Source organism: Pandoraea sp. NPDC087047 (assembly GCF_044745225.1).
Classification (GTDB): Bacteria; Pseudomonadota; Gammaproteobacteria; order Burkholderiales; family Burkholderiaceae; genus Pandoraea.
On sequence record NZ_JBIUZU010000004.1, the window covers coordinates 454718 to 511887 of the forward strand.

The 57170-nt window shown below is 63.7% G+C and carries 49 protein-coding genes (2 of these 49 running past the window's edge); 32 read left to right on the plus strand and 17 right to left on the minus strand.

Features of this window, described 5'->3' with window-relative positions:
* The 6 genes from ACIPHM_RS10005 to ACIPHM_RS10030 all read left to right on the plus strand — a co-directional run.
* Window positions 1-73, plus strand: the 3' portion of a protein-coding gene (locus ACIPHM_RS10005) for an FAD-binding oxidoreductase (RefSeq protein ID WP_400327384.1). It extends 1340 nt beyond the left edge of the window; the window shows 73 of its 1413 coding nt (coding positions 1341-1413); its start codon lies off the left edge, out of view; its stop codon occupies window positions 71-73.
* A gap of 121 nt (window positions 74-194) precedes the next feature.
* A complete protein-coding gene (locus ACIPHM_RS10010) occupies window positions 195-1085 on the plus strand; it encodes an amidohydrolase family protein (protein WP_400327386.1) in 891 nt (296 codons plus the stop codon).
* 127 nt (window positions 1086-1212) lie between these two features.
* On the plus strand, window positions 1213-2442 hold the full coding sequence (locus ACIPHM_RS10015) for an MFS transporter (protein WP_400327388.1): 1230 nt from the start codon (window positions 1213-1215) through the stop codon (window positions 2440-2442).
* 75 nt (window positions 2443-2517) lie between these two features.
* Entirely contained in the window at window positions 2518-3267 is a 750-nt protein-coding gene (locus tag ACIPHM_RS10020; protein WP_400327054.1) for an electron transfer flavoprotein subunit beta/FixA family protein, read from the plus strand.
* A gap of 12 nt (window positions 3268-3279) precedes the next feature.
* Window positions 3280-4212, plus strand: coding sequence for an electron transfer flavoprotein subunit alpha/FixB family protein (locus ACIPHM_RS10025; protein ID WP_400327056.1), 933 nt, complete (start codon window positions 3280-3282; stop codon window positions 4210-4212).
* A gap of 143 nt (window positions 4213-4355) precedes the next feature.
* A complete protein-coding gene (locus ACIPHM_RS10030) occupies window positions 4356-5462 on the plus strand; it encodes an NAD(P)/FAD-dependent oxidoreductase (protein WP_400327389.1) in 1107 nt (368 codons plus the stop codon).
* 209 nt (window positions 5463-5671) lie between these two features.
* On the opposite strand, the gene ACIPHM_RS10035 is transcribed toward ACIPHM_RS10030, so the two are convergent.
* The 4 genes from ACIPHM_RS10035 to ACIPHM_RS10050 form a co-directional block, all read right to left on the minus strand.
* Window positions 5672-6067, minus strand: coding sequence for a transposase (locus tag ACIPHM_RS10035; RefSeq protein ID WP_039399697.1), 396 nt, complete (start codon window positions 6065-6067; stop codon window positions 5672-5674).
* A gap of 917 nt (window positions 6068-6984) precedes the next feature.
* Window positions 6985-7995 (minus strand): AraC family transcriptional regulator, encoded by a 1011-nt coding sequence (locus tag ACIPHM_RS10040; protein WP_400327391.1) that lies wholly within the window; start codon window positions 7993-7995, stop codon window positions 6985-6987.
* A 152-nt stretch (window positions 7996-8147) separates the two neighbouring features.
* Entirely contained in the window at window positions 8148-8915 is a 768-nt protein-coding gene (locus ACIPHM_RS10045) for an SDR family NAD(P)-dependent oxidoreductase (protein WP_400327392.1), read from the minus strand.
* A 42-nt stretch (window positions 8916-8957) separates the two neighbouring features.
* Window positions 8958-10619 carry an acyl-CoA synthetase gene (locus tag ACIPHM_RS10050; RefSeq protein WP_400327394.1) on the minus strand — a complete coding sequence of 554 codons (1662 nt, stop codon included), beginning with the start codon at window positions 10617-10619 and terminating at the stop codon, window positions 8958-8960.
* 448 nt (window positions 10620-11067) lie between these two features.
* On the opposite strand from ACIPHM_RS10050, the gene ACIPHM_RS10055 reads away from it, so the two are divergent.
* The 3 genes from ACIPHM_RS10055 to ACIPHM_RS10065 all read left to right on the plus strand — a co-directional run bounded on the left by ACIPHM_RS10055 (window position 11068) and on the right by ACIPHM_RS10065 (window position 14112).
* Window positions 11068-12201 (plus strand): acyl-CoA dehydrogenase, encoded by a 1134-nt coding sequence (locus ACIPHM_RS10055; RefSeq protein ID WP_400327396.1) that lies wholly within the window; start codon window positions 11068-11070, stop codon window positions 12199-12201.
* 122 nt (window positions 12202-12323) lie between these two features.
* Window positions 12324-13490: an enoyl-CoA hydratase/isomerase family protein gene (locus tag ACIPHM_RS10060; protein WP_400327398.1), complete on the plus strand. Its 1167-nt coding sequence runs from the start codon at window positions 12324-12326 to the stop codon at window positions 13488-13490.
* A gap of 64 nt (window positions 13491-13554) precedes the next feature.
* Complete coding sequence (locus ACIPHM_RS10065) at window positions 13555-14112, plus strand: YggT family protein (protein ID WP_400327399.1); 558 nt, start codon at window positions 13555-13557, stop codon at window positions 14110-14112.
* A 193-nt stretch (window positions 14113-14305) separates the two neighbouring features.
* Here the strand turns inward: ACIPHM_RS10065 and ACIPHM_RS10070 are convergent, their stop codons facing one another.
* Complete coding sequence (locus tag ACIPHM_RS10070) at window positions 14306-14602, minus strand: hypothetical protein (RefSeq protein WP_400327401.1); 297 nt, start codon at window positions 14600-14602, stop codon at window positions 14306-14308.
* Between the two features lie 427 nt (window positions 14603-15029).
* Here ACIPHM_RS10070 and ACIPHM_RS10075 point away from each other — a divergent pair, with 427 nt between their 5' ends.
* From ACIPHM_RS10075 to ACIPHM_RS10140, 14 genes are all read left to right on the plus strand, one after another.
* Window positions 15030-16157, plus strand: coding sequence for a MurR/RpiR family transcriptional regulator (locus ACIPHM_RS10075; protein ID WP_400327402.1), 1128 nt, complete (start codon window positions 15030-15032; stop codon window positions 16155-16157).
* The gene (locus ACIPHM_RS10080; RefSeq protein WP_400327404.1) at window positions 16154-17146 is read left to right on the plus strand and encodes an isoaspartyl peptidase/L-asparaginase family protein; all 993 of its coding nucleotides are present in this window, start codon (window positions 16154-16156) and stop codon (window positions 17144-17146) included. The genes ACIPHM_RS10075 and ACIPHM_RS10080 overlap by 4 nt, the downstream gene beginning before the upstream one ends.
* A 105-nt stretch (window positions 17147-17251) precedes the next feature.
* Window positions 17252-19114, plus strand: coding sequence for a dipeptide ABC transporter ATP-binding protein (locus tag ACIPHM_RS10085; RefSeq protein ID WP_400327406.1), 1863 nt, complete (start codon window positions 17252-17254; stop codon window positions 19112-19114).
* A 190-nt stretch (window positions 19115-19304) separates the two neighbouring features.
* Window positions 19305-20864, plus strand: coding sequence for a glutathione ABC transporter substrate-binding protein GsiB (gene gsiB / locus ACIPHM_RS10090; protein WP_400327408.1), 1560 nt, complete (start codon window positions 19305-19307; stop codon window positions 20862-20864).
* A gap of 109 nt (window positions 20865-20973) precedes the next feature.
* Window positions 20974-21894: a glutathione ABC transporter permease GsiC gene (gene gsiC, locus ACIPHM_RS10095; protein WP_400327505.1), complete on the plus strand. Its 921-nt coding sequence runs from the start codon at window positions 20974-20976 to the stop codon at window positions 21892-21894.
* A 10-nt stretch (window positions 21895-21904) separates the two neighbouring features.
* Window positions 21905-22813: a glutathione ABC transporter permease GsiD gene (gene gsiD, locus ACIPHM_RS10100; RefSeq protein WP_400327409.1), complete on the plus strand. Its 909-nt coding sequence runs from the start codon at window positions 21905-21907 to the stop codon at window positions 22811-22813.
* Window positions 22814-22844: 31 nt separating this feature from the next.
* The gene (locus tag ACIPHM_RS10105) at window positions 22845-23981 is read left to right on the plus strand and encodes a P1 family peptidase (RefSeq protein ID WP_400327411.1); all 1137 of its coding nucleotides are present in this window, start codon (window positions 22845-22847) and stop codon (window positions 23979-23981) included.
* Window positions 23982-24017: 36 nt separating this feature from the next.
* The gene (locus tag ACIPHM_RS10110) at window positions 24018-24836 is read left to right on the plus strand and encodes a M55 family metallopeptidase (RefSeq protein ID WP_400327412.1); all 819 of its coding nucleotides are present in this window, start codon (window positions 24018-24020) and stop codon (window positions 24834-24836) included.
* A 329-nt stretch (window positions 24837-25165) separates the two neighbouring features.
* Window positions 25166-26056, plus strand: a complete 891-nt coding sequence (locus ACIPHM_RS10115; protein WP_400327414.1) for a DUF4118 domain-containing protein — start codon at window positions 25166-25168, stop codon at window positions 26054-26056.
* A gap of 2 nt (window positions 26057-26058) precedes the next feature.
* On the plus strand, window positions 26059-26928 hold the full coding sequence (locus ACIPHM_RS10120) for an alpha/beta hydrolase (protein ID WP_400327415.1): 870 nt from the start codon (window positions 26059-26061) through the stop codon (window positions 26926-26928).
* A 280-nt stretch (window positions 26929-27208) separates the two neighbouring features.
* Window positions 27209-28438, plus strand: coding sequence for an ABC transporter ATP-binding protein (locus ACIPHM_RS10125; protein WP_400327417.1), 1230 nt, complete (start codon window positions 27209-27211; stop codon window positions 28436-28438).
* A 112-nt stretch (window positions 28439-28550) separates the two neighbouring features.
* On the plus strand, window positions 28551-29864 hold the full coding sequence (locus ACIPHM_RS10130) for an ABC transporter substrate-binding protein (RefSeq protein WP_400327419.1): 1314 nt from the start codon (window positions 28551-28553) through the stop codon (window positions 29862-29864).
* Between the two features lie 88 nt (window positions 29865-29952).
* A complete protein-coding gene (locus tag ACIPHM_RS10135) occupies window positions 29953-30828 on the plus strand; it encodes a carbohydrate ABC transporter permease (protein WP_400327420.1) in 876 nt (291 codons plus the stop codon).
* The gene (locus ACIPHM_RS10140) at window positions 30825-31763 is read left to right on the plus strand and encodes a carbohydrate ABC transporter permease (RefSeq protein ID WP_400327422.1); all 939 of its coding nucleotides are present in this window, start codon (window positions 30825-30827) and stop codon (window positions 31761-31763) included. Before ACIPHM_RS10135 ends, ACIPHM_RS10140 begins: the two co-directional genes overlap by 4 nt.
* Before the next feature lie 155 nt (window positions 31764-31918).
* Here ACIPHM_RS10140 and ACIPHM_RS10145 read toward each other — a convergent pair whose 3' ends face one another.
* From ACIPHM_RS10145 to rarD, 3 genes are all read right to left on the minus strand, one after another.
* Entirely contained in the window at window positions 31919-32380 is a 462-nt protein-coding gene (locus tag ACIPHM_RS10145; RefSeq protein ID WP_400327423.1) for a universal stress protein, read from the minus strand.
* Between the two features lie 179 nt (window positions 32381-32559).
* The gene (locus tag ACIPHM_RS10150; RefSeq protein ID WP_400327425.1) at window positions 32560-32814 is read right to left on the minus strand and encodes a hypothetical protein; all 255 of its coding nucleotides are present in this window, start codon (window positions 32812-32814) and stop codon (window positions 32560-32562) included.
* Between the two features lie 115 nt (window positions 32815-32929).
* Complete coding sequence (rarD, locus tag ACIPHM_RS10155; RefSeq protein ID WP_400327426.1) at window positions 32930-33859, minus strand: EamA family transporter RarD; 930 nt, start codon at window positions 33857-33859, stop codon at window positions 32930-32932.
* A gap of 216 nt (window positions 33860-34075) precedes the next feature.
* Between rarD and hisN the strand changes: the two genes are divergently transcribed.
* The gene (gene hisN / locus ACIPHM_RS10160) at window positions 34076-34885 is read left to right on the plus strand and encodes a histidinol-phosphatase (RefSeq protein ID WP_400327427.1); all 810 of its coding nucleotides are present in this window, start codon (window positions 34076-34078) and stop codon (window positions 34883-34885) included.
* A 12-nt stretch (window positions 34886-34897) separates the two neighbouring features.
* Here hisN and ACIPHM_RS10165 read toward each other — a convergent pair whose 3' ends face one another.
* Window positions 34898-36229 carry an MATE family efflux transporter gene (locus ACIPHM_RS10165; RefSeq protein ID WP_400327428.1) on the minus strand — a complete coding sequence of 444 codons (1332 nt, stop codon included), beginning with the start codon at window positions 36227-36229 and terminating at the stop codon, window positions 34898-34900.
* Window positions 36230-36430: 201 nt separating this feature from the next.
* On the opposite strand from ACIPHM_RS10165, the gene ACIPHM_RS10170 reads away from it, so the two are divergent.
* The 5 genes from ACIPHM_RS10170 (at window position 36431) to ACIPHM_RS10190 (ending at window position 44328) form a co-directional block, all read left to right on the plus strand.
* On the plus strand, window positions 36431-36814 hold the full coding sequence (locus ACIPHM_RS10170; RefSeq protein WP_400327430.1) for a hypothetical protein: 384 nt from the start codon (window positions 36431-36433) through the stop codon (window positions 36812-36814).
* 584 nt (window positions 36815-37398) lie between these two features.
* Window positions 37399-39087: an aspartate-alanine antiporter gene (gene aspT, locus ACIPHM_RS10175; RefSeq protein WP_400327431.1), complete on the plus strand. Its 1689-nt coding sequence runs from the start codon at window positions 37399-37401 to the stop codon at window positions 39085-39087.
* Between the two features lie 62 nt (window positions 39088-39149).
* A complete protein-coding gene (aspT, locus tag ACIPHM_RS10180) occupies window positions 39150-40835 on the plus strand; it encodes an aspartate-alanine antiporter (protein ID WP_400327433.1) in 1686 nt (561 codons plus the stop codon).
* A 108-nt stretch (window positions 40836-40943) separates the two neighbouring features.
* On the plus strand, window positions 40944-42557 hold the full coding sequence (locus tag ACIPHM_RS10185; protein WP_400327435.1) for a bifunctional aspartate transaminase/aspartate 4-decarboxylase: 1614 nt from the start codon (window positions 40944-40946) through the stop codon (window positions 42555-42557).
* Between the two features lie 499 nt (window positions 42558-43056).
* Complete coding sequence (locus ACIPHM_RS10190; RefSeq protein ID WP_400327436.1) at window positions 43057-44328, plus strand: ShlB/FhaC/HecB family hemolysin secretion/activation protein; 1272 nt, start codon at window positions 43057-43059, stop codon at window positions 44326-44328.
* Here the strand turns inward: ACIPHM_RS10190 and ACIPHM_RS10195 are convergent.
* Window positions 44312-44869: a DNA-binding protein gene (locus tag ACIPHM_RS10195; RefSeq protein ID WP_400327438.1), complete on the minus strand. Its 558-nt coding sequence runs from the start codon at window positions 44867-44869 to the stop codon at window positions 44312-44314. The two genes, ACIPHM_RS10190 and ACIPHM_RS10195, sit on opposite strands and share 17 nt — an antisense overlap.
* A gap of 273 nt (window positions 44870-45142) precedes the next feature.
* Here ACIPHM_RS10195 and ACIPHM_RS10200 point away from each other — a divergent pair, with 273 nt between their 5' ends.
* Both ACIPHM_RS10200 and ACIPHM_RS10205 read left to right on the plus strand, forming a co-directional pair.
* Window positions 45143-45574 (plus strand): hypothetical protein, encoded by a 432-nt coding sequence (locus ACIPHM_RS10200; protein WP_400327440.1) that lies wholly within the window; start codon window positions 45143-45145, stop codon window positions 45572-45574.
* A 432-nt stretch (window positions 45575-46006) separates the two neighbouring features.
* Window positions 46007-46855, plus strand: coding sequence for an EamA family transporter (locus ACIPHM_RS10205; RefSeq protein ID WP_400327442.1), 849 nt, complete (start codon window positions 46007-46009; stop codon window positions 46853-46855).
* An 8-nt stretch (window positions 46856-46863) separates the two neighbouring features.
* Here the strand turns inward: ACIPHM_RS10205 and ACIPHM_RS10210 are convergent, their stop codons facing one another.
* The 7 genes from ACIPHM_RS10210 to ACIPHM_RS10240 all read right to left on the minus strand — a co-directional run bounded on the left by ACIPHM_RS10210 (window position 46864) and on the right by ACIPHM_RS10240 (window position 55326).
* Window positions 46864-47097: a formate dehydrogenase subunit delta gene (locus ACIPHM_RS10210; protein WP_400327443.1), complete on the minus strand. Its 234-nt coding sequence runs from the start codon at window positions 47095-47097 to the stop codon at window positions 46864-46866.
* Between the two features lie 231 nt (window positions 47098-47328).
* Window positions 47329-50193 carry a formate dehydrogenase subunit alpha gene (gene fdhF / locus ACIPHM_RS10215; RefSeq protein WP_400327444.1) on the minus strand — a complete coding sequence of 955 codons (2865 nt, stop codon included), beginning with the start codon at window positions 50191-50193 and terminating at the stop codon, window positions 47329-47331.
* Between the two features lie 13 nt (window positions 50194-50206).
* The gene (locus tag ACIPHM_RS10220) at window positions 50207-51814 is read right to left on the minus strand and encodes a formate dehydrogenase beta subunit (protein ID WP_400327446.1); all 1608 of its coding nucleotides are present in this window, start codon (window positions 51812-51814) and stop codon (window positions 50207-50209) included.
* Entirely contained in the window at window positions 51811-52278 is a 468-nt protein-coding gene (locus tag ACIPHM_RS10225) for a formate dehydrogenase subunit gamma (protein ID WP_400327447.1), read from the minus strand. The genes ACIPHM_RS10220 and ACIPHM_RS10225 overlap by 4 nt, the downstream gene beginning before the upstream one ends.
* A 488-nt stretch (window positions 52279-52766) precedes the next feature.
* Window positions 52767-53480: a GntR family transcriptional regulator gene (locus tag ACIPHM_RS10230; RefSeq protein WP_400327449.1), complete on the minus strand. Its 714-nt coding sequence runs from the start codon at window positions 53478-53480 to the stop codon at window positions 52767-52769.
* Between the two features lie 29 nt (window positions 53481-53509).
* Window positions 53510-53728 carry a hypothetical protein gene (locus tag ACIPHM_RS10235; protein ID WP_069343425.1) on the minus strand — a complete coding sequence of 73 codons (219 nt, stop codon included), beginning with the start codon at window positions 53726-53728 and terminating at the stop codon, window positions 53510-53512.
* Between the two features lie 584 nt (window positions 53729-54312).
* Window positions 54313-55326 (minus strand): 2-dehydropantoate 2-reductase, encoded by a 1014-nt coding sequence (locus ACIPHM_RS10240; protein WP_400327451.1) that lies wholly within the window; start codon window positions 55324-55326, stop codon window positions 54313-54315.
* Between the two features lie 741 nt (window positions 55327-56067).
* On the opposite strand from ACIPHM_RS10240, the gene oxlT reads away from it, so the two are divergent.
* Window positions 56068-57170, plus strand: partial view of an oxalate/formate MFS antiporter gene (gene oxlT / locus ACIPHM_RS10245; protein WP_400327452.1) — the 5' portion only. It continues 244 nt past the right edge of the window; 1103 of the gene's 1347 nt are visible here — the first part of the coding sequence; its start codon is at window positions 56068-56070; the stop codon falls past the right edge of the window.

The window sequence follows — 57170 nt, forward strand, 5'->3', positions numbered from 1 at the left end:
ACTGCGTCTGATGCGCGACATCAAGGCCGTGTTCGATCCGGCCGGCATCATGAATCCGGGCAAGCTGCTGTAACGGTTTGCCGCACGCGGGGCGCCGGACGTTCCGGTGCCTCAAGTTTTAGTCGCCGAACGTTTTTACCCCGGCGTGGGCCCGACGTTGTCACTGTCGCCCTCGCACCTTTCGAGGAGTCGACATGACCGCAACTTCCGCCCCCGGCGCGCCGCTGTGTCTTGGCCCGCTGCCGGAGATCGATCCGCCCACGTTCGAGGTGCCGTTCGGTGCTGTCGATACCCATGCGCACGTGGTCGCTGCCAGCGACGCGTACCCGATGGTGCCCGAGCGCAGCTACACGCCACCGCCCGCGCCCGAGGACAAATACCTCGCGATGCTCGACGCCACGGGCATGACGTATGGCGTGCTGGTGCAGATCAGCGTCTACGGCACCGATAACCGGTACATGCTCGAGACGCTGCGACGTCACCCGGATCGTCTTCGTGGCATCGCCGTGGTGACGCCGGAGGTGACCGATGCCGAACTCGAAGCGATGCATGCGGCGGGCGTTCGCGGGTTGCGCATCAATGTGCTGTTCGGTGGCGGCATCGGTTTTACGGCGATGGAGACGCTCGCGCATCGCATCAAGGATTTGGGCTGGCACATGCAATTCCTGATGGATGTGAGCGCGTTGCCGGAACTTATGTCACGCATGACGACGCTGCCGGTGCCGGGCATCGTCGATCACATGGGGCACACCCCCGTGGCGCAGGGGCTCGATGCGCCGGGCTTTTCCGCGCTGCGCTCGCTCGTGCGCGATCACGGTTACTGGGTCAAGCTCTCAGGGGCGTATCGCATCAGCGAGCGGTTTCCGGCGTTCGACGACGTCACCCCGTTCGCGCAGGCGCTGATCGAAGACGCGCCCGATCGCATGGTCTGGGGCAGCGACTGGCCGCACGTGTCGCTCACGCGCATGCCGAACACGGGCGCGTTGCGCAATCTGCTGCCGCAATGGGCGCCCGACGCCGAGACGCGTCGCCGCATTCTCGTGGACAATCCGGCGCGTCTGTACGGTTTCCCGGCAACGGTCTGATTCGTGTTCTGACGTCGGCATCACGGTCGGGCGCACGTCGCGCTCTTGCCATTCAGCGGGTTCTCAGAAAAATTCCGAGGAATTCCCGGGAATTTCAAGGAATTTCAAGGATTAAGGAGGAGACAAGATGGATTGGTATCGCCAGATGAACAAGACCGAGCGGCACACGTTCGTTGCCGCGTTCGGTGGGTGGGCGCTCGATGCGCTCGACTTCATGGTGTTCACTTTCGTGATCTCGACACTGATCACCGTGTTCGGCATCGACAAGGGACAGGCCGGCATGCTGGCGACGGTGACGCTGCTGTTCTCAGCCGTCGGTGGCTGGCTTGCCGGCGTGCTTGCCGACCGTTATGGGCGCGTGCGCATCCTGCAGGTGACGATCCTGTGGTTCTCCGTCTGCACGGTGCTGATCGGCTTCGCGCAGAACTTCGAGCAGATCTTCGTGCTGCGCGCCTTGCAGGGACTGGGCTTCGGCGGCGAGTGGGCGGTGGGTTCGGTGCTCATGGGCGAAATCGTTCGCACCGAGTATCGCGGACGTGCCGTGGGCACTGTGCAAAGCGGCTGGGCCATCGGCTGGGCGGTGGCGGCGCTGTGCTATACGGCGTCGTTCTCGCTGCTGCCGGAGGAATATGCGTGGCGCGCGCTGTTCTGGATTGGCGTGATTCCGGCGCTGTTCGTGCTTTTCATCCGCAAGAACGTGCCCGAGCCCGAGCTGTTCGAGCGCACACGCAAACGCGAGGCGGCGGCGGCCCAGCGCACCTCGGCATGGGCGATTTTCTCGCCGGCGCTGATCAAGACGACGGCGCTCTCGGCCCTGCTGTGCACGGGCGTGCAGGGCGGGTACTATGCCGTGACGACGTGGTTGCCCACGTTCCTGAAGACGGAGCGTCATCTGTCGGTGATCGGCACGGGCGGCTATCTGCTCGTGATCATTCTCGGTTCGTTCATCGGCTATCTGACGGGGGCGTATCTGACCGACCGCCTGGGGCGTCGCGCGAACCTGCTGATCTTCGCTGTGCTCTCGGGCGTGAGCATCTACGCATACACCCAGTTCCAGTTGAGCAATGACCAGATGCTGATCCTCGGCTTCCCGCTGGGTTTCGCGGCGTCGGGCATTTTCAGCGGCATGGGTGCGTATCTGACGGAGCTGTTCCCGTCGGCCGTGCGTGCCAACGCGCAGGGCTTCGCGTATAACTTCGGGCGCGGCTTTGGCGCGCTGTTCCCGAGTCTGGTCGGCTATCTGGCCAAGACCAGCGGCCTGGGCACGGCCATCGGCATGTTTGCCGGCGGCGCCTACTTTGTCGTATTGATTACCGCTTTTATGTTGCCCGAGACGAAAGGGCGAGAAATCGAGTAAGTTCGTGTGTTCTCGGGCGGCGGGTGCCGTGATGACGGCAGGCCGCCCGGTTTTTCTGATTCAAGGGAGTTCCGCATGAAGATCCTGGTACCGGTCAAACGGGTAGTGGATTACAACGTAAAGGTTCGCGTGAAGAGCGACGGGAGTGGCGTCGACATAGCGAATGTGAAGATGTCGATGAATCCGTTCGACGAAATCGCGGTGGAAGAGGCGGTGCGCCTGAAAGAAGCGGGCGTGGCGACGGAAGTGATCGCGGTGTCGGCGGGGGTTGCGCAGTCGCAGGAGACGCTGCGCACGGCGCTGGCGATCGGTGCGGATCGCGCGATCCTGATCGAGTCGGACGAAGCGCTGCAGCCGCTGGCGGTGGCCAAGCTGCTCAAGGCGATCGTCGACAAGGAGCAGCCGCAACTGGTGATCCTGGGCAAGCAGGCGATCGACGACGATTCCAATCAAACTGGTCAGATGCTCGCGGCGCTGGCGAAGCTGCCGCAGGCAACGTTTGCCTCGAAGGTGACGGTGGCGGACAACCGCGCGCAGGTCACGCGCGAAGTTGACGGCGGTCTGGAGACCGTGTCGCTGTCGCTGCCGGCGGTGATCACGACGGACTTGCGCCTGAACGAGCCGCGTTACGTGACGCTGCCCAACATTATGAAGGCGAAGAAGAAGCCGCTGGAGAGCGTCAAGCCGGCGGATCTGGGCGTGGACGTGAGCCCGCGCCTGAAGACGCTGAAGGTGGCCGAGCCGCCCAAGCGCAGCGCGGGGGTGAAGGTGGCGGACGTGGCAACGCTCGTCGAGAAGCTGAAGACCGAAGCCAAGGTCATTTAAGGAGACGACGAGATGAGCATTCTGGTCATTGCAGAACATGACAACCAATCGATCAAGGCGGCTACGCTCAACACGGTGACGGCAGGGCTGCAATGCGGCGACGACGTGCACGTGCTGGTTGCGGGCAGCAACGCTCGCGCGGCCGCCGACGCTGCCGCGCAAATTGCCGGCGTGAAGAAGGTGCTGCTGGCGGATGCGCCGTACTTTGGCGACGGGCTGGCGGAGAACATCGCCGACGAGGTGGTGTCGATCGCGGGCAACTATTCGCACATCCTGGCCACGGCCACGGCGTACGGCAAGAACATCGCGCCGCGCGTGGCCGCGCTGCTCGATGTCGCGCAGATTTCGGATATCACGAAGGTCGACAGCGCCGATACGTTCGAGCGCCCGATCTACGCGGGTAACGCGATTGCGACGGTGCAAAGCGCAGACAAGGTGAAGGTCATTACGGTGCGCTCGACGGGCTTCGACCCGGCGGCGGCCACCGGTGGCAGTGCGGCGGTGGAAACCGTAGCTGCGACGCCGGACGCGGGTGTGTCGAAGTTCGTGGGCCGCGAGGTGACGAAGCTGGACCGTCCGGAGCTCACGAGCGCGAAGATCATTGTCTCGGGCGGCCGGGGTCTGGGCAGCGGCGAGAACTACACGAAGGTGTTGGAGCCGTTGGCGGACAAGCTGGGTGCGGCGCTGGGCGCCTCGCGCGCGGCGGTCGATGCCGGTTATGTGCCGAACGACTATCAGGTCGGCCAGACGGGCAAGATCGTGGCACCGCAGTTGTACGTGGCGGTGGGCATCTCGGGGGCGATTCAGCACCTGGCGGGGATGAAGGATTCGAAGGTGATCGTGGCGATCAACAAGGATCCGGAAGCACCGATCTTCTCGGTGGCGGATTACGGTCTGGTGGGCGATCTGTTCACGGTGGTGCCGGAGCTGACGGCTGCGCTGTAAGCGGCTGAGCTTGCCAGGCACGTAAGAGACGTGAGGCTGCGGGCGCCGATCCCGCAGCCGATTCGCATGAGGAGGCGAAGCCAGCCATGGCGGGGCGTCTTCATGCGAATCGGGGATCCTCGAACGGCAAACAGGGAACAGCGATGGACAAAGTCGATTGCGTCGTGATTGGGGCGGGCGTGGTGGGATTGGCCGTCGCGCGCACGATGGCCCTGGCCGGGCGCGAAGTGGTCGTCCTCGAATCCGAACGTGCCATCGGCACCGGCACGAGTTCGCGCAATAGCGAAGTCATCCACGGTGGCATCTACTATCCGCCCGGCTCGCTCAAGGCGAAACTGTGCGTCGAGGGCAAGCATCGGCTGTACGAGTTCTGCGCGTCGCACGGCGTGGAACATCGCCGCTGCGGCAAGCTGATCGTCGCGACGACCGATCATCAGGTGGGCGAACTCGAAGCCATCGCCGCCAATGCGCGTGCCAGCGGTGTCGACGATCTCCAATGGCTCACCGCCGCTGAAGTCGCACAGCGCGAACCCGATTTGCACACTTTTGGTGCGTTACTCTCACCGTCAACGGGCATCGTGGATAGTCACGGCTTCATGCTCGCCTTGCAGGGGGATGCCGAGAACGCCGGCGCGATGCTCGCCTTCGATGCGCGTGTCGTGGGCGCGCGCGTAGGCGGTGGCGACGGCATCGAGCTGGACGTCGAGACCGGCGGGGAAACGTCGACGTTGCTCGCCAACACCGTGATCATCAGCGCTGGGCTTTACGCGGTGGACATCGCCCGCAAGTTTGCGGGGCTGGCTCCCGAGCACATTCCGCAGCGTTATTACGCCAAGGGAAGTTACTTCACTTGTGCCCAGCGCGCGCCGTTTACTCACCTGATCTATCCCGTGCCGGAGCCCGGCGGGCTAGGCGTTCACCTGACGCTGGATCTCGGCGGACAGGCGCGCTTCGGCCCGAATGTGGAATGGGTCGAGGAGATCGATTACACGGTGAATCCGTCGGATGGCGACGGCTTTTACGCAGCGGTGCGACGGTATTGGCCGACGTTGGCGGACGGCGCGTTGCAACCGGGCTATGCGGGCATTCGACCGAAGATCGGCGGGCCGGGTGAGCCGGCGGCGGACTTCCGTATCGACGGACCGCAGGCGCACGGTGTCGCAGGGCTCGTCAACCTGTTCGGCATCGAGTCGCCGGGCCTGACGGCGTCACTAGCCATTGCCGAAGCGGTGCGGGCAGCGCTTTCCTGAGAGGGGCGGCCGAGGAGCGCGGTACAAGGTGCGAGACGGACCGCCCGGTCACATCTCGCATTTGGCTGCTTTCTGGCTAACCCCGTAATTCCTGCCTGACGGTGCTGCGAGCGTTGCGCGGCATTCCTGTCGAGGGGGAATCGTTGCGTCGGGGTACGTGGTAAGTGCACGGGTCAGTGCACTCACGTACTCGCGCGCATTAACAAGCATTAACGCACGGCAACCGGCGGCTTCCACGAAGCCGGGTTCGTCCAGAACACGCCACGCAGGCGATCGGTGTCGCCGCACGGCGTACTGCGAGCCGGCTTGCTGATCTGACCTGCACAGGCGCTGATATCGCGGCCCGATTGTTGCAGGCGTTTCAGGATCGTATCGAGCATGCCCGATTCGCGCCACTCGTTGAGTTTGCGGCGGCAAGTCGGCACGGAGGGATACTGCATGGGAAGTTTGGACCAGCTCTCACCGGTGAACAGCACCCACAAGACAGCATTGGTCAGCGTGCGCTGCTCGACTTGAGGGCGTCCGCGTCGTTCCGTACGGACCGGTCGGTCGCAAATCAGATCACGCAGGGCGTGCCATTCAACGTCGCTCAGTTCATTAAACATAACACCTCGACCCAAAACAAACGGAGGCGCCGCAGGGGGCGAGTCCGGGTTTCGCGATGGGGACTCACCGATGCAATCTGGTGCGTACTTATCGTCAAAACTCGGCCAAGGCGGCGTCGATCCCCGATGCTGGAAATACAAGCAACAAGCATGCCAGGACATCGGGTTCTCTCGTGAAGAACACCGCGGGCGGGTCGAACCACACTGCGAAGGGAGCGTTTAACCAGCAAAAAAACGCCCACTTGGCAGGTGGGCGCAGCTCCTGAGTGGCTATTGGGATAGGCAATCGCAAAAGCGTCAGGAGAAAAGGAATACGTGCCTTTTGGCCAGTCCGGATGGTTTGTTTTTCTCGGTTCCGGCCAGGGTGTCTCGCTCCACATGCGCCAGCTTGTCAAGCTTGCAGGCGCAATGATGACAAAAAGCGGGAGTCGACGCGCTTCGGAATTACCCCCATTGCGGTGCATGGCCGCTGTCGCAGGAATGAGTCCCGAAATCCGCTGGAATATCAGGCGTCCTGCCCTGGTTGAGTGCTGGCGTGCGCCCGGATAGGGCATGGTGTCGCGAGAATGGGCGCAACCTGGCCTGTCGATCGGCGCAACCGGGTCTCGTGGCGTGGGAATTTTTTTGAGGGGGCTTGGTGGTCTGGTTGTGTTTTTTGGGGGGCGTTGCTGGGGTTTTTTAGGGTCTCTGTTTTAGGCCGTCTGTCTTTGGGCCGTTTTATCGGTTGTATTACCGTCGGCTGCATTGCCCCGTCCGTATTTCCCCCGTCTGTCCTAACCCCTCGTCGCCCTCTTTCCCCTCCGGGCAGCAGCAATACCCGATCCCCTGACTCCGCTCCAATGCCGGTTAAGTCGCTACGTCAGGGGACCGGGTATTGCCGCCACTCATATGCCCATTCCTATGCCAATCTCCGCACGTCAGGCCTCTACCGCCTGACGCCGATAATCGCCGGGGCGTGCTCCTGTCCACTTCCGGAACGCTCGGAAGAATGCGCTCGAATCGGAGAAGCCCAACGACAAGGCGATCTCCATCATCGGCTTGGACGTGTGGCACAAGGCATGAATCGCAAGATCACGCCGCAACTGGTCCTTGATCGACTGATACGACTGCCCTTCGTCTTCGAGCCGGCGACGCAAGGTGGACGGCGTGGTGTGGAACTCGCACGCCAAGGCCTCGAACGCCGGCCAGCTATCGGTCGACATGGTTTTCAGACGCCGCCGTACCCGAGCCACCATCCCCTTGGTGTTCTTGTATTTGAGGATGATGTTGCCCGGCGCGGCTCGCAGGAAGTCTTTCACACTCACTTCGTTCTGCACGACAGGCAGGTCCAGACACGCCGCGTCGAATTCGATGGCCGTGTGGGGCGCATTGAAGACCAGACGCGCCGAATACATGGTCCGGTACTCGTCGCTATAAACCGGCTCGTCAAACGCGAAGTACGCGGTGCTTAACGAGACGCGTCGCGCGATCAACCAGCAGGTGAGCGCATAGAAGAGGATCAGCAGTGTCTCGTGCCCGAAGACGCGCGGCGCCTGGGCGTCTGCGCGCTCATGGACTTCCAGCCGGGCAAGCGCACCATCGCGCACCAAATGCATTTCCAGATCGTCGAGCAGCAGCCCCATGAAACGCGAGGCCCGCTGCAACGCCTGCTCCAGCGTACGGCAGGTAATGACGCTGTGACACAGCATCGCGAAGCTGCCGACTTTCATGCGCCGGGAATCCTGGCCGAAGAATTCGTCGTCGAGCGCAAAGCTGATCAACCGCCAAAGGTGTGCATAGCGATCCGCGGAAACGCGGCCCTGGGGATGCGCAAGCAACGATGGCGCGATATCGGCGGCGCGAAGCAATGCGCACGGATCGCCGCCGAGTCGTTCGACGTGCGCCAATGCGTTGATAACGAAATGTATCGAGATGCTGCCTTTTTCCATGCGTCGCGAATCGGAACCGACGGAGTGCCGTAGCTGGGGGACGCAGGAATTCTAGCAGTGCGGCCCCTGTCGGCGCTTCCGGTGCCGTCCGAAAAACGGATCGGCGCATTCCGAATTCGCATGTGACGCAGGAGATCGATGTGTGCGGCGGCTTACTTCGGCGCCATGCGCAAGGCGCCGTCAAGACGAATGACTTCGCCGTTGATCATGGTGTTCTCGACGACATGGCGCACCAGTGCGGCATATTCCGAGGGGCGTCCGAGGCGCGGCGGGAAGGGCACGGATGCACCGAGCGCGGCCTGCACTTCGGGCGTCATGCCGGCCATCATGGGCGTCTCGAAGATGCCCGGCGCAATCGTCACGACCCGCACGCCAACGCGTGCCAGTTCGCGCGCGGCCGGTAGGGTAAGCGCCGCGACGCCCCCTTTCGATGCGGCATACGCCGCCTGACCGATCTGTCCGTCGAATGCCGCAATGGATGCGGTGTTGACGACTACGCCGCGCTCGCCTTCGTTGTCGGCCACACTATCTGCCATCGCCGCTGCCGCAATGCGCAGCACGTTGAACGTGCCGATCAGGTTCACATTGATGATGCGGGCGAAGCTGTCGAGCCGATGCGGGCCGTGTTTGCCGAGAATACGCTCGCCGATGACGAGCCCCGCGCAATTGACCACGCCATTGAGGCCGCCGAACGCGCTTCTGGCGGTATCGACCAGTCGCTGAACGTCGTCTTCGCGCGTGATGTCGGTTGCGACGAAGCGGGCGGCATCACCCAGCGCATCCGCTTGTCTGGCCCCCGCTTCGGCGTTGATGTCGCCGAGCACCACGTTGGCACCGGCGTCGATGAACATGCGTGCGGTCGCGGCCCCGAGGCCGGACGACGCGCCCGTGATGAGAAAGACACGATCCTTGATTTGCATGGACTGCGATTCCTATAAAAAGACCAGAGAGGGCGGCGATGCTCAGCCCGCATTGGCCGACGCTTGCGCGGCCTTGGCAATTTCCTGATTGCGCAGAATGAAGCGTTGGAGCTTTCCGCTTGGTGTCTTGGGCAACTCGGCCACGAATTCGACTTCCCGCGGATAGGCATGCGTGGACAGGCGGCGGCGCACGTGCTCCTGCAATTCGCACGCGAGCGCCTCGGACGGTGCGAACTGCGGATGCAATACGACGAACGCCTTGACCAGTTCGGTGCGCTCCGGATCGGGCTTGCCGATCACGGCGGTCTCGACCACGGCGGGATGTTCGATCAGCGCACTCTCGACATCGAACGGCCCGATGCGGTAGCCCGCCGACGTAATCACGTCGTCGTTGCGTCCGACAAAGCTGATGCTGCCATCGGCATTTCGCTCGACGGTGTCGCCAGACAGGTAGTAGTCACCCACGAACGCAGGCGTCTCTCGCTCCCAGTATCCGCCGAACCACATCAACGGCGATTGCGTGCGATCGAGTGCCAGCCCCCCCGGTTGGCCGACGGGACACTCATGACCGTCCTCATCGAGTACGACCACCCGATGTCCGGGCGACGCGAAACCCGCTGCCCCGACTTGCACGGGATGCGCGAGCGCATGGTGGTTGCACACGACCATGCCGAGCTCGGTCTGCCCGTAATGGTCATGGATGGTCACGCCGAGGTGCTGCGCGAACCAGCGGATGACTTCCGGATTGAGCGGCTCACCAGCACTCGACACGGCGCGCAATCGCCCCTTGAGGGGGGCGGCCGCTTTGTCGCCGCCCGCGATCAGCAGACGGAATGCGGTCGGTGAGCCCGCCAGATTCGTAATGCCCAGCTTGTTGATGATCCGGTAGGTGCTTTCGACGTTGAATGGCCCGTCGTAGAACGTTGTCGGAATACCCATCGCGAGCGGCCCCGTCACCGCGTAGTAGAGGCCGTAGGCCCAGCCCGGATCGGCAATGTTCCAGAACGTGTCGGTCGGACGCAGATCGACGGCGTCGCGCATGTAGCCGACGAACGCCATGACGGCGCGCAGAGGCACCATGACCGGCTTGGCCGCACCGGTCGTGCCCGAGGTGAACATCATCATGAAGGGATCGTCGCCGCGCCGCATCACGGGGTCGAACTCGGGCGCATGTTGCTCGACTTCATGCCAGAAGCTGAAGTCGGCGCGACGCACGCCCAGACCGCGCGGCCCGCTGACGGTCGCCACGGGCGGGCAGTTCGCCACCTCGTCGAGCTTGGCGCGGTTGGCCGCATCTGTCACCACCAGCTTGCTTTGTGCGCTTTGTAGACGGTACTCGATGGCTTTCGGCCCGAAGGCGGTGAAGAGCGGTTGATAGACCGCGCCCGCACGCCAGGTGCCCAGAATCGTCACCAGCAATTCGGGTGTGCGCGACAGCAGGCCGCTGACGCGGTCGCCCGGCTGCACGCCTTGTTCGCGCAGGAAGTTGGCAAAGCGCGCCGAGAGCGTTTGCAATTGCCGGAACGTCCACGTCTGGCTCGTGCCGTCTTTTCCCTCCCAGAAAAGGGCGATGCGTCCGGGAAGTGCATGGCGGTCGCAGCACTCGATGCATGCGTTCATCGCGTCGAGATTGCCGTCCAGTGTGGCGCGCACAGTGGCGTCGAGGTCGAACGCCTCGTACGCTCGGGCGTAATCCGCAGTCATGGGTTGTCTCCTGTAGTCGGGTGCCGGCCAGCAAGCGCGCCTATGATGAAAACGACCTGGCGCACATGGCTGAGTGCCCCTGGCGCCGTCTTCGATCAGGGCGCAGCGCTTAGGGGCCGTGATGAAATTCATCCTAATGCGTGGCGTCGGCGACAAGCAATGTCCAAACGGGTCAGAGTTGGTGAGGGATTTATCCACTCCGCAGATAGGGGAATGCGCCGGGTATCTAAGGGATTCGCGGCACTCTCGGACGAGGCCAATCGGGATGGCGGACTGCAGCAAGGGTTTGTCCTGATCGGGATACAGACGATTCCGATGGCAATTCCGCTCATCCAATTTGCCGTTTTTGGCTATGGTGCCAACGCGGCGCGATCCCTACACTGGACCCATCGACAGGCACAGACGTCGACGATTCGTTCCGATTACGTCACGGCGCAGGAGACAGAGCATGGATTTCTATACCGAAGACCAACGCATGATTCGCGATATGGCACGCGCATTTTCCAGTGAGCAACTGGCACCGAATGCCGCGCAATGGGACCGCGAGTGCGCACTGCCCGACGCGATGGTCGCGCAAATGGGCGAACTGGGCCTGCTCGGCATGATGGTGCCGGAAGAGTACGGCGGCTCGTACACGGATTACACGGCCTATGCGCTGGCGATGGAAGAGATTGCGGCCGGATGTGCCTCGACGGCCACGATGATGTCCGTTCACAATTCGGTCGGTTGTGCGCCGGTCCTGAAGTTCGGCACGGATGTTCAGCGCCGACGCTGGCTACCCGATCTGGCCGCCGGCCGGAAAATCGGTGCTTTCTGTCTGACCGAACCGCAGGCCGGGTCGGAGGCCAGCAATTTGCGAACGCGCGCTGAGCGTCGCGGCGACAAATGGGTGCTCAACGGCAGCAAGCAGTTCGTGACCAACGGCAAGCGTGCGGCCATGGCCATCGTGTTTGCGGTGACGGATCCCGCCGCCGGCAAACGTGGCATCTCGGCGTTCATCGTGCCGACCGACACGCCGGGATTCGAAGTCGGGCACCCGGAACATAAACTTGGCATTCGGGCGTCGGATACCTGTCCGATCACGCTCGTTGATTGTGAGGTCGACGACGACGCCTTGCTTGGCGAACCGGGGCAGGGGCTCAAGATTGCGTTGTCCAATCTCGAAGGCGGCCGCATTGGCATTGCCGCGCTGGCGCTTGGTGTTGCGCGTGCGGCATTTGAAGCGGCGCTGAAATATTCGAACGAGCGTCAGCAGTTCGGCAAACCGATTCGCGAGCATCAGAGCATTGCGAACATGCTTGCCGACATGACGACCCGCATCAACGCGGCGAGATTCCTGATTCTCCACGCGGCGGCGCTCCGCACACAGGGGTTGCCGTGCCTGTCCGAGGCCTCGCAGGCGAAGCTCTTCGCGTCTGAATTGGCGGAGTGGGTATGCACCCATGCCATCCAGATTCACGGTGGCTATGGCTACCTGGAAGACTATCCGGTGGAGCGCCACTACCGCGATGCCCGCATCACGCAAATCTACGAAGGCACCAGCGAGATTCAGCGACAAGTCATCGCACGTGCGCTGGACTGATCGCAAACCAGTCGAAGTGACTCGATCAAAACGACCGTGCGTCTGAGGAGGCGCAATGTTGTGGGGTTGTCGATGCAGCAGGGACGTTGACGTTCGGCAGCGAACGGCCGGGAGGAGGGCGAGTGAATTTGCACGATGGCGCCATCGAGGCGCAAGACGAAGTGTTGTTCGATGTGATCAACGGATTCGGCGTGATTACGCTGAACCGGCCAAAGGCGCTGAACGCGATCACGCACCGCATGGTGCGCGCCATGTGGCGACAACTCAAGGCGTGGGTCGACGACCCGGCGGTGCGGGCTGTCTGGATCGAAGGCGCTGGCGAGAAGGCGTTCTGCGCGGGTGGCGATGTTCGCGCGCTATATGAAAGCCGGCTGAACAACCTCGACGAACATCAGGCGTTTTTCGTTGACGAGTACCGGCTCGACTATCTGATTCACCGATATCCGAAGCCATATATCGCGTTGCTCGACGGCATTGTGATGGGGGGCGGTATGGGCGTCGCGCAGGGGGCGGCGCTGCGCATCGTGACCGACCGGACACGACTGGCGATGCCTGAGACGGGCATCGGGCTGTTCCCGGACGTCGGCGCCAGTTGGTTCCTCGGTCATCTCGCACCGACGCTCGCGCGCTACCTGGGCCTGTCCGGTGCGACTGTGACGGCGGCTGATGCGCTGTATTGCGGACTCGCCGACGTCTGGCTCGAAGGCGATGCGCCCGCGCGACTGCGCGAGATGCTGAGTCAGTTCGACTGGAATGGGAACAACACGACGAACAGCACCGAGACGCGCTCGGCAGGTCATCACTTGGCCGGGGCTGCCGACGTGTTGGCATCGCTTCGCGCCGCGATCCTGCCGATGGGACGCACGTGGGCGGATGCCGCGCCGCTCGCCGGCGTCAGGGCAACACTCGACAGACATTTCAGCGCCATCGACGTGCCCGGCGTCGTGGCATCGCTCGAGGCCGATGCGCAGACACCCTGGGCCGCGGAGACCCTCGGGTTGCTCGCGCAGCGCTCACCGCTGAGCCTGTGCGTGACGGACCGGCAATTGCAGAGGGGGCGTCGCCTGGATCTGGCGGACGCCTTCCGGATGGAATTGGTGTTGGGGTATCACGCATTCGCGACGGGAGATTTCGTCGAAGGGGTTCGAGCGTTGCTGATCGACAAGGACAAGCAGCCGCGCTGGCGCTTCGCCACGCTGGCCGATGTGCCGGTGGCGCAGGTCGAAGCGTTCTTCCTCAGCCCATGGGCGCAAGGGGAGCATCCACTGAATGCGTTAGGGGGTGATTGAACTCGGGCAAACGCGTGCGACAATGCCGGTTTTGCGGGGGACCGCACAATCCGTTGGAGTCCAGATGCTCGTCGAAATCGCCCGTCTGTTGCTAGACCTTGTTTTCTCGCTATTCGGCGCCTTGTTGCTATTGCGTGTGTGGATGCAGGCGACACGCCTGCCCCCGGGTAATCCGCTCTCGCAAGGGGTGTTCCAGTTCACGAACTGGATTGTGTTGCCGCTGCGGCGCGTTGTGCCGGGCGTGGGCGGCATCGACTGGGCGTGCGTGATCGGCGCATGGCTGGCGGCCATCCTCTATCTGGTGCTGATCACTGCCGTCGTGGGGGTGTCGCCGGTCACGGTGTTCCCGCGTGGCTTGCTGGTGGCGCTGGTGTTGGTGGCCAAGTGGGGCGCCAATCTGGTGATGTGGCTCACGTTGCTGATGGCCGTGCTGTCGTGGGTGAATCCGCGCGCTGCCGCCATGCCGATTCTCCAGCACTTGCTCGATCCGTTGCTGCGCCCCATTCGTCGCATCATCCCGATGGTCGGCGGTTTCGATCTTTCGCCGCTGGGGCTGTTCCTGCTGATGCAGATTCTGCTGATCGTACTCGCGCGTCTAAGCCTGTTCTTCGCGATGCTCTGATGAGTCCGCAGGCAGCGACGCTGCCTGCTACAACCTGCGCATTCGCTCAACTCACAATTCGCGCGATTTGCTCAACGTGCCGAACGCACTCGATGCGCTCGATGCGGACAACGCATACAACTCGCGCAACTCACTCACTTCATCCCTCTCACGGGCGGTTTGGTTGACGTGGCAAGCAGGCGGGCCTCCGACGTCACAAACTGTCCGCCGCCACACTTCCCGTCTCAGTCCCTGCGCGTCGCGCGTTCGCTACCGTCAGATTCGGCGCTTCCACGCGCTCGCCGCCCGAACGTTCCAGTCCGAGACGACGTAATACCCGGCGACCATCCTCGGTCACCATCACTTTGGTTTGTCCCTCGTTGACCGCCACATGCACCAGGCGCGCTTGCTCCAGCGCAGCGAGATCGGGCGCTTCAAGCGCGTCGGCATCGATCGGGCCAAGGGAGGCGGCCGCCAGCAACAGCGTGGCGATTTCATGCGGGCTCAGCATGGTCATGCTCCTTGAGGCGAATTCTTCACGTTAGCGTAAGGGGCAGATGTAAGCCCACGACTACGCCATGTTTACTGCACGTTACGACTCGCCTCCGGCCTAGCCTCCCCAGGCGGTCCTTCGACTGTCCTGTGAATCTGCTGCCTGATACTGCGCACCGGTCGAAAATCGCCGGGCGATGAAACCGTACTTCAGCGTCGGATCGCAAAGCCTCCGGCAAGTTCGTGCATTCGGGTTTCCCCTAGTATGCCCGCTTTTTGCGTGAGACGGTGGCGCGTCCCCCTTGTTTTGACAGGGTTTGCGGGGTGTGTGAGCGAAATGTAAGGACCGGCGCATATCGTCCGGTAGCTTTTGAACTATTTTTTTTCTTTTGACGGGGTGTTGATGAAAATATACTTTCCTTCACTCCAAAGGATGACTGCTATCGATGATTGACGCCGACTCGTTGCCCGCTGATTTACCGCTCACTGAGCGGATCGTGCGCGCCATGCCCGAACTGACGCCTGCGCAGCAGCGTATGGCGGCGTTCGTGCTCGACAACACGTTTCGCGCCGCCACCATGCGTATCGATGAGTTTGCCGATGCCGTTGGCGTGTCGCTCGCGACCGTCAATCGTTTTGCCCGTGCCCTCGGTTTCGACGGCTATCCGCAGTGCCGGGCGGCCATGGTGCGAGGTTACGAGGCGACGCTCGCGCCCATCGAAAGTCTGCGCACGAGCAAGGCGCAGGCGAGCGCGAGTCCCGATGTGATGGCCGCGTCGTTGGCGCAGGCCATCGAGAATCTGGACTGGACACGTCGCGCGCTCGACGCCGGCACCTGCGAGCGCGCCATCGAATCGATCTTGCAGGCGCATCGTATCTACGTGCTCGGGCTGGGCGCCAGCGGCTACCTCGCGGGGCTGCTGCACCACGGTCTCGATCCGTACTGCGAAAACGTGCAGTCGGTGGTCGGGGCAGGGGGCTCGACGCATGCGGCCCGTCAGCTTTTCAAGTTACGCGAAGGCGACCTGGTGATCGCACTCGGTTTTCCGCGATACGTATCGGACACTGTCACGCTGTGCCGTCGCCTGCGCGGACGCGGCGTGTCCGTGATGGTGATCACCGACAGCCCGACGTCGCCGTTGGCCCCGCTGGGCGACATTGTGATCTTCGTGCGCAGCAAGCCGCGTCTGTCGAGCAACTCCGAAGCGAGCGTGCTGGCGATGATCGACGCCATTTGCGACGCCGTCGCGCAACGCGCCAAACACGCCGTGGATCGCGCGACCGAACTGACCGATTTCCTGCTGCCATGGCTCGACTCGGCGTCGTTGGCGACGACGAACGCGCCTGCCAATGCCCCCGCGTCACCGGTCATGGGCCGTATTGTCACGCCGCAACGCGTCGCCCATGCCGCCAGCGCCACCGCCGCGAACGTCACGGCGACCTCGCTGGCGAACGCCACCACTGCGGCGACCGCCAGCACGCAGGGCGCCTCCACCCTCCGTAATTCCGGCAATTCCGGCAATGTGTCCGGCCCGTTGCCGGGCATTCAGGACAGAAAGGACAGCGCATCATGAGTCACGCCCAACGTGCGGTCATCGCCATTCACGGCGGCGCGGGTACGATCAGCCGCGACACGTCGCCGGAAGAACTGAAGGCCTATCACGAGGCGTTGGCCGATGTGTTGCGCGCCGGGCAGGCCGTGCTCGCCGCGGGTGGTTCGGCACTCGACGCCGTAACCGAAGCCGTGCGTCATCTCGAAGACTGTCCGCGCTTCAACGCGGGACGCGGCGCCGTGTTTACCCACGAAGGCACGCACGAACTCGACGCCGCGATCATGGACGGCACCACGCTCGACGCCGGCGCGATCGCCTGCGTCCATCGCGTGCGCAACCCGATCCTCGCCGCGCGCTCGGTGCTAGAACACAGCCCGCATGTGCTGCTCGTGGGCGACGGCGCCGAAGCGTTCGCCGCCGCACACGGGGCGGAACTGGTCGAGCCGGACTACTTTTTCACCGAAGCGCGCTACGCCCAGTTGCAACGGGCGCTGGCCAACGCCGCCGTGTCGCTCGATCACGATATGCCGCTCAAGGCGACTGAGACCTCCCGTCCGTCCAATACGTCAAATAAGGAGCCCATCGATCCGGACACCAAGTTCGGTACGGTCGGCGCAGTCGCCTGCGACATCCATGGCCACGTGGCAGCGGCCACGTCCACGGGCGGCATGACGAACAAGGCCATCGGCCGGGTGGGCGATTCGCCCCTCATTGGCGCGGGTTGTTACGCGAACGATGCGACGGCCGCTGTCTCGGCGACCGGCACCGGTGAAGCGTTCATTCGCACCGTAGCGTGCTACGAAGTGGGGGCGTTGATGGCCTACGCGGGCCTGTCGCTCGCCGACGCCGCCGAGCGCGTGATTCACGAGCGTCTGCCGCGTGTGCAGGGACGCGGCGGTCTGATCGCCGTGGACGCACAGGGCAATGTGGCGTTGCCGTTCAACACCGAAGGCATGTATCGCGGCGTGGCGCGTGTGGGTGAAACGCCGGTGACGGCGATTCACGAGTAACGTCCGGAAAAAACGGGCAGCGCCGATGACGGCCACGCCCGCAGCACCAGATTCAGCAAGCGAAGATTAGCGAGGACAGGCGTGGCAGAGCGTAAGACAACCCCGATGATTTCGTTGCCCGACGAGCGCGTGCTCGACGTGAGCGGCATTACCGTGCAGTTCGCGACGTCCGAGCGCCTGGTCACGGCCGTGCGCGACCTTTCCTTCCATGTCGACCGTGGCGAGACGCTCGCCATCGTGGGCGAATCAGGCTCCGGCAAATCGGTCACGTCGCTGGCCGCCATGCGTCTGGTCGAGAACGGCGGCGGACGCATCACCCAGGGCTCGATGATCATGCGCCGCCGCAACGGCAAGCTCGTCGACCTGACACGCGCGAGCGGCCACACCATGCGCACTATTCGCGGTGCGGACATGGCGATGATCTTTCAGGAGCCGATGACCTCGCTGAACCCGGTCTTCCCGGTGGGCGAGCAAATCGCGGAATCCATTCGTCTGCACCAGGGCAAGCACGCCGCCGCTGCGCGTGCCGAAGCGCTGCGTATGCTCGAACTCGTTCGCATTCCCGAGGCACGCCGCGTGCTCGACCGCTTCCCGCATCAGCTCTCGGGCGGGATGCGTCAGCGCGTGATGATCGCGATGGCGCTCTCGTGCAAACCGGGTTTGCTGATTGCGGACGAACCGACGACCGCACTCGATGTGACGATTCAGGCGCAGATCCTGCAACTGATTCGCGCATTGCAGGAAGAAATGCACATGGGCGTGGTGTTCATCACGCACGACATGGGCGTGGTGGCCGAAGTGGCCGATCGTGTGCTGGTCATGCATCGCGGCGACAAGGTGGAAGAAGGCAAGTCGGCGGAAATCTTCGCCGCCCCGCGCGAGCGCTACACGCAGGCGTTGCTCTCGGCGGTGCCGCGCCTGGGCTCGATGCACGGCACCGATCTGCCGGCGCGTTTCCCGCTGCTGCGCTACGACGCCCCGGCCGACGCCAAACCCGTTGCCGAAACGCCGCAGCCACCCGTCAAGACGGACGCCGGTCCGATCCTGCGCGTCAAGGATCTCGTGGCTCGCTTCGACGTGCCGTCCGGCTTCTTCGGTCGCGTCAAGCAACGCGTGCACGCCGTCGAACGGGTGAGTTTCGATCTGTATCCGGGCGAGACACTGGGCCTCGTGGGCGAGTCCGGTTGCGGCAAGTCGACGACCGGCCGCGCGTTGCTGCGTCTGGTCGCGAGCCAGGGCGGTTCCATCGAATTCGGCGGCCAGCCGATCCAGGATCTCGCCGGACGCGCCTTGCAAACATTGCGCCGCGACATCCAGTTCATCTTCCAGGACCCGTTTGCCTCGCTCGATCCGCGTCTGACGGTGGGCTTCTCGATCATGGAGCCGCTGCTGGTGCACGGCGTGGCCAAGGGCGCCGAAGCCGAGAGGCGGGTGGCCGAGTTGCTGGAGCGCGTTGGACTTCCGGCCGACTACGCGCAGCGCTATCCGCACGAGTTCTCGGGCGGTCAGCGTCAGCGTATCGCCATTGCCCGCGCGCTGGCGCTTAAGCCCAAGGTCGTGATCGCCGACGAATCCGTCTCGGCGCTCGACGTCTCCGTGCAGGCCCAGATCATCAACCTGATGCTCGATCTGCAGAAGGAGTTCGGCATCGCGTTCCTGTTCATTTCGCACGACATGGCGGTCGTGGAGCGCATCAGCCACCGGGTGGCGGTGATGTTCCTCGGGCAGATCGTCGAGATTGGCCCGCGTCGCGCCATTTTCGAAAACCCGCAACACCCGTACACGAGGAAGCTGATGTCGGCCGTACCGATTGCCGATCCGGCGCGTCGTCACGCCAGGCGGGAATTGTTGACGGAAGAGATTCCGAGCCCGATCCGCGCGCTCGGCGACGACCCGCAGGTGCAGCCACTGGTGGAGGTTGGCGCGGGGCACTTCGTGGCGCGTCATCGCGTGGCAGGCGCTTATTGATCGCTTATTGATCGTTTATCGATCCGGCAATGAGCGGCATTCGATCCGGTTTCCCCTGGAAGGGCCAACCTTCCGGGCAGTTTCAGGCAGCACCCCGTTGCACTTCTCGTTGTAGCCATAACGCCCGCCAAGGGACGCAGTCCAGCGACTCGCCCGCGGCCACCTCGTCAGACCAGAAGGAGAAAGACAGATGTCGAAAAACGCTTTGTTGGGCACTCGGTGGAAAACCGCGCTCGCGTCCGTCGCCGTGGCGTCGGCCATGCTTGGGGCAGCGCCGGCGTTCGCCGCCAAGGATGTCGTGATGGCCGTGCAGTCGACGTTTACGACGATGGATCCGTACGACGCGAACGATACGCTGTCGCAAGCCGTTGCCAAGTCGTTCTACGAAGGCATGTTCGGTTTCGACAAGGACATGAAGCTCGTGAACGTGCTGGCCGATAGCTACACGGTCTCGCCGGACGGCCTCGTCTACACGATCAAGCTCAAGTCGGGCGTGAAGTTCCAGGACGGCACGAACTTCGACGCCGCCGCCGTGAAGGCGAACTTCGACCGCGTGACGAACCCGGAGAACAAGCTCAAGCGCTACAACCTGTACAAGGAAATCGGCAAGACGGAAGTGGTGGATCCGCACACGGTGAAGTTCACGCTCAAAGAGCCGTTCTCGCCGTTCATCAACACGCTGGCACACCCCTCGGCCGTGATCATCTCGCCCGAAGCGCTCAAGAAGTACGGCAAGGACATCGCCTCGCACCCGGTCGGCACCGGTCCGTTCGAGTTCGTCGAATGGAACCGCACCGATTACGTGAAGGTGAAGAAGTTCGACGGCTACTGGAAGAAGGGCTATCCGAAGGTCGACACGATCACCTTCAAGCCGGTGGTCGACAACAACACGCGTGCCGCCGTCATGCAGACGGGTGAAGCGGGCTTCGCTTTCCCGGTGCCGTATGAACAGGCCGACAGCCTGAAGACCAGCGGCAAGGTGGATGTGATCGCCGGTCCGTCGATCATCCAGCGCTATATCAGCCTCAACACGAAGCAGAAGCCGTTCGACGACGTGCGTGTGCGTCAGGCCATCAACTACGCCATCAACAAGGACGCCCTGGTGAAGGTGGCCTTCGCAGGCTACGCCACCCCGGCCGACGGTGTGGTGCCGCATGGTGTGGACTACGCCGTCAAAACCGGCCCGTGGCCTTACAACCCGGCCAAGGCGAAGGAACTGCTCAAGGAAGCCGGTTACCCGAATGGTTTCGAGACCACGCTGTGGTCGGCCTACACGTTCACGACGGCACAGAAGGTGATCCAGTTCGTGCAGCAGCAACTGGCGCAGGTCGGCATCAAGGCGCAGGTGCGCGCGCTCGAAGCCGGTCAGCGTGTCGAGCTGGTTGAGTCGGCACCGGACCCCGATAAGGCGCCGGTGCGCATGTACTACGTGGGCTGGTCGTCGTCGACGGGAGAAGCCGACTGGGCGCTGCGTCCGCTGCTCGCGTCGGAATCGTTCCCGCCCAAGCTGTTCAACACGGCGTACTACAAGAACGACGCGGTCGACGCCGACTTCAACAAGGCGCTGCAAACGACCGACCGTGCCGAGAAGACCAGGCTGTACACGGACGCCCAGCAGAAGATCTGGAACGACGCCCCGTGGGCGTTCCTCGTGACGGAAAAGCTGCTGTATGCGCGCAACAAGAACCTGTCGGGCGTGTACACCATGCCTGACGGCTCGTTCAACTTCACCGATATCTCGATGAAGTAAGCGCGACGCTCACGTGTGAGCGAGTGTGATGTTCCCCGCGCCGCCGGCATCGGCTGGTGGCGCGGTCTACCGCAAGACATGGTTTGGCAAGACGTTCGGCAAGACTGCGATGCTCAATTACTTTCTCAAACGCCTGCTCGGCCTGATCCCCACGCTGCTCATCGTGGCAGTGCTGGTGTTCGGCTTCGTGCACATGTTGCCGGGCGATCCGGCGCGTCTGGCTGCCGGTCCGCAGGCGGACGAGGCGACCGTGACGCTGGTGCGTCAGGATCTCGGTCTCGACAAGCCGCTGCTCACCCAGTTCACGCATTTCATCACGCACGCGGTGCGTGGCGATTTCGGTCTGTCGATGCGCAGCAAGCAACCGGTGTCGGAAGAGATCTCCAGCCGCTTCATGCCGACGTTGTGGCTCACGCTGGTGAGCATGATCTGGTCGGTGATGATCGGCATGGGGCTGGGCGTGGCGTCGGCCGTGTGGCGCAATCGCTGGCCCGACCGGCTGGGCATGACGTTCGCCGTCTCGGGCATTTCGTTCCCGGCGTTCGCGCTCGGCATGTTGCTGATGCAGATTTTTTCGGTGCAGCTCGGCTGGCTGCCGACCATCGGCGCCGATTCGTGGAAGAGCTACATCCTGCCCTCGATCACGCTGGGCGCGGCGGTGGCTGCCGTGATGGCGCGCTTTACCCGTTCGGCGTTCGTCGACGTGCTGCACGAGGATTTCGTGCGCACCGCACGTGCGAAGGGGCTCAACGAAATGCGCGTGGTGTTCAAGCACGCGCTGCGCAACGCCATGATCCCCGTCGTCACGATGATGGGGTTGCAATTCGGTTTCCTGCTCGGCGGCTCGATTGTCGTCGAGGTGGTGTTCAACTGGCCTGGCCTCGGACGTCTGTTGATCGACTCGGTCGAGATGCGCGACTATCCGGTGATTCAGGCGCTGGTGCTGCTGTTCTCGCTCGAGTTCATTCTGATCAACCTCGTGGTCGACGTGCTGTACGCCGTCATCAACCCGACCATTCGTTATAAGTGAGGCACGCACAATGAACGCGGGTCAATCCACTACTGCCGCCAATCCTGCCGCCACGGCCAGCGCCAATCGTGTGCGCACGCCGTGGCGCGAGTTCTGGCGCAAATTCAAGAAGCAGCACATCGCCATGGTCGCGGGCGCGTTCGTGCTGGTGCTGGTCGTCATTGCGATCCTCGCGCCGCACCTCGTGCCGTTCGATCCGGAGAACTTCTTCGACTACGACGCCCTGAACGCCGGGCCGTCCGCGAAGCACTGGTTCGGGGTCGATTCGCTCGGGCGCGACATTTTCAGCCGCGTGCTCGCGGGTACGCGTATTTCGCTGGCGGCGGGTTTCGGCTCGGTGGCGCTGGGCGCGGTGATCGGCACGGTGCTCGGGCTGCTGGCAGGCTATTACGAAGGCTGGTGGGATCGCATCGTCATGCGTATCTCCGACGTGCTCTTCGCCTTCCCCGGCATTCTGCTGGCCATCGGCGTGGTGGCGGTGTTGGGCAACGGCATGGTCAACGTGATCGTGGCCGTCGCCATCTTCTCGATCCCGGCGTTCGCCCGTCTGGTGCGCGGCAACACGCTGGTGCTCAAGCATCTGACGTATATCGAAGCGGCGCGCTCCATTGGCGCTTCGGACTGGACGATCATCATGCGGCACATTCTGCCGGGCACGGTGTCGTCAATCGTCGTATATTTCTCGATGCGTATCGGCACCTCGATCATCACGGCCGCGAGCCTGTCGTTCCTCGGTCTGGGCGCGCAACCGCCTACGCCGGAGTGGGGCGCGATGCTCAACGAAGCTCGCGCCGACATGGTCAATGCCCCGCACATCGCCATTTTCCCGAGCCTGGCCATCTTCCTGACCGTGCTCGCGTTCAACCTGCTGGGTGACGGCCTGCGCGACGCGCTCGATCCGAAACTCGACCGGCATTGACGCATTGACCTATTTGCAGGAGCGCGAAGTGATGCCCACGTCAGATTTTCGCGAAGCATCGTTCGGTGCACCCCACATCGGGCGTCTGCCCGCGGGGCCGCGCGACGCCATCTCGGACGTGCCCGGCGTCTACGTCGGGCATGCCACGCTCGCCGACGGCCCGTTGCAGACGGGTGTCACCGTGGTGTGCCCCACGCCCGCCACATCGGTGACGTCGGCTCACGTTCGCGGCGACGGGGCAGGGGTGTCGTCCCCGAGCGCGCAATGGGACCCGTTTCGCAGCAAGATCCCCGCGGCGGCCGCGGTGATCAACGGCTTTGGCAAGAGCGTCGGTCTGATGCAGATCGACGAGCTCGGCCTGCTCGAAGCTCCGGTAGCCCTCACCAACACCTTTTCCGTGAGCCATGTGGTGCTCGGCCAGCTGCGTGCGGCCATCGCGGCGAACCCGGGTATCGGGCGCGGCAGCCCGTCGCTGAATCCGGCGGTGTTCGAGTGCAACGACGGGTATCTCAACGATATGCAGGCGTTCGCCGTTAGCGAGGCGCACTATGCGCAGGCGCTGGCGAGTGCGGCGTCCGACTTCGCGCAGGGCGCGGTCGGCGCGGGGCGCGGCATGTCCAGCTTCGGTCTGAAGGGCGGTATCGGCTCGGCGTCGCGTGTCGTGGAGACGGCCGGGGCGACGTTTACCGTCGGTGTGCTGGTGCTGTCGAACTTCGGACGCCCCTCGCAATTGACGATTGCCGGGCGCCACGTCGGGCCCGTGCTCGACGAACGCCTTGCGCAGCCCGAGCAGAGCGCCGCGCCGGAGCGCGGCTCCATCATCATGCTGGTGGCCACCGACGCGCCGCTCGATGCGCGTCAGTTGCGCCGTGTGGCCACGCGCACCGGCGCAGGACTCGCGCGCACGGGCTCCGTCTACGGCCATGGCAGCGGCGACGTCGCGCTCGCCTTCACCACCGGTTACACGGTGCCGCACGACGCGATGGGCCGGGTCGCCCCGGCCGCGCTGGTGCCCGATCCGCTCCTCGATCCGATTTTTCAGGCCACGGCCGACGCCACCGAGCAGGCGATTCTGCACGCGCTTTTCGCCGCCGAGTCCGTGCTCGGGCGCGACGGCCACGTGCGGCGCGCGCTGGACGACGTGCTGCCGGACTGGGCGACGCTCTGAGTCCGCCCGCGAGCCATTCACGACATCACTGACACTATGCGAATCCTGATCTCCACCGACATCGAAGGCGTCGCGGGCGTTTTCCACGTCGAACAGACACGCGCCGGCAATGGCGAGTACGAGCGTGCCCGCCGCTGGATGACCCGCGAAGCCAATGCGGCCGTCGAAGGGGCATTCGCGGGCGGCGCGACCGAGGTGATCGTCAACGACTCGCACGGCGGTTTTCGCAACCTGTTGCCGGACGAACTCGATCCGCGCGCCCGTCTCGTGCTGGGCAAGCCGCGCTATCTCGGCATGGTGGCCGGCGTGGAAGCGGGCTGCGACGCGCTCTTCATGATCGGGTACCACGGCAAAGCGCAAAGCGCCGGCATACTGGCTCACACCATCAACAGCTTCGCTTTTGCGCGCGTCTGGCTGGCGGGCGTGGAGGCGAGCGAAGCCATGCTGTACGGCGCCCTCGCGGGCGAGCGCGGCGTGCCGATGGTCATGGCCAGTGGCGACGACGTCTTCTGCGAAGAGACGCAACTGATCTACCCGCACGCCCATTTCGTGCAGACGAAGGCGGCGTGGGGGCAGGGCAGCGGCATGACGTTGAGCCCGTCCGAGTCGTGCGAACTGATTCGCGAGGCGGCGAAGGCGTCGCTCGAAGACCGGCGCAAATGGCACCCGTACACGGTGCAGACGCCCGTCGAAGTGCGTCTTCAGGCGCAGACCACTGCGCTGGCCGATCTCTTCTGCCAATGGCCGACGCTCGAACGTGTCGACGGTGTGACGTTGCAGTATGTCGCGCCGAGCGCCGAGGCTGCCGTGCGCATACTCAACTGCCTGTCGGCGATGTCGTTCATGTTGCGCTGACGATCGCCATCGGCGTGACCCGACCGGCCCTGGCAAGCCCCTGCCGCCTTTCAAGTTATTACCGGTGCATTCGTTACCCTTCGGCCCTGTAGGGTCTTGTGGACTTTTGTCACCGGTTTTTCCCTGTCAACCGATCCGGTATCGGCTGCGAACCCGCGCCAGTGCTGGTCCGCCGTACCGATGTTGTTCGGGCGCGACTGAATCAGGGTTCACAGCTTCGGAACGTCAAGAGTGGCCGTGCGATAATCCGTAATATTTTGTAACAGCGGTGCCCTATGATGGGGCCCAACTACGGATTATTGAGCGTCGGCGAACGTCGGCGGTGAATCATGGATATCAGAAACGCCCGACGTTGGGCGGAGCCCGGCGCAAAGCGTTACGTCGGTGCGCTAATGGTGGTATTTGCTGCGTTTCTTGTTCGCAGCCTGCTGCATCCGGTGCTCGACCACTCGATGCCGGGTCTGTTTTTCGTCTGTGCGGCCATCATCGTCGAATTCATCTGGGGGCTGGGCCCGGCCATCATGGCGATGGTCATCAGCATTCCGATTTTCGATTTTTTCTTTGTGCCGCCGTTTCGCGACATCGCCGCGCTCGATCGCCGCGATGCGTTGATCGTGACCGGCTTCATGCTGATCACCCCGCTCGCGGTTGCCCTCATCGAGCGCCTGCGCCGCGCGCAGTATCGCGCCGAGCTGATCGCGGAAGTCGCGCAAACCCGTTACGAGATGCTGCTGCGCGCCGAGAACGAACGCATGGTGCTGTCCGACTCGGTGCAGTTGGGCAATGCGTTGATGACGTATCTGACGAAGCACCTCGACTCGATCTTCTATCTGGCCAATCCGGCCACGCATTACGAATTCATCGACGAGCATTTCCGGCGCGCGACCGGTGTCGCATCGGAAGTCGTCAAGCGGGACGGCCTGCGTGCGCTGCTGCATCCGGAAGATGCTTGCCGGGTGGCCGGGCTGTTCTCGGCCGACGACGAACCCCCGCAGCACGGTGCGCACAACCTGCGCGTGCGCACGCGCGACGGCGGTTTCGAAATGATTCACTGTGAATTGCAGCAATTTCGCGCGCATGTCGGCACGTACGTGATTCTGCGCTTGCATACGGGACCGGCGGTGCGCCCGGTCACGCCGCTGCACACGATGACACCGGCGTCTACAACTACCATCAAGCGCGAAGTTAACGAGGCGCCTGTCGTCTCGGGCGGGGTTTGAGCATGTTTCAGGAAGATATCTTTTACAAAGGCGGCGAACATGCCGTGCTGCTGTTGCCGGGGCTCTCGAGCACGCCGCTTGAAATGCGTCCGGTGGCCAAGGCATTGCATCGCGACGGGTACACCGTATCGGTGCCCCATATCGAGGGCTACGGCCTCGGTTCACCCTGCTCGACCTGGCGCGAATGGATTGCCGCCGCGCGTGCGAAGTACCGCGAGTTGCGCGAGACGCATGACTCCGTGTCGCTGTGCGGCCTGAGCATGGGCGCGACGCTCGCGCTGGCGGTCGCCGAAGAGGAGCCGGACGTCACGGCGATCTCGGTGCTGGCGGTCACGCTGGTGTACGACGGCTGGACCATTCCGTTTGCCTACCCGCTGCTCGATCTGCTGTATCACCTGCCGTTCGGGCATCGCTATCGCTATCACGAGAAGGCGCCGTACGGCCTGAAGAACGAAGCGCTGCGCGCGCGCGTGCAGAAGTCGATGTCGTTGCACGACGCCTCGGAAATCGGTTCGGCCTCGCTGCCGATCGCCCACTTGTACAACGCCCGCCGGCTGGCCTCGCATGTGCGTAACCGGCTCGATCGCGTGACGGCCGACTGCCTCATCGTTCACGCGGTGGACGACGACACGGCGAGCCCGCACAACGCGCGCATCGTCTACAACGGCGTGTCGTCCGAGGTGAAGCAGAAGTGCCTGCTCGGCGAGAGCTATCACATTCTGACGATGGACAACGAGCGCGAGACCGTTTCCGACGAGACCCGCCGCTTCTTCCGCGACGCCGTGGCGCGTCGCACCGGTGCCGCCACGTCCGAGACGCGCATCATCTCCAAGGCGCTGCTGCGCGCCAAACGCCGCCAGGCGGCTGCCTGATCGAGGTTATCGCGCCATCCTGAGCGCTTTTCAGCCCTATGACCGATGACGTTGCGCACGCCCTCGGGCGTGTGCGCAACTTTCATTGGCCTACCTGAATTCTCACCCTCTGCGAACGTCCCCGGGTGTCCGGTTGCCTGACCGGTTTCCTGAGATCCGTGTGTCGTGCGAGCCACGCCGGTGCTGGCGCACGCGATGTCATCAAACTGCCATCGATGGCCGGTTATGGTCGGGTTTTTCCGATCCAGTCGCCCTCCGGCGACGCCTCGCACATCAGGCCATGTCATCGCTCGTCATCGATTCCGTCAGCAAGCAGTGGGGCACGACAAACGCGACACACGCGCTTCACGATGTGAGCTTTACCGCTGACGCGGGCTCGCTCGTGGTGCTGCTCGGCCCGTCCGGGTGCGGCAAGTCGACGCTGCTGCGCATGATCGCCGGCCTCGATACCCCCACGAGCGGGCGCATTCTCCTGGGCGGTGAGGACGTGACGAACTTGCCGCCCGCGCGTCGCAAGTTGTCGATGGTGTTCCAGTCGTACGCACTGTTCCCGCATCTGTCGGTGCGCGAGAACCTGCTGTTCGGCCTGCGGGTGCGCCGTGAGCCTGCGCGCGACTATGCGCAGCGTCTTGCGCGCGTGGCGTCGCTGCTCGGGCTCGAACCGTATCTGGAGCGCAAGCCGTCGCAGCTCTCGGGCGGTCAGCAGCAGCGTGTGGCATTGGGGCGCGCGGTGATTGCGCAGACGTCCGTTTGTCTGATGGACGAGCCGCTCTCGAACCTCGACGCGCAACTGCGTCAGGAGATGCGTCGCGAGATCCGGGCGCTGCAACAGCAGCTCGGCATGACGCTCATCTACGTTACCCACGATCAAACCGAAGCGATGAGCATGGCCGATCAGGTCGTGCTGCTGCGTCATGGCCGCATCGAACAACGCGGTGCGCCGCAAACGCTTTACGCCACCCCGTCGACGCGCTTTGCCGCAAGTTTCATCGGCACCCCGCCGATGCAATTGCTGCGCCTCGTGCGCCGCGGCAATGCGCTGGTGCCCGCCGGCCAGACCGGCCCCGCACTGGCCCCGGCAGGCTCGCACGACGCTGCGCTGCTCGGTCTGCGTCCCGAACATGTGCGTGCGGTGCCGCCGACTTCGGTGGGGGCCGTGCTGGCGACGGTGAGTGCGGTCGAATATCTCGGAGCAGACACGCTGGTGGCCTGCGTCCTCGGCGACGCGGGCGAAATCGCCACGCGAGTGCCGGGTCATCGGCCGCTGCTGCCGGGCGACGCCATCGGGCTGCAATGGGACGCCGCCGATCAGCATCTGTTCGATGCGACGTCCGGTGCGCGCATGCCCGATGCGACGGCCAACGTGCAGACGGGCGACGCGGCAATCGGCGCCATGCAGCCGCCCTCTGCGCCGTGCGCGCCGTCTGTGGCGCCACAGGCTGCCGCCTCTGTGGCCTCCGCGATCGCCATGCCGCAGGCAACGGCGCCGAGCACCGAACAACACGCTTAAGCGTGAGCGCGGCGCGGCTACCGGCGATATCCGGGTGCCGCGCGGCGCTCGAAACGCCTGACATCGACTATCCGCGACACCACCACTACGCTTATTTGGGGAACCTAGGGACATGCGACGCAAGATTCTGAAAACGTTTGCGGCCAGTCTGGCCACGCTCGCCACCATCGGATTGGGCAGTCTGAGCAGCGCGGCCATGGCACAACAGAAGCCGGTCGAGCTGCAGTTCTATTACCCGGTCGCCATTGGCGGCCCGGTCACGAAGATCATCAACGATCTGGTGGCGGACTTCGAGAAGGATCACCCGAACATCAAGATCAAGCCGGTGTACGCCGGTTCGTATCAGGATTCCGTAGTCAAGGCGCTGACCGCCGCGAAGGCCGGCACGCCGCCGCAACTGGCCGTGCTCGCGGCCGCAGACGTCTTCACGCTGATCGACGAAGACGCCGTGGTGCCCATCGACAGCATTGCGAACACGCCCGCCGACAAGCAATGGCTCGACAGCTTCTACCCGGCGCTGATGCTGAACTCGCGCATCAACGGTCACACCTGGGGCGTGCCGTTCCAGCGCTCGACCATCGTCATGTACTGGAACAAGGACGCCTTCCGCGAAGCCGGTCTCGACCCGGATCGCGCCCCGGCGAACTGGAACGAACTCGTCAGCTACGCGCAAAAGCTCACCAAGCGCGACGCCTCGGGCAACGTGACGCAGTGGGGTATCAAGGTGCCGTCCGTCGGCTTCGCGTACTGGCTGTTCCAGGCGTTCACCACGCCCGCAGGCGTCGAGCTGATGAACCCGGCCGGCACGAAGACGTTCCTCAACGCGCCGCAGGCCGTGGAGTCGCTGCAATACTGGGTCGATCTCACGACGAAGTACAAGGTCATGCCGACGGGCTCCATCGAGTGGGGCACCACGCCGAAGGATTTCCTCGAAAAGAAGGCCGCGATCATCTACACGACGACGGGCAACCTGACCAACATCCGCACCAATGCCACGTTCCCGTTCGGCGTGGGCAAGATGCCGGCCAAGGTGCGCGGCGGCAGCCCGACGGGCGGCGGCAACTTCTACGTCTTCAAGAAGTCGACGCCGGAAGAAAAGCAGGCCGCGATGACGTTCATCAAGTGGGCCACCACGCCTGAGCGTGCGGCGCAGTTCGGCATCGATACGGGCTACGTTGCCGTGACGCCGGCAGCCTGGGAAACCCCGGCGATGAAGCAGTACGTGCAGAAGGTGCCGGCCGCCGCCGTGGCGCGTGACCAACTGGGCGTGAGCGTGGCCGAGTTCTCGACACACGACAACCAGCGTGTGACGAAGGCGCTCAACGACGCACTGCAAGCCGCGCTCACCGGCACCAAGTCGCCGAAGCAGGCGCTGGACGACGCGCAACGCGAAGCCGATCGCGTTTTGCGTCTGTACGCGCGCTGAGTCTGGCCGTAGGAAATTAGTCTCGTAGAAACCTGGAGCCGGCACTGCCCGCCGGTCCGGCGCCGGGTGTTGAATCGATGGACCGTCGATGAATCGCTCCTCTGCCTCATGGGTGCCCTGGCTGCTGTTGTTACCGGCGCTGGTGCTGCTCGTCGCTTTCACGCACTATCCGGCCGTCGCCACGCTGTGGCACAGCTTTTTCTCGACGGCTCGCGCCGGGGCGTCGTCCGTGTTCGTCGGCGCGCAGAACTATCAGCTTCTGCTCGACGATCCCGTCTTCTGGCAGGCGCTGCGCAACAACCTGCTGTACGCACTGATTACCGTGCCCGCCGCCATCGTGCTGTCGATCGTCATGGCGCTGTGGGTGCACCGTCAGGTGCCGGGCCGCGCGCTGCTGCGTCTGGCGTACTTCACACCGGCCATTCTGCCGATGATCGCCGTGGCGAATATCTGGCTCTTCTTTTATACGCCGCAATACGGTCTCATCGCGCAGATCTCGCAGGCGTTGGGGTGGGGCGATCACAACTGGCTCGGTCAGCCGGGCTCCGCGCTTCCGGCGTTGATGATCGTGACGGTCTGGAAAGAAGCCGGGTTCTTCATGATCTTCTACCTGGCCGCGTTGCAGCAGATTTCGCCGACGCTGGCTGAAGCGGCCGCGCTCGAAGGCGCGTCGCGCTGGCAGTTCTTCCGTCGCGTGCAATGGCCGCTGCTGATGCCCACGACCGTGTTCGTGGTGATCAATGCGCTCATCAACGCTTTCCGGCTGGTCGATCACGTTGTGGTGATGACGCGCGGCGGGCCCGATAACGCCACGCAATTGCTGCTGTATTACATCTATCAGGTGGCGTTCAGCTTCTGGGACACGTCGTACGCCGCAGCGCTCACGGTCGTGTTGCTCACGCTGCTCGCTATCGTGGCCTTCGTGAAATTCCGCATGCTCGACTCACGCACGCACTATCAATGACGACCTCCGCCAACCCGACTACCGTGTCGCAGGCAGACGCCAAGCCTGGATCGTTTGCTTCGTCTGCCCCGTCTGCCCCATCTGCCACGCCCGCGCAGCCGCGTACGTCGCTGCCGGCGTTTTCCGCCGCGGGGCACGCGAATCTACCGGATGTCGCGGGCGCGTGGCTGCTCGGCCTGCTGTGGCTGCTGCCGCTACTTTATGCGTTGTGGAGCGCGTTCCATCCGTCGGCGTACGCCACGCGGTTCTCGCTGAGCGCGCCGCTCACGCTCGAGAACTTCGTGCACGCCTGGCAGGCCGCGCCGTTCGGGCGTTATCTCGTCAACACGTTCGTACTGGTGACGGTGATTCTCGCCGCGCAACTCGTGCTCGCGACGCTCGCGGCCTACGCCTTCGCCCGTTTCACGTTTCGTGGCAGCGAAGTGGCGTTCATGATCGTGCTGCTGCAGTTGATGGTCATGCCCGATGTGCTGATCGTCGAGAACTACCGCACCATTGCGTGGATGGGGTTGCGCGACACGATCCTCGGCATTGCGCTGCCGTACTTCGCGTCGGCGTTCGGCATCTTCCTGTTGCGTCAGGCATTCAAGACCGTGCCGCGCGAGCTGGACGACGCCGCCCGTGTGGAAGGCGCCAACGCGTGGCAGGTGCTCTGGCGCGTGTATGTACCGCTCGCGCGTCCGGTGTATGTGGCGTATGCGCTCGTGTCGGTCAGTCACCACTGGAACAACTTCCTGTGGCCGCTGATCGTGACGAACTCGGTGGAGACGCGCCCGCTGACCGTCGGCCTGCAAGTGTTCGCGGCAACGGATCAGGGCATCGACTGGTCGCTGATCACGGCGGCGACGCTCATGACTGCCGCGCCGCTGTTCATCGCGTTTCTTTTGTTTCAGCGCCAGTTCGTGCAGTCGTTCATGCGCGCGGGGATTCGTTGATTTTTGGCTGAACCGAGGGGCGAAGGATTGCCCGAAAAGCAAAACGGCACGCGGGGGGGCGTGCCGTTTCGTTTTGCGCCGATGAGTGCTGAAACGCGCCGGAGATCGAGCCCCTCTGATCCAACTTACGTCGGTAGGGGCCGCAACCGTCCGGATTACTTGTCGGCGGCTTTCACCAGCAGCACCGGCACCGTGGTGATGCGCAGCAATGTTTCGGCCACGCTGCCCAGCAACAGACGGTTGATGCCGCGGCGGCCGTGCGTGCCGAGCACGATGACGTCCGCGTTCCACTCCTGCGCTTCGCGCAGCACGGCGTCGGCAATTTCATCAGTACCGGCGTCGAGCGTGATCATCTTCGTCTCGGCATCGATACCGCGCGTTTTCAGATCCGCCTGTGCCTTGGCGAGAATTTCGTCCGTTTCCTTCTCGAACGATTCCTGGCTCTCCAGCGGCACGAAGCCACTGTAGGCGCCGGCGGCGTAGGCGTTGGCAAGAGACGGGACGACCGAGACCAGGCGAATCTTGCCCTGGCTGAGTGCAACGAGCTTGACCGCTTCGTCGATGGCTCGGTTCGAAGGGGTGCTGCCGTCGATCGAAACCAGAATGCGTTCGTACATGATGGAGTCCTCTTGGGGCGTCGGGATGATTTTCATTCTCGCACTGCGCGCTTCGAAAGTCATCCCGCGAAGTGGCCGGGAATTGACCGCACGCAATAACGCATCGTAATGCCAACGGCCGACGCGTGCACGTCACGATGCACGGGGCCGGTCGCGAAACCGCATGGTGCCGGGAACGCTCAGTTCGCTTGGCAGGCGATCACGAGATTGGCGACGCTGCCGTTGACGTCGCGCGTGAGCACGTCGTAGCCCTTTTGCGCGCATTGCGTGCGCGCGCGCTGGTCGCAGTCTCCGGAACTGGCGGCCGAGCACTGGATTTGCTGGGTGGGGCGTCCGTCGGACGTGAACAACGGGGCGGACGAGCCGCAGGCAGACAGGCTGAGAGTGAGAAGCCCCGAGGAAAGCAGAATGGCGATCTTGGCGAGATTTTTCATGATGGTCGTCTTACAGGCTTGCCCGAGTATAACGCGCCGTTGCGACCGTGCCGGCCGCTCTCCCAAAGCCGCCGCCGCCGGGCGGCCCGTGAGTCGCCCCGATCCCTGCCCAACCTTATGCCCCCATTTTTCGATGCGTTACCCGTTGCCGGCGCAGCGTGCGCAGGCTGTCGAAGACGATGAGCGCGACGCCGATCCAGATCGGCACGTACGTCCAGAGGCCACGTGCCGTGAACGGCTCGTCGAGCAGGAAGATCGAGACGGCGAACAGCAGTACCGGCTCAACGTACCCGAGAATGCCGTACAGCCCGATCGGCAGCAAACGCGCGGCGCCGAAAGTGCTGGCCAGCGCGCCCGCACTGAGCAGGCCGAGCGCGGGCAGCCAGAACCAGAAGCGCGGCTCGCTGAGTAGCGCGAGGTTCTGCGCCCAGGCGTGCCAGATCAGGAACGCTGCGACCGGCGCCATCGCCAGCAGCTCCAGAATGAAGCCGCTCACGGCATCCAGATGCAGACGGCGGCGCAGCAGGAAGTAGGGCGGATAGCCGAACATGATGAGCGCGGTGACCCACGACAGCGCTCGCGTCGCCCAGAGTTCATGCGCCACACCCAGCGCGGCGAAGACGACGGCAGCCGTTTGCAAAGGACTCAGCCGCTCCTCATAGACGGTGCGACCGGCCAGCACCATCGTGAGCGGCAGTAGGAAGTAACCCAGCGAGACGTCGAGCATGCGCTGTTGCAGCGGCGCCCAGACGAAGAGCCAGAGCTGTACGCCGAGCATGGCTGCGCAAAGCAGCACCGCACCGAGCAGGGCGGGCCGGTGCAACACGTGAGAGACCGTGCTGACGAGAACATTCCAGCGGCGCAGCGCGGCGACGATCACCAGCGTGCCGGGCAGCGTGAGCAGAATGCGCCAGGCGAACACGTCCAGCCCCGACAAGGGCGCCAACTGCGCCACGAGTGCAGGCATGACGGAAAACATGAGCGACGCCGATACGGAAAGCATGACGCCGCGACCGGAAAGCATGACGCCGCGACCGGAAAGCATGGGAGTCCTGTGAGTGGGGGCAAGGGGGAGGGTGCGGGTAACGCCCGGACCAGGCCGCGAGCATAGCAAATTTGCACCAAATCCGGGCGTTTCCCGACGATACCCGTCAGGACAGGTCTGTCGTCGCGTCGTCACGTGCGAGCGCGTATGATCGCGATTCATCGAGTGTTTTTCCTATCTGCCGCTGCGCGCGGCATCTTTGCAGGAGATTGGTGCATGTCGTCCGAACCCGCTGTTGCCGCCGTAGCCGAATACGCCACTTTCGCTGCCTCGCTGGCCGATGCCGTGAGGCCGCTGTCGTTGGGCTGGTTCCGCCGGCGTCTGGCGGTCGACGACAAGGCCGATGAAAGCCCGGTCACGATCGCGGATCGTGAGGTCGAGACGGCGCTGCGCGAGAAGATCGCCGAGCGTTATCCGTCGCACGGCATCTGGGGCGAAGAGTTCGGCAAGCGCGGTGTGGACGCGGAGTTCGTCTGGTCGGTCGATCCCATCGACGGCACCCGCAGCTTCATTACCGGGCACCCGCTGTGGGGCACGCTGCTCGCGCTGCTGCACAACGGCAAGCCAGTCGTGGGCCTGATCGACATTCCGGCGACGGGCGAGCGCTGGGTCGGCGTGAACGACACCGCCAACGCCGTGCGCGAAGCCCGCTTCGGTGGCGAGCCGTGCGCAACCAGTCCCGTGACGACGTTGGCCGAGGCGACGGTGTATGCGACGTCGCCCGATATTTTCGATGCGGCGGAATACGGCCGGTTCGAGCGGCTGACGAAGGCGGTGAGCCGTCGACGTTTCGGTGGCGATTGCTACGCCTACGGGTTGCTGGCGAGCGGTCACATCGAGCTCGTGATGGAAGCCGGATTGCAGACGTACGACTATCTGGCTGTGGCCCCGGTGGTCGAAGCGGCGGGCGGCGTCATAACCGATTGGGAAGGCAAGCCGCTTACGCTGACGTCGCAAGGGCAAGTGCTGGCGGCCGCCAATGCCGAACTGCACGCGGCGGCGCTCGCCCGCATTCGCGGCGACTGAGGCCTGCCGTCTTCAGGCGCTCTGGCGAGGCATGCCTCGCCAGATGCGCGGCAGCAACACGCCGAGCACTACGCCGCGCGTGGCAAGAAACGCCATGAGGGCGACCCATAAGCCGTGATTACCCCACGCGTCGAGCGTGAACGGCATTACCGCGCCGAACACCAGCAAGCCGATCAGCGACGACGAGAGCAATTCGCGCGTACGTGTCGCCCCGATGAAAATCCCGTCGAGCTGAAAACACCACACCGCCACAATCGGCGAGACCACCGCCCACGGCAGGAATTCGCGCGCCGCGTCGCGCAGCATGGGCTGATCGGTGAGCGTATCGATGATGGCGCCGCCCGCGAGCGCGTAGACGAGCGCGAACGCCAGCGCGCAGCCCAGCGCCCATCCCATCGACAGACGAATCGCATGCAGCAGCGCCTGTCGCTGACGTGCGCCGACATAGGCGCCCACGAGCGCCTCGGCCGCATGCGCGAAGCCGTCGAGACCATAGGCCATGAACGTCTGAAAGTTCAGCAGCAATGCGTTGGCCGCAAGCGTCGTGTCGCCGAGCCGCGCGCCCACGCGTGCGAACCATGCGAACGCGAGTTGCAGGAACAACGTGCGCAGGAAGATATCGAGATTGAGCCGCAGCAGGCGCCACAGCGCGCTTCGCTCCACGAGCGTGGCCAGCCGCAGCGCGGGCAGGCCGGGCGTGCGCGCGAGCCACAGGAGCCAGGCGCCCAGCGCGAAGCCGAGCGTGTCGGCCAGCGCGGTGGCCCAGGCAATGCCCGCCACGCCCCAATCGAAGCCGCGAACGAACGCGAGCACCGCGACAATGTTTACGACATTGATGAACACTTGCACGGCAAGACCTTGCCGCACGCGCTGGCACGCCAGCAGGTAGCCGAGCACCACATAGTTGCCGAGGGCGAAGGGCGCGGCGAGGATGCGGATGCTGGCGTACTCACGTCCCAGCGATTGCACCTGTGCGCTGCCGCCAAGCCATGACACGCCGAGCGACACCAGCGGCAAGCGAAACACGAGCAGCACCGCGCCAATGGCAAACGCCAGCGCCAACGCACGCGCGAGTGTGTCGCGCAGACGCAGCGCGTCGCGCGCACCGAACGCCTGTGCGGCGAGCCCCGTGGTGCCCATGCGCAGGAACGAAAAGCCCCAGAAGACGAGGTTCAGCAGCAGCCCGCCAAGCGCGACGCCACCAAGATATGCCGGACCCGGCAGATGACCGGCCACGGCCGTGTCCACGGCCGAGAGCAGGGGCTGAGTGAGATTGGCGAGCACGATAGGCACCGCCAGACGAAGTAATTGCCGGTGGCCGGCGGCCGCAGGGGCAGGGTTCATGAGTGAGCTGTGCGGCAGCCGTTCATGGCGGCGCCGTCGGTTTCCGCACGGGGCGGCAGGTTGTGAGTGCGCCGATTATAAGGTTTCATGACGCGCTCATTAAGCGCGAGATGCCTTGACGAATCCGCATGCCGCCGACGGCGCACGTCGGACACGACCGGTACAATGCTTCACTTCTTCGTCCTCACTGAAAGTTCGCGTATGACGTCCCCGTCGCTTTCCATGGTCTCCTCGCTGGCCGCATTGCTTTCGGCGCATCGCCGTCACGCACTTGCCGCCGCCTTGTGTCTGGCAAGCCTCCCGGCACTCGCGGAGGTGACGTTGCAACGCGGTCCGCCGCCGCCGCGCTTCGAAGATCCGCACGCCGCCCCCAATGGCGAGTTCTGGGTGCCGGGCTACTGGCAGTGGAAAGACGGTCGCTACGATTGGGTCGACGGTCATATGGAAGCCAAGCGTCCCGGCATGCGCTACACCCCGCCGCACTGGGAGGAGACGGGCAGCCACGAATGGACGCTGCGCGACGGCAAATGGGACGCCACCGGCTGGGGCCCGGGCACGATTCACGACATCCGCGCACCCAAGTAACGCCATCCGTCGTCTCGAACGACGTCATCGCGCCGCGGCATCCTGTTGCCGCGTTTGAGAAATTTTCATCTATCCCCTCCGCCGTTTTTGTCGATGCCGGTGACGCGGCGAGGTCGCGTGTCACGGCACATCGACGCCTCGCCCGTGTGGTCGCGGTCTTCCGATTATTAATCAGCATTCCGATATAACTAGTGAAAGAGCGGACTTGACGAGCGCAAGGCAAAGACCGTGCGCGAAACATATTGACACGTCCGGAACGTTGCACAACACTATGCCGACACCGCGTCACCACGAAGCGCGGAACAGTCGCAGATAGCGTAATTTTAATTACTTGTGCTACCTGATTGCGCGACGATCGCGTGAGTTTCGCAAGTAAAAAAGTGCGCCGTGTGCGCCACAACTCAAACGCCTGGCGGCTTCGCACAGGTGCATAACGTACGACCGATTGCACGGTCTGCCGTCCCCTCGATCTGCGCGACGCGTGTCGCGAAGATCTGTCGTTTTCTGAAGTCTTGTATGCCGGACATTTGCCGCGAAGCGCGGTGTAGCCCGTCACCGATGTGTGACATGTGGCAGGAGCCCGTATGCAGTGTTCAGTTCCGCTGTTCAATGCCGTACCGCTGATGACCGTGTTCGTCTGCGTCGTTCTGGGCCAATTGCTCGGGCGCATCAAGTTCGGTCCGATTCAGCTCGGCGGGGTGTGCGGGGCGTTGCTCGCCGCCTTGCTCGTCGGACAGACCGGCTGCATGGTCGAAGGCTCGCTCAAGGATTTCGCCTTCGCGCTCTTCATCTTCGCCATGGGCTTTTCGGCCGGCCCGCAGTTCGTCGAAAACCTGAACCTGCGTGGCCTTCGCTTCGGCGTGCTCTCCATCATCGAAGTGGTGCTCGTGTTCGGCATCGTGATGCTCGCGGTGAGTTTCCTCGGCCTCGACCCGGGCACCGCCGGTGGCCTTGCTGCCGGGGCGGCGACGGAATCCGCGATGGTCGGCACGGCCATCGAGGCGCTGAATCGCCTGGGGCTCGACCCTGACGCTTTCAAGGCGCTGCAAGCCAATGTCGTGACTGCCTACACGCTCACGTATGTGTTCGGTCTCATCACCATCGTGCTGTTCACCAATCTGCTCGCGCCGCGTTTGCTCGGCATCGATCTCAAGGAAGACAGCGCGCGGCTCGCCCGGGAAATGGAAGAGGCCAACGGCGACGAGATCGGCGCGCCTGCCGCACCGGATCTGGTCGGGCGCAGCTATCGCGTCGCGCATCCCGGCCTGAGCGTCGCCGCGCTCGAAGCGGCGTTCCAGGGGCGGGTGGCCATCGAACGGGTGCGTCGCGCAACGGCATCGATGGCGGTGGCGCAGAACCTCGCGCTCGAACCGAACGACGAAATCCTGCTCGTTGGCCGTCGCGGCGCCATGATCGAAGCCCACGCCCTCGTCGGTCCCGAAGTGGCGGGCACGGAAACGGGCGAGATCGTGCTCGTGGAGCGCGACTTCATCATGACGAACAAGGACGCCGAGGGGCGCACTGTGGCCGACCTGCGACGCGAAGCGCCGGTCGAGGTGCGTCACGGCGTGTTCGTCAAATCGGTCAGGCGCATGGGCATGCAGTTGCCGTCGCTCAACAAGATTGCGCTGCAACGTGGCGACGTGGTCACGCTTCAGGGCCTGCAGGACGACGTGGACCGCGCGGGCAGCGTAATGGGCAAGCCGGTGCCGTACGGCAACAAGACGAGCCTCATCTTCGTTGGACTCGCGCTGATCGTCGGCCTGTGCATCGGCCATCTGACGGTGCGCATCGGCGGCGCACCCATGACGCTCGGTTCGGGCGGCGGAGCGTTGGTCTCGGGGCTGGCGAGTGGCTGGCTGCTCTCGCGGCGTCCGGCATGGGGCACGTTCCCGCCCGCGGCTTACGAATTGCTCAAGGATCTCGGACTGGCCGTGTTCGTGGTGTGCGTTGGACTGTCGGCGGGGCCGCAGGCGGCGGTGCTGCTGCGCGAGCACGGCATGGCGCTGCCGGTTGTCGGCGTCTGCGTGTCGCTCATTCCGGCGCTGGTGTCGCTCTGGGTCGGTCACAAGTTGCTGCGCATCGACGGGCCGATCCTGATCGGTGCGATTGCCGGTCAGCAGGCGAGCACGCCTGCGATCAGCGCTGTGGTGCAAACGGCGAACAGCGCGTTGCCGGTCGTGGGGTACACCGTGACCTACGCCCTTTCGAACGTGTTGCTGCCGCTCATGGGGCCGGCGGTGGTTTTCGTCGCCCATCAGATTTCGCGTTAGCGAGTCGTCGCGTGCTGGCCCCCCGCCAGTCGCCGCATTCATCTTTTGACGGAGGTTCTGCCGTGGAACTGGTGCATACGATTCTTAACCATGTCCCGGAGGTCGCGATTTTCCTGTCGCTCGCCCTCGGGTACGCAATCGGAGCGATCCGGTTCGGGTCGTTCCAACTGGGTGGCGTGGGTGGCTCGCTGCTGGTGGCCGTAGTCGTCTCGCAGATCGGTATCTCGGTCGACGCTGGCGTGAAGAGCATCATGTTCGCGCTGTTCATCTACGCCGTGGGCTACGAGAGCGGTCCGCAGTTCTTCAGCTCGCTCTCGCGCAAGACGCTGCGCGAGATCGGCATGGCGGTGTTTCTCGCGGCGTCCGGGCTGGTAACGGTGCTGATCTGCGCGAAGATCTTCGGCTTCGACAAGGGGCTCGCGGCGGGGGTGGCGGGTGGCGGTCTCACGCAGTCGGCCATCATCGGCACGGCGGGTGACGCGATTGCGCGTCTGGGCCTGCCCGCGGACGAGGTCAAGCGTCTGCAATCGGAAGTGGCCATCGGCTACGCCGTGACGTACATCTTCGGCAGCTTGGGCGCGATTATCGTGTGCGCGTCGCTGGTGCCGAAACTCATGGGCCGCACGCTCAAGGACGACGCCAAGAAGGCCGAACTCGAAATGGCTGGCGGGCGTGCAGTGCTCTCCGCCGATCAGGTCGACTCGCTGCCCGCGCTCGTCGGCCGCGTCTATCGTGTGACGACCGGCGCAGGCAAGCGCGTGATCGAGATCGAAAAGCAGCTGACCGACGGCGTGACCATCGAGCGTTTGCGCCGCCATGGCAAGATCATCATCGCTACCGACGATCTGGTGCTCGAAGCGGGCGACGACGTCATGCTCATCGGACGTCGCGAAGCGGCGACCGAGGCGTGGCGTCTGCTGGGCGACGAACAACGTCCGTCGGCCGATCTCGATATCGCGCTGCGCATGCAGGAAGTGGTGTTCGCACGCAAGGGCGGCAACGGCAAGACACTCGGCGAGTTGAAGGCCAGCGTCGAGCGCGACGTCAAGCATGGCGTGTACATCGCCAAGATCATGCGCATGGGCCAGCCCGTACCGATTCTCGACGACACCATCGTCTATCACGGCGACGTGGTCACGTTGTACGGCGCGGACAGCGACGTGCAGCGCGCCGCGAAGGAGGCCGGCTATCCGCTCTCGTACTCGGTGAAGACTGACTACGTGTACATGGGCATCGGTATCGTGGTCGGTCTGCTGATCGGCTACATCGTGGTCAAGGTCGGCGGCATTCCGCTCACCCTGGGCAGCGGCGGCGGTGCGCTGCTCGCAGGGCTCGTCTTCGGCTGGCTGCGTGGCAAGCACCCGACGTTCGGCGCGATGCCGCTCGCGGCAAGTTCACTGCTCAAGGAACTGGGCCTCGCGACGTTCGTCACCTGCGTGGGCCTCTCGGCCGGCGCGCAGGCCTGGCAGACGTTGCAGCAAAGCGGTATCTCGATCTTCGTCGCCGGGGTGATCGTCACCATCGTGCCGCTGCTGCTCACGTATCTGTTCGGACGCTACGTGCTGCGCTACGACAACGTGGCCATTCTGGCCGGTGCCTTGTCGGGCTCGCGCAGTGCCAACCCGGCTTTCGGCGAGATTCTCGACAAGGCCGAGAGCAATGTGCCGACGGTGCCGTTCGCCATCACCTATGCCATCGCCAACGTGCTGCTCACGCTGCTCGGACCGCTGGTGGTGTCGTTGACCTGACGTCGCCCGCGCCGGAACGTATTGAATGGATTCGCCCAATTCCCGTCGTTGCCCCCCGCAGGACGGCATCGCCATTGGTTGTAAGTGGTTGCTCATGGAGAACTTGCTATGAAATCGAAGGAACTCGACGCACTCGCCAAACTCAGCCCGTTCGAACTCAAGGACACGCTGATCGAACTCGCTCAGGACAATGGCGCGCAGCGCTCGATGCTCAACGCCGGTCGCGGCAACCCGAACTTCCTCGCGCTCGAACCGCGTCACGGCTTCTTCCAACTGGGCCTGTTCGCGCTCTCGGAAGCCCAGCGTCAGTTCACGTACATGCCGGAAGGCGTGGGCGGTATTCCGCCGGGCAAGGGCGTTGAAGCCCGCTGGCAGGATTACGCGCGTGAAAACCAGCATGCGCCGGGCGTGAAGTTCCTCGAAAAGTCGATCTCGTACGTGCGCGATCAGATGGGCCTCGTGGTCGAGGACTTCCTCACGGAGCTGGTGCACGGCATTCTCGGCTGTAACTATCCGGTGCCGGATCGCATGCTGCGCAACACCGAGAAGATCGCGGCGAAGTATCTGCATCACGAGATGGTCGGGCGTCACCCGTTCGTGGGCAACTTCGATCTCTTCGCGGTCGAGGGCGGCACGGCGGCCATGACGTACCTGTTCAACACGCTCAAGACCAACCATCTGCTGCAGGCCGGCGACTCCATTGCGCTGGGCATGCCGATCTTTACGCCGTACATCGAGATTCCGGAACTGGCCGATTACCAGCTCCACGAAGTGAATCTGAACGCCGATCCGGATCTCGGATGGCAGTACTCGAAGAAGGAACTCGACAAGCTGCTCGACCCGAAGGTCAAGGCGTTCTTTCTCGTGAATCCGAGCAATCCGCCGTCGGTCAAGCTCGACGACGCCTCGCTCGAACACCTGGCCGCCATCGTCAAGAAGCGCCCGGACCTGATCATCCTGACCGATGACGTCTACGGCACGTTCGCCGACGACTTCCGCTCGCTGTTCGCGATTGCGCCGTACAACACCATCCTCGTCTATTCGTACTCGAAGTATTTCGGGGCGACGGGCTGGCGTCTCGGGGCCATTGCCACGCACGAGAAGAACGTGCTCGACGACAAGATCGCCAAGCTCCCCAAGGCGCAGCGCGACGGGCTCAATGCGCGTTATTCGTCGATCACGACGGAGCCGGAGAAGTTGAAGTTCATCGACCGTCTTGTTGCCGACAGCCGCGCCGTGGCACTTAATCACACGGCCGGTCTGTCCACGCCGCAACAGGTGCAGATGGCGCTCTTCTCGCTGTTCTGCCTGATGGACGAGCCCGATGCCTACAAGCATGCCGTCAAGCGCATCATCCGCCGCCGCAAGGCCGCGATGTATCGCGCTGCCGGCATCTCGGAGGAAACCGGGCCGACGGCCGTCGACTACTACAACATCCTCGATCTCGAGGTGTTGGGCACGAAAATCTACGGCAAGGCGTTCGTGGACTGGTTCATGAAGAACATCGACCCGTCGGAGGTGCTGTTCCGCCTGGCCAAGGAAAGCGGCGTGGTGCTGCTGCCGGGCCGCGGCTTCGGCACGCTACACCCGTCCGGCCGGGTCTCGCTCGCGAACCTCAACGAGCCGGACTACATCCAGATCGGCGCCACCGTGCGCAAGCTCATGGACGAGTACAACGAGCGCTTCCTCGCGGGCGGTAGCAAGGGCGGCAAGAAGAAGTAAGCCGCAAGTCTGCCGCGCCGGGCGTTGCCCGAAGATTTCGATGCCCCGCCCGGCAACGGGCGGCGGCATCGGTCGGCCCCCCCTCGATCGTCCCTCCATGGCGATCGACCATTGCCCGGGAGTCTGCTTCCCGGGCTTTTTTTGTGACGTGAAAATAAAATGCCCGCACGAGGCGGGCAAAAATCACTACAGGGGAAGTCACGCGATAAGAGTGGCAACCCGCTGAAAGAGTTCCCTGAGTTTCGTGACTGGCAGAGCGTGATCCGATCGACGTAAAATGGACCCTTGTCGTTACAGTACCCCTCATGCCGGACGCAGCGCACGGCGCGCGAGGGCATCCATGCGGGGTCGGATTTTCGGGTGTCGAATGTCGGTAAAGCCGGTCGTGCGGAGTCGCCTCCTCCTGGCCGCGTGCCTGAGTGCCGGAATTCCGGTGGGCGCGCACGCACAGTCCTTATTCTCGGATGCTGATCCGCCATGTTTCACTGAGCAGAACGCTGTGTCCTACGGTTTGTGGGACCGCGGTCTTGCGCCTCAGTATTTCGTGCCGCCTGCGTCGCCACCCGCACCGCTCGTGGTGCAGGATCCGGGCGTCTCGACCGATCCCATCGCGTTGTTCGCCGGTGATGACCCGAACGCGGTCGCCGCAGAGGTCGACCGGGAGGCCGCGCAACGGGCGGCTACGGCGGCAGCATCAGCGGCGGCGTCAGCCGCTGCAGGCACGGCAGGCGAGACGGTAGCGCCGAACACGGGGGCATCGAATGCCGATCGGTCTCAGGCCGCCCCGGGTGCCGACGGCGTGGCGAGTGCGCCCGCTGCCGAGGCCTCGTCGACGGCGTCTGCCGAGCCGCCTGCTCCACCGCCCCCGCCGCCCCCCGCGCCACTACCGGCGGCAGACTTCGCCGTCGCGCCGGAGTTGAGCGCAGACGGCACGGCAATCTCTGCCGTCGATATCGACACGGCGGCCTCGGCTGCCACGGCCGCGACCGAGCCCCCGCCGCCAGCGCCCGACGTCGCACCGCCCAACGCTTTCCTGGCACGTGCCTCGTGCTTGCGCGGCTTGCCGCGTCACGAGAGTCTGGCGAATCGCAACATCCGCATGCTGATGCGTCACGGACTCGTGGTGCGCGACGACCCGTTGCCACTCGTCGCCACGCGCAGCCGCACGCCGGGTGAGGGCGCTGTCGGCTTTCAGGTGCTCAACGAGCAGCCCTACCAGTTCAACGTCGGCATGAACAACAGCGGCATGACGACCACGGGCAAGATGCAGGGCACGGCGAATCTGCTGATGAACAACCCGCTGGGGATGTACGGCAAGTTCAACACCTCGCTCAGTCAGGATTTGCAGAACGCGCGTCGCGACACGACCAACCGCGATCTGACGGCCAATTACTCGCTGCCGATCGACGCCGACTGGACCGTGGGCATCACCGGCCAGACCAATGCCGCCACCGACCAGATGGTGACGGGCACCACGCAAACGCAAACGCTGCAATGGCGGGTGCGCCGGGCGTTCGACATTACGCCCAACGGCAGCACGGGCGTGGAGTTGCGCTATAACCGCAGCCGTACCGAAGACCCGAACGCCATTCACACCTACGACAGCTATGCCGAGGTGGGATTGAGTCACACGCACTATATGGGTACGTCGAAGCTCGATCTGTCGGTGATGCAGCGTCTGAATGCGCCGTGGATGCCTGCGTCGAGCGGGCCGCCCGGTTGGTCCTACCGTTTCCAGTCGATCGACGCGAAGCTCACCGTACCGTTCTGACGAAGTCCATCACGGTATCGAGCGATACCGTTCTCACGAGCGACGCCGGCAGGTCCGCGAAATGCTCGCTCTCCCCGAACAGGATCACGGGCTTGCCGTAATGCACGGCGAGCCCGACTTCGTTGTGCGTGCCGTGATTGCCGGGCAGGGCGACGATGGCGTCGCTCGAGAGCACGTTGATGTGATTGCGCGAGAGGGTGCCCGGCGGCGCATCGGGCAGATGCCGCGGCAGCGGGCTGAGAATCGGTACTTCGACGAACGGGTTCGGATAGCCGGGCAGCGCGCGGAAGGTGCCATTTGCCGCGTCGCCATTGCCATCGGCGATCGGCTCGGTCGGCACGATACCGATGCTGCGTCCTACGCGCTCGGGCACGGCGCAGAACGCTTCGCTCACGCTCGTCATTACGCCTTGTCCCCCGCCGGTCAGCAGATGGTATCCGGCCAGCGCGAGCGCGCGGCCGAGCGGCGCGGCCAGTTCGGTCCACGGCTGTTTGCCGGAACCCATGACACCAATGGTGAGAGGACGCAGGGGAGTGGTCATATCGGAGGGCGGAGCAGGCCGGGCCTGAGCGCTGCCGATGATAAACGAAGTGAGGAGGGGGTGACGCGCGAGGGCAAAAAAAACCCGCCGGGTGGGCGGGTGAGGAAGCAGGCCTCCCACGGGGAAGTGAAAGCCTGGTCTCGCGAGGTGTTTGCGAGACCCGTGTAGTATCGTGATCCGGGCGTTTGTTGGCTATGGGCTAAGTCCTAAAGTGCGTGTCAGACGCTTTCCAATTCTGTTCCCTGACCTTTCTGACGTTCCCTGGGGCGATAGATGACTGAACCGACCGAAACGACACCCGCCAGTGTCGCGCAGATTTCTGCCATGAAGGCCCTTCGTGCGGCGCTGCTCGCCCAGCATAAGGTGTTGATCGACTACGACCGTGCGCAATACGAAGGGGTCTTCGGCCCGGTGCCGAGCGGTCGCTTCGTGCAGTTGCTTACCGAAGATCCGTGGTTTCGCTGGCTCGATCCGCTCTCGCGACTGATCGTTGCGCTCGACGAATGGCAGGAGCAGGCTCCACCGTCGGCCGAGGCCGGAATCGGGCTGGCCGATGAAGCCGCGAAGCTGTTCCGTCGCACGGACAAGGCGTTCGGCGAGCGCTATCTGCTGGCTTTGCAGAAGGCGCCGGACGCCGTGCTCGGCCAGAGTCAGGTGATGGCGGCGCTGCGTGCCGTGCCCCAATCGCCCGCGACCGACGCCTGAAAATCTGCTGCGGCGATTACGCAGGAGGCCGACGCGTCGGTAATCAAGGGGGACGGCGCTTGAGCAGGGAGGGGGCTGACCGTCAAGCCGAATATTTGTTCCGGTTCTGATTGTTTTTTGAGCAAGGATCTTGACAGCCCCTGTTCACGGGGCGTTTGAGAGGGTGATGGCAGGTTATCCAGTGGGTTATCCACAAAGGATGTGGACAACTTTTTGCCGCCATCCTCATCGCGTGAGGACGATGAGCGTGATGAGCGCGTGATAGGCGCGATGGGACTGTGAGTCGGGCGGCGAAATCGTCTGGCCCGATGGGAATCGGTACCACTGGCTCTATGGCGACGGGCTCGCCGCTGCGACAATAGCGTCTTTCCCCTCGTCGGACGCGGGCGTTGTCAGTCGTTTTCCGACACCTCGCTGCCGCGTTCGATCGACATGACCACCACGCCCATCGTGCTATTGGTGCTGCTCTCGGCACTGATGCATGCCACCTGGAACGCCTTCCTCCACGCGAGCCCCGATCGTCTCTGGCAAGTCGGCATGATGGCCGTGCCGCAACTGCTCACCGCCGTGGTCGGCATCGCGCTGCTGCCTCTGCCGCCGATGCCGGTGTGGCCGCTGATCCTGCTTTCCGCGTGCGCACAGGTGGCTTATACGGCGGCGCTCATTCGCGCGTATCGCGTAGGGGAGTTCGGACAGATCTATCCGATTGCCCGGGGCATCTCGCCATTGTTGATCTCGAGCGCGGCGTGGCTGCTCGCAGGCGAATTGCCCCGCTGGATTGCCGTGCTCGGCATCGCCTGCATCTGCACCGGCATTCTGACGCTCGCCCTGCGCGGCCGGCGCCTCTCAGGCGACAGTGTCCCGGCGGCATTGCTCACTGGGGTGTTCATTGCGGCTTACACGATTGTCGACGGCTTCGGCGTGCGGATGTCCAACGGCAATGGCGTTGCCTACATTGCGTGGGCGTATCTGTTCGCGAGCGTGCCGCTCGTGGGCGCTGTATGGAAGTGGCGGGGCGGATGGCGCGGCATGTTCCTCGCGCCGCGCCGCCGGGTGACAGAGGCGCTGGGGGCGGGCATCGTCGCGCAGTGCGCGTACGGCATGGTGGTCTTCGCGCTGCAATACCTGCCGATGGGCGTGGTGTCCGCCTTGCGTGAGTCGAGCGCGATCTTCGCGGTGCTGCTGGGCTGGCTGTTCTTGCGGGAGACGCTCAACGCCCGCCGCCTCGTGGCATGCAGCCTCGTGGTCGGCGGTGCGGTACTCATCAAGCTGGGCGCGTAAGTTCTCGCTCAGCCGCGCGGCCAGAGTTCGGCGCGATGCGCGGTGATCGCCGCCACAACGATCTCGCGCATGCCGTGCCCGTCCGTGGCTTCGAGATGCTCCAGAATCGTCATACGCATGCGCGGCGCCCAGAAGCGTCGCAGATGTCCGGCAATGCTCTCGAGCGCTTCGCCACGGTCGGGCATCGTCTCGAAGAAGTCCCCGATCTGATTGGCCATCTTGACCAGATTGTCGGTGTCCATGATCTGTCTTGTCCCCAGTGATCGTTCTGTGTCGATGTATTGCACCCGGTCGCGTGGCCAATCTCGCGTGCGCCGCACCGTCTGTTGGCAATAGACGGTGACGCTCGCCGGCATCGTCCAGCCTTGGCGCTGGCGGCGCTGGACGCGGATTGTTCCTCGCGGCGCGCGGCTTCGTTCTCGTTCGACTGAATCGACCGACGAAGGCCCGCGCGCGTCTCTTCCTTGCGTGCCTCAGCTCGTACTGGCTTCCGTCGCGCTGTGGGCGTGTCCGAGGAACGCTTCTTGCTGACGGTTGAAGTCCGAGTATTGGCGTTGCCATTCCGACGGTTGCGCCACCGGCGTGACCTGTACGGCTGTCACCTTGTACTCGGGACAGTTCGTTGCCCAGTCCGAGTTGTCGGTGGTGATCACGTTCGCCCCCGATTCCGGGAAGTGGAACGTGGTGTACACCACGCCGGGCTGCATGCGCTCGCTGACCACCGCACGCAACACCGTCTCGCCTGCACGGCTTTGAATCCCGACCCAGTCTCCGTCCTTCACGCCGCGCTCTTCGGCATCGTGCGGATGAATCTCCAGCCGGTCTTCGTCGTGCCAGTAGACGTTGTCCGTACGACGCGTTTGCGCGCCCACGTTGTACTGCGACAGAATCCGCCCGGTCGTGAGGATGAGCGGGAAACGGCGCGTGACCTTTTCGTCCGTCGGCACGTACTGCGTGATGAGGAACTTGCCCTTGCCGCGAACGAATTCGTCGATGTGCATGACCGGCGTGCCCTCGGGTGCGCCTTCGTTGCACGGCCACTGCACGCTGCCCATGCGGTCGAGCTTCTCGTAGCTCACGCCCGTGAATGTCGGCGTGAGACGCGCGATCTCGTCCATGATTTCCGACGGGTGCGAGTAGTTCATCTCGTAGCCCAGGCGCTTGGCCAGTTGAATCGTCACTTCCCAGTCGGCGTACCCGGCGCGCGGCGGCATGACCTGACGCACCCGCGAGATGCGACGCTCGGCGTTGGTGAACGTGCCGTCCTTCTCCAGGAACGACGAGCCCGGCAGCAGCACGTGCGCGTACTTCGCGGTTTCGTTCAGGAAGATGTCCTGCACGACGATGCACTCCATCTGTTCGAGCGCGTGCGTGACGTGCTGCGTGTTCGGGTCGGACTGCACGATGTCCTCGCCCTGGCAGTACAGGCCCATGAAGGTGCCCGCGAGCGCGGCGTCGAACATGTTCGGAATGCGCAGGCCCGGCTCGGATTGCAGCTCGACACCCCATTCGGCTTCGAACAGTGCGCGCGCGGCCGAATCCGACACGTGACGATAGCCCGGCAATTCGTGCGGGAACGCACCCATGTCGCACGAGCCCTGCACGTTGTTCTGTCCGCGCAGCGGGTTCACGCCCACACCTTCGCGGCCGATATTGCCGGTGACCATCGAGAGGTTGGCGATACCGATCACTGTCGTGGAGCCCTGTGCGTGTTCCGTCACGCCCAGGCCGTAGTAGATCGCGGCGTTACCGCCAGTGGCGTACAGGCGAGCGGCACCACGCACGAGATGCGCGGGCACACCGGTGTGCGCTTCGGTGGCTTCCGGCGAATTCTCGGCGCGGGCGATGAACTCGCGCCATTGCGCGAACGCGCGATCTTCGCAGCGCTCGGCGATGAATTCGTCGGCCATGAGACCTTCGGTGACGATCACGTGCGCCAGCGCGTTGACCATGGCCACGTTCGTGCCCGGGCGCAGTTGCAGGTGATAGTCGGCCTTGACGTGCGGGCTCTTCACCAGATCGATGCGACGCGGGTCGATCACGATCAGCTTCGCGCCTTCGCGCAGACGCTTCTTCATGCGCGAGCCGAACACCGGGTGGCCGTCGGTCGGGTTCGCCCCCATCACGAGAATCACATCCGAATGCTCGACCGACTTGAACGTCTGCGTGCCGGCCGATTCGCCGAGCGTCGCCTTCAGACCGTAGCCGGTGGGCGAGTGGCACACGCGAGCGCAGGTGTCGACGTTGTTGTTGCCGAACGCCGCGCGCACGAGCTTCTGCACGAGATAGTCTTCTTCGTTCGTGCAGCGCGACGAGACGAGACCGCCGATCGAGTCGCGTCCGTATTTGGCCTGAATGCGTTTGAACTCCGACGCCGCGTAATCGAGCGCCTCGTCCCACGACACTTCCTGCCATGGGTCCGTGATGTTCTTGCGGACCTTGGGCGTGAGGATACGGTCCTTATGCGTGGCGTAGCCCCAGGCAAAGCGGCCCTTCACGCAAGCGTGGCCTTCGTTGGCCTGACCGTCCTTGTGCGGCACCATGCGCACGACTTCGTTGCCCTTCATCTCTGCCTTGAACGAGCAGCCCACGCCGCAATAGGCGCAGGTGGTGATCTTGGCGTGCTCGGCCTGACCGAGGTGGATGACCGACTTTTCCTGAAGTGTCGCGGTCGGGCAGGCGGCCACGCAGGCGCCGCACGACACGCATTCCGAATCCATGAACGGCTGATCCTGGCCCGGCGAGACGCGTGCTTCGAAGCCGCGGCCCGAGATCGTCAGCGCAAACGTGCCCTGCGTTTCTTCACAGGCGCGCACGCAACGGTTGCAGACGATGCACTTCGAGGCGTCGTACGTGAAGTAGGGGTTCGATTCGTCTTTCTGGCTATCGAAGTGATTCGCGCCGTCAAAGCCGTAGCGCACTTCGCGCAGGCCCGTCACACCGGCCATGTCCTGCAGTTCGCAGTCGCCGTTGGCGGCACACGTCAGGCAGTCGAGCGGGTGATCGGAGATGTACAGCTCCATCACGCCCTTGCGCAGTTCTTGCAGCTTGGACGATTGCGTGCGGACTTTCATGCCGGGCTCGACCGGCGTGGTGCACGAGGCCGGGAAGCCGCGACGGCCTTCGATCTCGACCAGACACAGACGGCATGAGCCGAACGGCTCCAGCGAGTCGGTGGCGCACAGCTTGGGTACGTTCACGCCGCCTTCGGAGGCGGCGCGCATGATCGACGTGCCCGCGGGCACGGTGACCTGTTCGCCGTCGATCTCCAGCGTGACTTCCTTCGTCGATTCGCGGCGCGGCGTGCCGTAATCCTTCTCAAACATCGGGTCCATCATGATCGGGGGTCTCCTAGGCGGCCTTGGTCGGCAGGTTCGACGGTTCGGCCGCGCCGAAGTCTTCGGGGAAATGGTTCAGCGCGGACAGCACGGGGTAGGGCGTCATGCCGCCCATCGCGCACAGCGAGCCGGCGAGCATGGTGTCGCACAGGTCGCGCAGCAGCTTGATCTGCTTGGGACGGTCGCGACCGTCGATGATCCTGTCCATCACTTCGACGCCGCGCGTCGAGCCGATGCGGCACGGCGTGCACTTGCCGCACGATTCGATGGTGCAGAACTCCATCGCGTAACGAGCGAGCTTCGCCAGATCGACGGTGTCGTCGTGCGCCACGATGCCGCCGTGGCCGAGCACGGCCCAGTGAGCAGCGAACGCTTCGTAATCGAGCGGGGTATCCCACTGCGATTCCGGCAGATAGGAGCCGAGCGGGCCGCCGACCTGCACCGCACGCAGCGCTCGTCCGGTGATCGCACCGCCGCCGTAGTCGTACAGGATCTCGCGCAAGGTCACGCCGAAAGCCTTTTCGATGAGGCCGCCGTACTTGATGTTGCCCGCGAGCTGAATGGGCAGGGTGCCGCGCGAGCGTCCCATGCCGAAGTTCTTATAGAACTCGCCGCCGCGATCCATGATGATCGGCACCGACGCCAGCGAAATCACGTTGTTGATAACCGTCGGCAGGCCGAAAAGGCCCTCGATGGCCGGCAGCGGTGGCTTGGCGCGCACCACACCGCGCTTGCCTTCGAGACTTTCGAGCAGCGCCGTTTCTTCGCCGCAGACATACGCGCCTGCGGCTTTGCGCACTTCGAGATGGAAGGTCTTGCCCGAGTCGAGAATGTTCTCGCCGAGGTAGCCCGCCTGGTTGGCGTTCACGATGGCTTCGTTGAGCACATCGATGGCGTGCGGATATTCGCTGCGCACGTAGATGTAGCCGCGCGTGGCGCCTACGGCAATGCCGGCAATCGTCATGCCTTCGACGAGCACCAGCGGGTCGCCTTCCATCAGCATGCGGTCGGCGAACGTGCCCGAATCGCCTTCGTCGGCGTTGCAGACGATGTACTTCTGCGTGGCGGGCGTGTTCAGTACCGTCTTCCATTTGATGCCGGTCGGAAACGCTGCGCCACCACGGCCGCGCAGGCCCGATTCGGTCACTTGCGCGACGATGGCCGCACCGTCCATCGCCAGCGCGTTGCGCAGGCCGCGATAGCCGTCGTGTGCGACGTAATCGTCGACCGAGACGGGGTCGGTGATGCCCACGCGAGCGAACGTCAGCCGTTCCTGCTTCTTGAAATACGGAATCGCTTCGGTCAGGCCGAGCGCGAGCGGATGATCGCCGCCGGACGTGACATTGGCGTCGAACAGGCTCGCTACGTCGTCGACGTCGACCGGGCCATAGGCGACGCGACCCGCCGGGGTCACGACTTCGAGCAGCGGTTCGAGCCAGAGCATGCCGCGCGTGCCGTTGCGGATCAACTCGATGTCGATGCCGCGCTGCGCGGCTTGTGCGGTGATCGCCTGGGCGACTTCATCGGCGCCGAGTGCGAGGGCGGCGGAGTCACGCGGCAGATAAAGGCGGACTTTGCCCGGCGCGGCTGCCGTCTTGGTGGAAGTGGGGGACTGGCTCATACGGCTTCCTTGGCGCGGGCGACCAGACGGTCGAATTTCTCGGGGGTGACGCGCGCGTGCAGCTTGTCGTCGATGGTGATCGCGGGGGACGTGGCGCACTGGCCCAGGCAATACACCGGTTCGAGGGCGACGTCGCCGCTGTGGCTGTGCATCGCGCATCCCAGCGCGCGCTCGGCGTGGGCGACGAGTGCGTCTGCGCCCATGCTCTGGCACGCCTCGGCGCGACAGATCTGAATCACGTGTCGCGGCGGCGGGCTGGTACGGAAGTGGTGGTAGAACGTGATCACGCCATGCACTTCGGCGCGAGACAGGTTGAGGGCATTGGCGATGACGGATACGGCATCCGGGGGAACGTAGCCGAAAGCTTCCTGAACGTCATGGAGGATCGGAAGGAGGGGGCCTTCCTGCGCCGCATGAGCGTCCAGAATTGCTTGCACCGTCGCGATGGAAAAAGCCTCGCGCATGGCTGATGTCTCCTGTTTGGCGCACGGTGGGGAACCGCGCGCCTGAGGGTGGTTATATGTTCTTGTCCTGCCCCGGGGCGAGAGACCCATTGGTCACATCCGGCGACGCTGCTCGGGTCTAGCGATCAGCGCGGCGCCGAACGAGCGTGCGACACATAGCCCCCACCATATGTCGCACGAGGTCGGCCTCTCGCCCGTGCTCACTTCGTCAATCTACGGTCAGTATGTAAAACACGATATATGATATATGGTATACGTGCAATAGCGTCGAGCCGGATTTGGCGGGATCGTTTACCCGAATTCGGGAGGGGGAAAATGCAGCGGATGAAGCGGATGAAGCGGGCTCGGCAAGAGAGGCCGACATCGCATGGCAAAGCGGGAGGGGCGGGGGAAAGCCGCCGCGAAGGGACAAGAAAAAAGCCAGTGACGCTTGCACATCACTGGCTTTTTCATGACGCACCCTAAGTGCGTCGCGCGAATGCCGTCGCTTATTCGAGGAAGTCGCAGTGCTCTTCAACGAAGGCGGCCAGACCGAGCGTATGGTCGCGTGCAAGTTTTTCGGCGAGTTCCGTATCGCGCTTTTCGAGGGCGGTAATGATCTTCAGATGATCGACGATCGAGCGAGCGGCCCGGTCGTTCTGAGCGATCGTCACCTTGCGGATGGCGCGCACATGAATAAACAGGTTCTTGATCGTATTGGCGATGGCCTGCGAGCCGCCGAGATTGATCAATGCCTGATGAAAGTCGATGTTCGCGTCCGAATACTCTTCAATATGATCCGTCGGCGGTGCATTGACGAACTCGTCGAACAGGTGACGCAGCTTGGCGATTTCTTCATCGCTCGCATTCAACGTGGCCAGACGCGCCGACATGCCTTCAAGGGCAGCCCACATCTGGATCATCTCGACGATTTCACGCTTGGTCTTGCGGATGATGAAAATGCCCCGGCGCGGCACCGTACGCAGAAAGCCTTCCTGTTCCAGCAGGGTCATGGCTTCACGAATCGGCGTGCGCGAAACGCCAAGCACCTGGATGAGCTGACGCTCGTCCAGGCGAATTTCTTCCTTCTGGTTATAGATATCGGCATCGGCGATGGCTTTTTTCAGCAGCGCATACGCCTGATTGCGAAAACTCGTGGTGGTGTCGATCGGCTCCAGCGCGAGCGGAGTCACGCGCGCCGGAGTTGGGGTGATCAGGGACATGCAATAGTCTCCTAGGTATTACGGCCCCTTCAGAGGCGCAATGCTTGCTGCCCCACGATGGTTGCCGGCTTCGTGACGAGTTTACCCGATTCGTTTGCCTGCGTGGTTTCCGCCAGGTAAGCGAAGCGGCCATTCGTTTCGGCTTTTTCGAGCATCTTGGCGGGCAGTGCGACGAACAGATGAACCATGGCGACACCGGCGGCGAGGGCGGAAGCCAGGGCGAGCAGAGTAAGTGCAGCGACTAACATGGTGACACTCCTGATAAAGGTTGACGGGTCGATATGTGGGGGAGAACTTGCTTTGCATTGTATGTCGCGCCGCAACAAGTCTCAAGATATACCACATACCGAATATCAAAATTTATCGTTTTTCGGGACGTCCTTCACGTCACACTACGCTTTCACGGCTCGGATTTGTCTCTTTTTCCGATAGTGCGGGGTTGTGTCGATGGTGGGGATGAACCTCCTGGGATCTCCGTCGGGCTTGCAATGATTCGGATTTCGGGACGCCAGTGGCGCGCGCAGTTCCGGGTGAATCAGGCGATGCTTTCGGGTGGCGCAAATGCACGTTATTGCGTTGCCGCGAAACCACATCCGGTATTGGGTGGCCAGGCGCATTATCGAACGCGCCGCACAGGAACGTCCGGCAAAAAAAACCGGCCGCGACCGGAGGTCCGGTGGCGGCACGCGAGAGCGATGGCGGGGCTGGGACAGAACGTTTCGCTTCGTCGCTCCCCCTCTCTCTATATATAGTCAGTGCGGATTCGGGCAGGGCACGAGGTCATGCCCCGCGATCCGGTGTTTCCGGGAAACCACGCCGGCGTCGAATCACGTCACGCCGCTTTGGCCAGGCGCTCCTGCGCGGCCGCCACGGCATCGGGTTTCGTCATGAACTCGCGCTGCTTGATAAGCGCGAGCACGACATCGAGCGTGGGTGTCGGGACATTCGCCAGCCGCCCCATTTCCTGCACGACGGAGACGAGCGGATCGATTTCCATGGCGCGATCGCGTTCGAGATCCTGGAGCATCGACGTTTTGTGCGCGCCCACGGCACCTGCGCCGTTGATCCGGCGCTCGACATCCACGCGGAAATGCACGCCGAACTTGTCGCCGATGGCTTTGGCTTCGAGCATCATGGCGCGTGCCACGGCGCGCGTGCCTGGATCGCTTGCAATGATGTCGAGCGTGCCGTGCGTCAGCGCGGAGATCGGATTGAAGCAGAGATTGCCCCAGAGCTTAAGCCAGATCTCGTCGCGGATATTCTCGCGAATCGGCGCATCGAGGCCGCCCGCAGTCATCAGTTGCGAGAGCTTTTCGACCCGCTCGGTGCGCTCGCCGCTGGCTTCGCCGAGCGGGAATTTATTGCCGTAGACGTGCTGGATCACACCCGGTGCAACGACCTCGGTCGCCGGATAGACGACGCAACCGATCGCGCGCTCGGGGCCGAGCTGTTGCCACTGACGGCCACCCGGATCGATGCTCTCGAGCGTCGAGCCTTCGAGGGCGCCGCCGTGCTTATAGAAATACCAGTAGGGGATGCCGTTCACGGCCGTGACGACGGCCGTATTCGGGCCGATCAGCGGCTGCATCGCGTCGAGTACCGACGGTACCGAGTGTGCTTTCAGGGCGATGATCACGTAGTCCTGATGCCCGAGTTCGCGCGCATCGTCCGTGCAGCGCAATTGGGCGACGCGTTCTTCGCCGTCGATGAGCAACTTGAGTCCGTGCTCGCGCATGGCCGCCAGATGCGGGCCACGTGCCACCAGACTGACATCGGCTCCGGCGCGCGCGAGTTGCACGCCGAGATAGCCACCGATGGCACCGGCGCCATAGATGCAAATCTTCATGAAGTCTCTCCCTCCAAAGGTCAATCGAAACCTGGGGCCTGGTATTGGCCGTTTATTTTTCTAATACCAAATGTTGTATATCGTATATCACACAGGGAATAGCGCCAAGCCTTCCCGGTCCATTTGGTCTCATGGTTTCCCCGAGGATGCGGGCAAAACCGTCTTTCCGATGTGTGAGCGTGGCGGGCATGAAATGCATCTGTGAAATGCCGGACGGCGTTCGACGAGCGAATTATTACGGTGTGTTACAGCGACAGCGGGGGATCGAACAAGCGGGTGTATTGTGAGAAAAAATAACATAAATATCGCTTTGTGCTCGTTTTAAAAAATCCGAAGGAGCCCGATATAAAAGGCCTGAGCGCCTTATTTGGTATGCTTCTCGGATCAGGTTAACTCCTTAGTGTTTTCGCATTGCGTTGTTGCGCTGCTCCGTCCTACAGTGGCGTTACTGTATCTAGCCGCCACTTAGAACAGTGCCTCGCGTGCCGTAGTTGTTTTCGCTGCAATGGACGAAAACGACTTCGGCACGCGAGGTGAGAAACGAGGACAGCGATAAATTAGTGTTGACTTATATCTGATATATCGTATATTTCGTTCGGTATATTTACGGGAAATGCAATGGACCCCGTGAGCATCAGAGACCAAGTCGACGAGGCGAAGACCTCGTAAAGCATACCCAGGGGGCGTAGACCCCATCCGGAAGGTGTTGTTGTTGTGAAGCTGCCAAACAACTGAAAACCGATGGAGGAGGTACAAGTGGAGACGACAAATCAACACGGCAAGCAATCCGTGTTCGCGAGCCCTTGGGTTCAGCTCGTGTTCGGCGTGATTTGCATGGCGATGATCGCCAACTTGCAGTATGGGTGGACGCTGTTCGTCAACCCGATCGATGAGAAGTATCACTGGGGCCGTACGGCCATTCAGGTGGCGTTCACGATTTTCGTCGTGACGGAAACCTGGCTGGTGCCGATCGAAGGGTATCTGGTCGACAAGTTCGGCCCGCGCCCTGTCGTGGTCGGCGGCGGTTTGCTGTGCGGTATCGCATGGGTGCTCAACGCCTATGCCTCATCCCTGCCGATGCTGTATTTCGCAGCGGCGGTGGGCGGTGTCGGCGCCGGTGCGGTGTATGGCACCTGCGTGGGTAACGCGCTGAAGTGGTTCCCGGATCGTCGCGGTCTCGCCGCGGGCATTACCGCTGCCGGTTTCGGCGCCGGTTCGGCACTGACCGTGGTACCGATCGCCAACATGATCAAGTCCAGCGGCTACGAGAACACCTTCCTGACCTTCGGTCTGGGCCAGGGGATCATCGTGCTGGTGCTGGGTCTGGCGCTCGCGAGTCCGCCCGCATCGATCGAAGCACTCAAGAAGCTGGCGCCGGGGGCAATGCGCTACAACGCCAAGCCGACGGAAGTCATGCGCTCCCCGGTGTTCTGGCTGATGTATCTGATGTTCGTGCTGATGGCCGCTGGCGGTCTGATGGCAACGGCACAGCTCGGCCCGATCGCCAAGGACTACGGTCTGGATCAGGCGCCTGTCTCGCTTCTCGGCCTCACACTGCCCGCACTCACCTTCGCACTGGCCATCGACCGTGTGCTCAACGGGGTGACGCGTCCGGTGTTCGGCTGGATTTCGGACAAGATCGGCCGGGAAAACACGATGTTCATCGCCTTCGCGATGGAAGCCGTGGGGATCTATGCGCTGGCGAAGTATGGCCAGCACCCGGTGGCCTTCGTGCTCCTGACCGGCCTGGTGTTCTTCGCCTGGGGTGAGATCTACAGCTTGTTCCCGGCGACCTGCGCCGACACGTATGGCTCGAAGTATGCCGCCACCAACGCGGGGATGTT

What these genes read in the sequence shown, in the direction of transcription:
- ACIPHM_RS10115 (WP_400327414.1), top strand. Translation starts at nt 25,166, where the DNA reads ATGGATATCAGAAACGCCCGACGTTGGGCGGAGCCCGGCGCAAAGCGT.
- ACIPHM_RS10085 (WP_400327406.1), top strand. Translation starts at nt 17,252, where the DNA reads ATGATTTCGTTGCCCGACGAGCGCGTGCTCGACGTGAGCGGCATTACC.
- ACIPHM_RS10235 (WP_069343425.1), bottom strand. Translation starts at nt 53,728, where the DNA reads ATGTTAGTCGCTGCACTTACTCTGCTCGCCCTGGCTTCCGCCCTCGCC.
- ACIPHM_RS10230 (WP_400327449.1), bottom strand. Translation starts at nt 53,480, where the DNA reads ATGTCCCTGATCACCCCAACTCCGGCGCGCGTGACTCCGCTCGCGCTG.
- gsiC (WP_400327505.1), top strand. Translation starts at nt 20,974, where the DNA reads ATGCTCAATTACTTTCTCAAACGCCTGCTCGGCCTGATCCCCACGCTG.
- ACIPHM_RS10240 (WP_400327451.1), bottom strand. Translation starts at nt 55,326, where the DNA reads ATGAAGATTTGCATCTATGGCGCCGGTGCCATCGGTGGCTATCTCGGC.
- fdhF (WP_400327444.1), bottom strand. Translation starts at nt 50,193, where the DNA reads ATGATGGACCCGATGTTTGAGAAGGATTACGGCACGCCGCGCCGCGAA.
- ACIPHM_RS10150 (WP_400327425.1), bottom strand. Translation starts at nt 32,814, where the DNA reads ATGAAAAATCTCGCCAAGATCGCCATTCTGCTTTCCTCGGGGCTTCTC.
- ACIPHM_RS10030 (WP_400327389.1), top strand. Translation starts at nt 4,356, where the DNA reads ATGGACAAAGTCGATTGCGTCGTGATTGGGGCGGGCGTGGTGGGATTG.
- ACIPHM_RS10040 (WP_400327391.1), bottom strand. Translation starts at nt 7,995, where the DNA reads ATGGAAAAAGGCAGCATCTCGATACATTTCGTTATCAACGCATTGGCG.
- ACIPHM_RS10055 (WP_400327396.1), top strand. Translation starts at nt 11,068, where the DNA reads ATGGATTTCTATACCGAAGACCAACGCATGATTCGCGATATGGCACGC.
- ACIPHM_RS10125 (WP_400327417.1), top strand. Translation starts at nt 27,209, where the DNA reads ATGTCATCGCTCGTCATCGATTCCGTCAGCAAGCAGTGGGGCACGACA.
- ACIPHM_RS10145 (WP_400327423.1), bottom strand. Translation starts at nt 32,380, where the DNA reads ATGTACGAACGCATTCTGGTTTCGATCGACGGCAGCACCCCTTCGAAC.
- hisN (WP_400327427.1), top strand. Translation starts at nt 34,076, where the DNA reads ATGTCGTCCGAACCCGCTGTTGCCGCCGTAGCCGAATACGCCACTTTC.
- ACIPHM_RS10075 (WP_400327402.1), top strand. Translation starts at nt 15,030, where the DNA reads ATGATTGACGCCGACTCGTTGCCCGCTGATTTACCGCTCACTGAGCGG.
- gsiB (WP_400327408.1), top strand. Translation starts at nt 19,305, where the DNA reads ATGTCGAAAAACGCTTTGTTGGGCACTCGGTGGAAAACCGCGCTCGCG.
- ACIPHM_RS10015 (WP_400327388.1), top strand. Translation starts at nt 1,213, where the DNA reads ATGGATTGGTATCGCCAGATGAACAAGACCGAGCGGCACACGTTCGTT.
- ACIPHM_RS10170 (WP_400327430.1), top strand. Translation starts at nt 36,431, where the DNA reads ATGACGTCCCCGTCGCTTTCCATGGTCTCCTCGCTGGCCGCATTGCTT.
- ACIPHM_RS10130 (WP_400327419.1), top strand. Translation starts at nt 28,551, where the DNA reads ATGCGACGCAAGATTCTGAAAACGTTTGCGGCCAGTCTGGCCACGCTC.
- gsiD (WP_400327409.1), top strand. Translation starts at nt 21,905, where the DNA reads ATGAACGCGGGTCAATCCACTACTGCCGCCAATCCTGCCGCCACGGCC.
- ACIPHM_RS10045 (WP_400327392.1), bottom strand. Translation starts at nt 8,915, where the DNA reads ATGCAAATCAAGGATCGTGTCTTTCTCATCACGGGCGCGTCGTCCGGC.
- ACIPHM_RS10020 (WP_400327054.1), top strand. Translation starts at nt 2,518, where the DNA reads ATGAAGATCCTGGTACCGGTCAAACGGGTAGTGGATTACAACGTAAAG.
- ACIPHM_RS10025 (WP_400327056.1), top strand. Translation starts at nt 3,280, where the DNA reads ATGAGCATTCTGGTCATTGCAGAACATGACAACCAATCGATCAAGGCG.
- ACIPHM_RS10205 (WP_400327442.1), top strand. Translation starts at nt 46,007, where the DNA reads ATGACCACCACGCCCATCGTGCTATTGGTGCTGCTCTCGGCACTGATG.
- ACIPHM_RS10220 (WP_400327446.1), bottom strand. Translation starts at nt 51,814, where the DNA reads ATGAGCCAGTCCCCCACTTCCACCAAGACGGCAGCCGCGCCGGGCAAA.
- ACIPHM_RS10165 (WP_400327428.1), bottom strand. Translation starts at nt 36,229, where the DNA reads ATGAACCCTGCCCCTGCGGCCGCCGGCCACCGGCAATTACTTCGTCTG.
- ACIPHM_RS10135 (WP_400327420.1), top strand. Translation starts at nt 29,953, where the DNA reads ATGAATCGCTCCTCTGCCTCATGGGTGCCCTGGCTGCTGTTGTTACCG.
- aspT (WP_400327431.1), top strand. Translation starts at nt 37,399, where the DNA reads ATGCAGTGTTCAGTTCCGCTGTTCAATGCCGTACCGCTGATGACCGTG.
- ACIPHM_RS10035 (WP_039399697.1), bottom strand. Translation starts at nt 6,067, where the DNA reads ATGTTTAATGAACTGAGCGACGTTGAATGGCACGCCCTGCGTGATCTG.
- ACIPHM_RS10120 (WP_400327415.1), top strand. Translation starts at nt 26,059, where the DNA reads ATGTTTCAGGAAGATATCTTTTACAAAGGCGGCGAACATGCCGTGCTG.
- ACIPHM_RS10210 (WP_400327443.1), bottom strand. Translation starts at nt 47,097, where the DNA reads ATGGACACCGACAATCTGGTCAAGATGGCCAATCAGATCGGGGACTTC.
- rarD (WP_400327426.1), bottom strand. Translation starts at nt 33,859, where the DNA reads ATGCTTTCCGGTCGCGGCGTCATGCTTTCCGGTCGCGGCGTCATGCTT.
- ACIPHM_RS10010 (WP_400327386.1), top strand. Translation starts at nt 195, where the DNA reads ATGACCGCAACTTCCGCCCCCGGCGCGCCGCTGTGTCTTGGCCCGCTG.
- ACIPHM_RS10185 (WP_400327435.1), top strand. Translation starts at nt 40,944, where the DNA reads ATGAAATCGAAGGAACTCGACGCACTCGCCAAACTCAGCCCGTTCGAA.
- ACIPHM_RS10195 (WP_400327438.1), bottom strand. Translation starts at nt 44,869, where the DNA reads ATGACCACTCCCCTGCGTCCTCTCACCATTGGTGTCATGGGTTCCGGC.
- ACIPHM_RS10225 (WP_400327447.1), bottom strand. Translation starts at nt 52,278, where the DNA reads ATGCGCGAGGCTTTTTCCATCGCGACGGTGCAAGCAATTCTGGACGCT.
- ACIPHM_RS10050 (WP_400327394.1), bottom strand. Translation starts at nt 10,619, where the DNA reads ATGACTGCGGATTACGCCCGAGCGTACGAGGCGTTCGACCTCGACGCC.
- ACIPHM_RS10140 (WP_400327422.1), top strand. Translation starts at nt 30,825, where the DNA reads ATGACGACCTCCGCCAACCCGACTACCGTGTCGCAGGCAGACGCCAAG.
- ACIPHM_RS10065 (WP_400327399.1), top strand. Translation starts at nt 13,555, where the DNA reads ATGCTCGTCGAAATCGCCCGTCTGTTGCTAGACCTTGTTTTCTCGCTA.
- ACIPHM_RS10200 (WP_400327440.1), top strand. Translation starts at nt 45,143, where the DNA reads ATGACTGAACCGACCGAAACGACACCCGCCAGTGTCGCGCAGATTTCT.
- ACIPHM_RS10080 (WP_400327404.1), top strand. Translation starts at nt 16,154, where the DNA reads ATGAGTCACGCCCAACGTGCGGTCATCGCCATTCACGGCGGCGCGGGT.
- ACIPHM_RS10070 (WP_400327401.1), bottom strand. Translation starts at nt 14,602, where the DNA reads ATGCTGAGCCCGCATGAAATCGCCACGCTGTTGCTGGCGGCCGCCTCC.
- ACIPHM_RS10110 (WP_400327412.1), top strand. Translation starts at nt 24,018, where the DNA reads ATGCGAATCCTGATCTCCACCGACATCGAAGGCGTCGCGGGCGTTTTC.
- ACIPHM_RS10105 (WP_400327411.1), top strand. Translation starts at nt 22,845, where the DNA reads ATGCCCACGTCAGATTTTCGCGAAGCATCGTTCGGTGCACCCCACATC.